Annotated in this window: 45 protein-coding genes and 1 pseudogene (1 of these 46 running past the window's edge); 33 read left to right on the top strand and 13 right to left on the bottom strand. The window is 74.3% G+C overall.

From position 1 onward, the window contains the following. Positions 1-90: 90 nt before the first annotated feature. The 3 genes from AB0I11_RS08015 to AB0I11_RS08005 form a co-directional block, all read right to left on the bottom strand. Positions 91-1,158, bottom strand: coding sequence for an NADH:flavin oxidoreductase/NADH oxidase (locus AB0I11_RS08015; RefSeq protein WP_357315070.1), 1,068 nt, complete (start codon positions 1,156-1,158; stop codon positions 91-93). Between the two features lie 62 nt (positions 1,159-1,220). Further along, positions 1,221-2,513, bottom strand: a complete 1,293-nt coding sequence (locus AB0I11_RS08010; RefSeq protein WP_357315127.1) for a dicarboxylate/amino acid:cation symporter — start codon at positions 2,511-2,513, stop codon at positions 1,221-1,223. Positions 2,514-3,246: 733 nt separating this feature from the next. Then, the gene (locus AB0I11_RS08005) at positions 3,247-4,212 is read right to left on the bottom strand and encodes a glutathione S-transferase C-terminal domain-containing protein (protein ID WP_357315067.1); all 966 of its coding nucleotides are present in this window, start codon (positions 4,210-4,212) and stop codon (positions 3,247-3,249) included. A gap of 107 nt (positions 4,213-4,319) precedes the next feature. Between AB0I11_RS08005 and pcaF the strand changes: the two genes are divergently transcribed. From pcaF to AB0I11_RS07980, 5 genes are all read left to right on the top strand, one after another. Further along, the gene (gene pcaF, locus AB0I11_RS08000; RefSeq protein WP_357315064.1) at positions 4,320-5,525 is read left to right on the top strand and encodes a 3-oxoadipyl-CoA thiolase; all 1,206 of its coding nucleotides are present in this window, start codon (positions 4,320-4,322) and stop codon (positions 5,523-5,525) included. Positions 5,526-5,737: 212 nt separating this feature from the next. Then, the gene (locus tag AB0I11_RS07995; RefSeq protein WP_357315061.1) at positions 5,738-6,556 is read left to right on the top strand and encodes an SAM-dependent methyltransferase; all 819 of its coding nucleotides are present in this window, start codon (positions 5,738-5,740) and stop codon (positions 6,554-6,556) included. 6 nt (positions 6,557-6,562) lie between these two features. Further along, on the top strand, positions 6,563-8,713 hold the full coding sequence (locus AB0I11_RS07990) for an EAL domain-containing protein (protein ID WP_357315059.1): 2,151 nt from the start codon (positions 6,563-6,565) through the stop codon (positions 8,711-8,713). 45 nt (positions 8,714-8,758) lie between these two features. Continuing rightward, positions 8,759-9,259, top strand: coding sequence for a DUF456 domain-containing protein (locus AB0I11_RS07985; RefSeq protein ID WP_357315056.1), 501 nt, complete (start codon positions 8,759-8,761; stop codon positions 9,257-9,259). 316 nt (positions 9,260-9,575) lie between these two features. After that, a complete protein-coding gene (locus AB0I11_RS07980) occupies positions 9,576-11,165 on the top strand; it encodes an amino acid permease (RefSeq protein WP_357315054.1) in 1,590 nt (529 codons plus the stop codon). 60 nt (positions 11,166-11,225) lie between these two features. Here AB0I11_RS07980 and AB0I11_RS07975 read toward each other — a convergent pair whose 3' ends face one another. Beyond that, a complete protein-coding gene (locus tag AB0I11_RS07975; protein ID WP_357315051.1) occupies positions 11,226-11,606 on the bottom strand; it encodes a hypothetical protein in 381 nt (126 codons plus the stop codon). 207 nt (positions 11,607-11,813) lie between these two features. Between AB0I11_RS07975 and AB0I11_RS07970 the strand changes: the two genes are divergently transcribed. The 5 genes from AB0I11_RS07970 to AB0I11_RS07950 all read left to right on the top strand — a co-directional run bounded on the left by AB0I11_RS07970 (position 11,814) and on the right by AB0I11_RS07950 (position 20,102). Continuing rightward, a complete protein-coding gene (locus tag AB0I11_RS07970) occupies positions 11,814-13,178 on the top strand; it encodes a glutamine synthetase family protein (protein WP_357315049.1) in 1,365 nt (454 codons plus the stop codon). A 154-nt stretch (positions 13,179-13,332) separates the two neighbouring features. Next, positions 13,333-14,688, top strand: a complete 1,356-nt coding sequence (locus AB0I11_RS07965) for an aldehyde dehydrogenase family protein (RefSeq protein ID WP_357315046.1) — start codon at positions 13,333-13,335, stop codon at positions 14,686-14,688. A gap of 5 nt (positions 14,689-14,693) precedes the next feature. Further along, complete coding sequence (locus AB0I11_RS07960; RefSeq protein ID WP_357315044.1) at positions 14,694-15,461, top strand: 3-oxoacyl-ACP reductase; 768 nt, start codon at positions 14,694-14,696, stop codon at positions 15,459-15,461. A 20-nt stretch (positions 15,462-15,481) separates the two neighbouring features. Continuing rightward, the gene (locus AB0I11_RS07955; RefSeq protein WP_357315042.1) at positions 15,482-16,186 is read left to right on the top strand and encodes a gamma-glutamyl-gamma-aminobutyrate hydrolase family protein; all 705 of its coding nucleotides are present in this window, start codon (positions 15,482-15,484) and stop codon (positions 16,184-16,186) included. A gap of 253 nt (positions 16,187-16,439) precedes the next feature. Next, positions 16,440-20,102: a SpoIIE family protein phosphatase gene (locus tag AB0I11_RS07950; protein ID WP_357315039.1), complete on the top strand. Its 3,663-nt coding sequence runs from the start codon at positions 16,440-16,442 to the stop codon at positions 20,100-20,102. Between the two features lie 119 nt (positions 20,103-20,221). Here the strand turns inward: AB0I11_RS07950 and AB0I11_RS07945 are convergent, their stop codons facing one another. Then, positions 20,222-20,536 carry an STAS domain-containing protein gene (locus AB0I11_RS07945; RefSeq protein ID WP_357315036.1) on the bottom strand — a complete coding sequence of 105 codons (315 nt, stop codon included), beginning with the start codon at positions 20,534-20,536 and terminating at the stop codon, positions 20,222-20,224. Between the two features lie 95 nt (positions 20,537-20,631). Here AB0I11_RS07945 and map point away from each other — a divergent pair, with 95 nt between their 5' ends. Both map and AB0I11_RS07935 read left to right on the top strand, forming a co-directional pair. Then, the gene (gene map / locus AB0I11_RS07940) at positions 20,632-21,489 is read left to right on the top strand and encodes a type I methionyl aminopeptidase (protein ID WP_357315033.1); all 858 of its coding nucleotides are present in this window, start codon (positions 20,632-20,634) and stop codon (positions 21,487-21,489) included. Beyond that, positions 21,486-22,202, top strand: a complete 717-nt coding sequence (locus tag AB0I11_RS07935; RefSeq protein WP_357315029.1) for a VIT1/CCC1 transporter family protein — start codon at positions 21,486-21,488, stop codon at positions 22,200-22,202. Before map ends, AB0I11_RS07935 begins: the two co-directional genes overlap by 4 nt. A gap of 263 nt (positions 22,203-22,465) precedes the next feature. Here AB0I11_RS07935 and AB0I11_RS07930 read toward each other — a convergent pair whose 3' ends face one another. From AB0I11_RS07930 to AB0I11_RS07900, 7 genes are all read right to left on the bottom strand, one after another. Continuing rightward, complete coding sequence (locus AB0I11_RS07930; RefSeq protein WP_357315026.1) at positions 22,466-23,203, bottom strand: nucleotidyltransferase domain-containing protein; 738 nt, start codon at positions 23,201-23,203, stop codon at positions 22,466-22,468. 391 nt (positions 23,204-23,594) lie between these two features. Continuing rightward, positions 23,595-24,080, bottom strand: coding sequence for a nitroreductase family deazaflavin-dependent oxidoreductase (locus AB0I11_RS07925; protein WP_357315024.1), 486 nt, complete (start codon positions 24,078-24,080; stop codon positions 23,595-23,597). 61 nt (positions 24,081-24,141) lie between these two features. After that, entirely contained in the window at positions 24,142-26,838 is a 2,697-nt protein-coding gene (locus AB0I11_RS07920; RefSeq protein ID WP_357315021.1) for an FtsX-like permease family protein, read from the bottom strand. Further along, positions 26,835-27,557 carry an ABC transporter ATP-binding protein gene (locus tag AB0I11_RS07915; RefSeq protein ID WP_357315019.1) on the bottom strand — a complete coding sequence of 241 codons (723 nt, stop codon included), beginning with the start codon at positions 27,555-27,557 and terminating at the stop codon, positions 26,835-26,837. Before AB0I11_RS07915 ends, AB0I11_RS07920 begins: the two co-directional genes overlap by 4 nt. Before the next feature lie 31 nt (positions 27,558-27,588). Beyond that, positions 27,589-28,170, bottom strand: a complete 582-nt coding sequence (locus tag AB0I11_RS07910; RefSeq protein ID WP_357315015.1) for a PadR family transcriptional regulator — start codon at positions 28,168-28,170, stop codon at positions 27,589-27,591. Positions 28,171-28,239: 69 nt separating this feature from the next. Further along, entirely contained in the window at positions 28,240-28,692 is a 453-nt protein-coding gene (locus tag AB0I11_RS07905; protein WP_357315013.1) for a ferritin-like domain-containing protein, read from the bottom strand. Beyond that, positions 28,689-29,120 carry a hypothetical protein gene (locus AB0I11_RS07900; RefSeq protein WP_357315011.1) on the bottom strand — a complete coding sequence of 144 codons (432 nt, stop codon included), beginning with the start codon at positions 29,118-29,120 and terminating at the stop codon, positions 28,689-28,691. Before AB0I11_RS07900 ends, AB0I11_RS07905 begins: the two co-directional genes overlap by 4 nt. A 386-nt stretch (positions 29,121-29,506) precedes the next feature. On the opposite strand from AB0I11_RS07900, the gene rimP reads away from it, so the two are divergent. The 21 genes and pseudogenes from rimP to AB0I11_RS07795 all read left to right on the top strand — a co-directional run bounded on the left by rimP (position 29,507) and on the right by AB0I11_RS07795 (position 50,974). Then, positions 29,507-30,190 (top strand): ribosome maturation factor RimP, encoded by a 684-nt coding sequence (gene rimP / locus AB0I11_RS07895; RefSeq protein ID WP_357315009.1) that lies wholly within the window; start codon positions 29,507-29,509, stop codon positions 30,188-30,190. Then, positions 30,187-31,230, top strand: a complete 1,044-nt coding sequence (gene nusA, locus AB0I11_RS07890; protein ID WP_046568849.1) for a transcription termination factor NusA — start codon at positions 30,187-30,189, stop codon at positions 31,228-31,230. The genes rimP and nusA overlap by 4 nt, the downstream gene beginning before the upstream one ends. Before the next feature lie 16 nt (positions 31,231-31,246). Further along, positions 31,247-31,582, top strand: a complete 336-nt coding sequence (locus AB0I11_RS07885) for a YlxR family protein (protein ID WP_357315006.1) — start codon at positions 31,247-31,249, stop codon at positions 31,580-31,582. Positions 31,583-31,675: 93 nt separating this feature from the next. Beyond that, on the top strand, positions 31,676-34,684 hold the full coding sequence (gene infB / locus AB0I11_RS07880) for a translation initiation factor IF-2 (RefSeq protein WP_357315003.1): 3,009 nt from the start codon (positions 31,676-31,678) through the stop codon (positions 34,682-34,684). Positions 34,685-34,763: 79 nt separating this feature from the next. Then, positions 34,764-35,831 (top strand): SAM-dependent methyltransferase, encoded by a 1,068-nt coding sequence (locus AB0I11_RS07875; RefSeq protein ID WP_357315001.1) that lies wholly within the window; start codon positions 34,764-34,766, stop codon positions 35,829-35,831. Positions 35,832-35,885: 54 nt separating this feature from the next. Continuing rightward, positions 35,886-36,179 (top strand): DUF503 domain-containing protein, encoded by a 294-nt coding sequence (locus AB0I11_RS07870; RefSeq protein ID WP_357314998.1) that lies wholly within the window; start codon positions 35,886-35,888, stop codon positions 36,177-36,179. Between the two features lie 189 nt (positions 36,180-36,368). Further along, on the top strand, positions 36,369-36,875 hold the full coding sequence (gene rbfA, locus AB0I11_RS07865) for a 30S ribosome-binding factor RbfA (RefSeq protein WP_357315124.1): 507 nt from the start codon (positions 36,369-36,371) through the stop codon (positions 36,873-36,875). Beyond that, positions 36,872-37,918 carry a bifunctional oligoribonuclease/PAP phosphatase NrnA gene (locus tag AB0I11_RS07860; RefSeq protein ID WP_357314995.1) on the top strand — a complete coding sequence of 349 codons (1,047 nt, stop codon included), beginning with the start codon at positions 36,872-36,874 and terminating at the stop codon, positions 37,916-37,918. Before rbfA ends, AB0I11_RS07860 begins: the two co-directional genes overlap by 4 nt. A 65-nt stretch (positions 37,919-37,983) precedes the next feature. Beyond that, positions 37,984-38,391 (top strand): hypothetical protein, encoded by a 408-nt coding sequence (locus AB0I11_RS07855; RefSeq protein WP_357314993.1) that lies wholly within the window; start codon positions 37,984-37,986, stop codon positions 38,389-38,391. After that, entirely contained in the window at positions 38,391-38,600 is a 210-nt protein-coding gene (locus AB0I11_RS07850; RefSeq protein ID WP_357315120.1) for a DUF6186 family protein, read from the top strand. Before AB0I11_RS07855 ends, AB0I11_RS07850 begins: the two co-directional genes overlap by 1 nt. A 545-nt stretch (positions 38,601-39,145) precedes the next feature. Continuing rightward, positions 39,146-39,658 carry an adenylate kinase gene (locus tag AB0I11_RS07845; RefSeq protein WP_357314991.1) on the top strand — a complete coding sequence of 171 codons (513 nt, stop codon included), beginning with the start codon at positions 39,146-39,148 and terminating at the stop codon, positions 39,656-39,658. A gap of 100 nt (positions 39,659-39,758) precedes the next feature. Beyond that, complete coding sequence (locus tag AB0I11_RS07840; protein WP_357314989.1) at positions 39,759-41,084, top strand: MATE family efflux transporter; 1,326 nt, start codon at positions 39,759-39,761, stop codon at positions 41,082-41,084. A gap of 13 nt (positions 41,085-41,097) precedes the next feature. After that, positions 41,098-42,027: a tRNA pseudouridine(55) synthase TruB gene (truB, locus tag AB0I11_RS07835; RefSeq protein WP_357315116.1), complete on the top strand. Its 930-nt coding sequence runs from the start codon at positions 41,098-41,100 to the stop codon at positions 42,025-42,027. 39 nt (positions 42,028-42,066) lie between these two features. Continuing rightward, positions 42,067-42,993: a bifunctional riboflavin kinase/FAD synthetase gene (locus tag AB0I11_RS07830; protein WP_357314988.1), complete on the top strand. Its 927-nt coding sequence runs from the start codon at positions 42,067-42,069 to the stop codon at positions 42,991-42,993. A 195-nt stretch (positions 42,994-43,188) separates the two neighbouring features. Further along, a complete protein-coding gene (rpsO, locus tag AB0I11_RS07825) occupies positions 43,189-43,458 on the top strand; it encodes a 30S ribosomal protein S15 (protein WP_043962418.1) in 270 nt (89 codons plus the stop codon). A 221-nt stretch (positions 43,459-43,679) separates the two neighbouring features. Then, positions 43,680-46,046 carry a polyribonucleotide nucleotidyltransferase gene (locus AB0I11_RS07820; protein ID WP_357314985.1) on the top strand — a complete coding sequence of 789 codons (2,367 nt, stop codon included), beginning with the start codon at positions 43,680-43,682 and terminating at the stop codon, positions 46,044-46,046. A gap of 221 nt (positions 46,047-46,267) precedes the next feature. Then, a complete protein-coding gene (locus AB0I11_RS07815) occupies positions 46,268-47,599 on the top strand; it encodes a pitrilysin family protein (protein WP_357315111.1) in 1,332 nt (443 codons plus the stop codon). 539 nt (positions 47,600-48,138) lie between these two features. After that, positions 48,139-48,912 (top strand): 4-hydroxy-tetrahydrodipicolinate reductase, encoded by a 774-nt coding sequence (dapB, locus tag AB0I11_RS07810; RefSeq protein ID WP_357314983.1) that lies wholly within the window; start codon positions 48,139-48,141, stop codon positions 48,910-48,912. A gap of 213 nt (positions 48,913-49,125) precedes the next feature. Continuing rightward, positions 49,126-49,206, top strand: a pseudogene (locus tag AB0I11_RS07805) (4-hydroxy-tetrahydrodipicolinate reductase); the annotation flags it as partial. A 316-nt stretch (positions 49,207-49,522) separates the two neighbouring features. Beyond that, a complete protein-coding gene (locus AB0I11_RS07800) occupies positions 49,523-50,449 on the top strand; it encodes an AraC family transcriptional regulator (RefSeq protein ID WP_357314981.1) in 927 nt (308 codons plus the stop codon). Between the two features lie 57 nt (positions 50,450-50,506). After that, positions 50,507-50,974 (top strand): GNAT family N-acetyltransferase, encoded by a 468-nt coding sequence (locus AB0I11_RS07795; protein ID WP_357314979.1) that lies wholly within the window; start codon positions 50,507-50,509, stop codon positions 50,972-50,974. 155 nt (positions 50,975-51,129) lie between these two features. Here AB0I11_RS07795 and AB0I11_RS07790 read toward each other — a convergent pair whose 3' ends face one another. Then, on the bottom strand, positions 51,130-51,335 hold the 3' end of the coding sequence (locus tag AB0I11_RS07790) for a sigma-70 family RNA polymerase sigma factor (protein WP_357314977.1). The gene runs 751 nt beyond the window's last position; the window shows 206 of its 957 coding nt (coding positions 752-957); its start codon lies off the right edge, out of view; it ends in the stop codon at positions 51,130-51,132.

Genomic DNA, 51,335 nt, shown 5'->3' with positions numbered 1-51,335 from the left:
GCCGCCTAACGCACCACCCAACAAGACCCATCCCGCGCCGCTCCGCGACGCGGGATGCTGCCGCACGTCAAGTTACGGTCGATTTTCGAGTTAGGAGGCGCGGGTGTACTGGTTGGGCCAGGCGGGCGCGGCGCCGAGCTTGGCGGCGGCGCGGCGGGGCCAGTACGGGTCGCGGAGCAGTTCCCGGCCGAGCAGGACCAGGTCGGCCTCGCCGGCGGCGACGATCTGCTCGGCCTGCTCCGGCTCGACGATCAGGCCGACCGCGCCGGTGGCGATGCCGGCGTCGCGGCGGATCCGCGCCGCCAGCGGCACCTGGTAGCCGGGGCCGACGGGGACGGTCGCGGTGGCCGCGGCGCCGCCCGAGGACGCGTCGATCAGGTCCACTCCGGCCGCGGCCAGCTCGCCGGCGAGCACCACGCTGTCCTCGACCGTCCAGCCGCCGTCCACCCAGTCGGTGGCGGAGATCCGGGTGAGCACCGGCACCGCCTCGCCGACCGCGGCGCGCACGGCGCGGGCCACCTCCAGGGTGAGCCGCATCCGGGCGGCTCGGTCGCCGCCGTAGCCGTCGGTGCGGTGGTTGGTCAGCGGGGACAGGAACTCGTGCAGCAGGTAGCCGTGCGCGGCGTGGATCTCCACGGCGGCGAAGTCGGCGGCCAGCGCCCGGGTCGCGGCGGTGGCGAACGCCTCGATCACCGCGGCGATGCCGGCGTCGTCGAGCGTGGCCGGGCGCCGGTAGTCGGGCAGGAACGCCTCGTCGCCCGGGCCGACCGGGGTCCAGCCGCCCTCGACGTCGGGCACGCCGCCCCGGTGCTCGGCCCACGGCCGGTACGTCGACGCCTTGAACCCGGCGTGCGCGAGCTGCACCGCCGGCACCGCCCCCTGGGCGGCGACGAACGCGGTGATCGGGCGCCACGCGTCGACGTGCGCGTCGGACCAGAGGCCGGTGTCCTGGGGGCTGATCCGCCCTTCGGGCAGCACGGCGGTGGCCTCGGTGAGGAGCAGCCCGACCCCGCCGACCGCGCGGGAGCCGAGGTGCACCCGGTGCCAGTCGGTGGGCAGACCGTCCGGGCCGGCGCTGTACTGGCACATCGGGGCCATCGCGACCCGGTTGGGCAGGGTGACGCCCCGCAGGGCCAGGGGAGTGAACAGGGCGCTCATGCCGTCATCCTTCAGCAGGCGGCGGGGGAGGGCCATGGGCCCTCCCCCGCCGGGGATGGAGATCAGGCGGGTACCGGCTGGAGCCGGTCCGCCGGGCGGTCGGTCTCGTCCGGCGTCACCAGCTCGCGCCGGCCGGCCGAGTCGTACGCGGTGCGGTCGAGGGTGCCTTCGCGGGCGGCCACGATGGTCGGCACGACGGCCTGGCCGGCCACGTTCGTGGCGGTGCGGATCATGTCGAGGATCGGGTCGATCGCCAGCAGCAGGCCGGCGCCGGCCAGCGGCAGACCCAGCGTGCTCAGGGTCAGGGTGAGCATGACGATCGCGCCGGTCAGACCGGCGGTGGCCGCCGAGCCGACCACCGAGACGAAGGCGATCAGCAGGTAGTCGGCGACGCCCAGGTGCACCCCGAAGACCTGTGCCACGAAGATCGCGGCGAGGGCCGGGTAGATGGCGGCGCAGCCGTCCATCTTTGTGGTGGCGCCGAACGGCACCGCGAAGGAGGCGTACTCGCGGGGGACGCCGAGGCGCTCGACGGAGCGCTGGGTCACCGGCATGGTGCCCACCGAGGAGCGGGAGACGAACGCCAGCTCGATGGCGGGCCAGGCGCCGGCGAAGAAGCGCAGCGGGTTGAGCCGGCCGGCGGCCAGCAGCAGCACCGGGTAGACCACGAAGAGCACGATGGCGCAGCCGATGTAGACGGAGCTGGTGAACTTGGCGAGCGGGGCCAGCAGGTCCCAGCCATACGAGGCGACGGCGTTGCCGATCAGGCCGAGGGTGCCGATGGGGGCGAGCCGGATGACCCACCAGAGCGCCTTCTGCACGATGGCGAGCACGGAGCGGTTGAGCGTCACGAACGGCTCGGCGGCCTCGCCGATGAGCAGCGCGGCGGCGCCGACCACCAGGGCGAGGAAGACGATCTGGAGGACGTTGCCCTCGACGAACGCGCCGACCGGGTTGGTCGGCACGATGCCGGTGAGGAAGTCGGTCCAGGAGCCGGTCTTCTTCGGCGCGGCGGCGCCGGCCACGTCGAGGGTGACGCCCTTGCCGGGGTTGGTGAGCAGGCCGAGGCCGATGCCGATGCTCACCGCGATCAGGGCGGTGATGCCGAACCAGAGCAGCGTCTTCAGCGCCAGACGGGCGGCATTGGCCACGCCACGGAGGCTGACCACGCTGACCACGATGGCCGTGAAGACCAGCGGCGGTACGGCCAGCTTGAGTAGCTGGACGAAGAGGTGTCCGACGGTGTCGAGGGTGCTGGTCAGCCAGGCGAGGTCGTTGGCGCGGGCGAGGAAGCCGAGCGCCACGCCGAGGACTAGGCCGAGCAGGATCTGCAGGGAAAAGGGAAACTTGCGCAGGGCGGAAGCCATGGGATCGTGTCCAAGGTCTGGTGGGGGTGAACGGGGCAGCGTCAGGAGAGTGGCTGCGCCGGACAGATGCCGCTGGCCTGCCGTCGGAGGTCGACGTACAGGCGCACGGTCAGGTGCCAGACATTGGTCATCGCCCGCCGACGCTACTCCCGGCCGGCCCCCGCTGGAAGGAGCGAATGGCGTGACGATCCTTACAGCCCTGTTTTCGACCCGCTGACCCGTTCGTCATGATCGTCGGCCCGGCCCGGGGCGACCTCCCAAGCGTGGCCCCCGGGCGTGCCCCCCGGGCGTGGCCCGCGGCGCGGCCTCCCGGCGCGGCCCCTCGGTGCGGCCCCTCGGTGCGGTCGTTGGGCGCTGTCGGACGCTGGCGGGGGTGTCCGGTCGCCCGCGCAGGGCTCGCCCCAGTCACCGTGGGTGACAATCTGCCCGCCTCGGCACCCCTTCTCCGACTCCCTTTGCTCTGCAGCCATCGGCGCAGCAGTGACTGTGTGTGGAGCGATGCGTCGATGGCTGCAGAGCAAAGGCGGGGGGCGGGCCTGGCGTGTGTGCGACGCAGGTGGTGGGTTTGTCCGAATTCGTGGCTTAGGAGCTTCGAGGGGGAGTGCCGCATCAGGAGCGGATTTGACTCTCGGTGAGCATCACCCTGAGTGCGGGTCGATGGGCGAGTTCAGGCCTGGCCGGGAGGAGGGCGGGGAAAAGAAGAGAAGGGAAGGGGACGGGATCAGCCGCGCCCGTGCGGCGTGGTCCAGCCGGACAGGTCCGGACCGAGCGGCACGATCCGGCTCGGGTTGATCATCTCGTGGGTGGCGTAGTAGTGGCGCTTGATGTGGTCGAAGTCGACCGTGTCGCCGAAGCCCGGGGTCTGGAAGAGGTCGCGGGCGTACGCCCAGAGCACCGGCATCTCCGTGAGCTTCTGCCGGTTGCACTTGAAGTGCCCGTGGTACGCCACGTCGAAGCGGACCAGCGTGGTGAAGAGCCGCACGTCCGCCTCGGTGATCTGCTCGCCCATCAGGTACCGCCGGCCGGCGAGCCGCTCCGACAGCGCGTCCAGCCGGGCGAAGAGCGCCGTGTACGCCTCGTCGTACGCCTCCTGCGAGGTGGCGAAGCCGCAGCGGTAGACGCCGTTGTTCACGTCCCGGTGGATCTCGGCCATCAGCGCGTCCAGTTCCGGGCGCAGCTCGACCGGGTAGAGGTCCGGCGCGCCCGGCTTGTGGAACCGCCGCCACTCGGTGGAGAAATCCACCGTGAGCTGCGGGTAATCGTTGGTGACGACCCGCCCGGTCAGCGTGTCCACCAGCGCCGGCACGGTCACCCGGCCGGTGTAGTCGGCGTCGGTGGCCAGGTACGCGTCGCTGAGGAAGCCGATGCCCAGCACCGGGTCGAAGCCGTCCTGGTCGAGGCTGAACCGCCAGCCGCGCTCGTCCCGGATCGGGTCGACGGTGCCCAGCGAGATCACCTCGTCCAGGCCGAGCAGGCCGCGCACGATCCGGGCCCGGTGCGCCCACGGGCAGGCCCGGCACCAGATCAACCGGTACCGGCCCGCCTCCAGCGGCCAGCGGCCCTGGTCGTCGGGGCCACCGCCCTCCGGCGAGGTGGAGTGCGGGGTGACCCGACCGGTGAACCGGTTGGGCTGGCGGACGAAGGCGCCGCTGCCGGCGGTCTCTGCGCTGAACTGGGCCCGGGCCATGCCGTCAACCTATCCGTTCCAGGCGCCGATATCCTGGCGCCGGGTGCCCCCGTGACCCGGCGGGCGACCCACCGCCAGCCCCTTCCACCCCCGAAGGACGCCGCACCATGACCGTGGCCTATCTCGTCGCCGGAGTCCGCACCCCGATCGGCCGGTACGCCGGCGCCCTCGCCGGGGTACGCCCCGACGACCTGGCCGCCCACGTGATCCGCGAACTGGTCGCCCGCCACCCGTCGGTGGACTGGGCCCGCACCGACGACGTGATCCTGGGCTGCGCCAACCAGGCCGGCGAGGACAACCGGAACGTCGCCCGGATGGCCGCGCTGCTCGGCGGGCTGCCCGAGGAGGTCCCCGGCAGCACGGTCAACCGGCTCTGCGGCTCCGGCCTGGACGCCCTGGCCACCGCCGCCCGGTCGATCGTGGCCGGCGAGGCCGACCTCGTCGTGGCCGGCGGGGTGGAGAGCATGAGCCGGGCGCCCTTCGTCATGCCGAAGGCCACCACCGCGTTCGCCCGCACCGCCGAGGTGTACGACACCACCATCGGCTGGCGGCTGGTCAACCCGCTGATGAAGAAGCAGTGGGGCATCGACTCGATGCCGGAGACGGCGGAGAACGTGGCGGCGGACTTCGACGTCGACCGGGCCGCGCAGGACGAGTTCGCCCTCCGCTCCCAGCAGCGGGCCGCGAAGGCGCAGGCCGACGGGCGGCTGGCCGAGGAGATCGTGCCGGTCACCGTGCCGGCCGGCAAGCGGGAGACGAAGCTGGTCGAGGTCGACGAGCACCCGCGGGAGACCTCGCTGGAGAAGCTCGCCGCGCTGCCCACCCCGTTCCGCGACGGTGGCACGGTGACCGCCGGCAACTCCTCCGGCGTCAACGACGGCGCGGTGGCGCTGCTGGTCGCCTCCGCGGCGGCCGTCGACCGGTACGGCCTCACCCCGCTGGCCCGGGTCAGCGGGGCGGCGGCGGCCGGCGTACCGCCGCGGATCATGGGCATCGGGCCGGTGCCGGCCACCCGCAAGCTGCTCGATCGGCGGGGCGTGGCGCTCGCCGATGTCGACGTGATCGAGCTGAACGAGGCGTTCGCCGCCCAGTCCGTGGCGGTGCTGCGCGAGTTGGGGCTGCCGGAGGACGCCGAGCACGTCAACCCGAACGGCGGGGCGATCGCCCTCGGCCACCCGCTGGGCGCCAGCGGCGCCCGGTTGGCCCTCACCGCGGCCCTGGAACTGCGCCGCCGCGGCGGCCGCCGGGCGCTGGCCACCATGTGCATCGGCGTCGGTCAGGGCATCGCGCTGCTCCTCGAAGCCGCCGACTGAGCCGCTCCGCCTTCCGCGTCCCGGATGGTTCGCCGCCGTCGGCGGACGCAACTGTCCGGGATCCGGCTCGGCCGGCAAGCCGATCGTCAAAAGCGGATCTCCCGTAGCTGGGAACGCGCGCATAGAGTGGTGTGGACCACACGATCACACGAGCGCGCGGGTCGGTCCCGGGGGTGGCCGGCGGGCGCGGCGACGACCTGGGGGACCGAGCGATGCAGACGCCGGACGGACTTCCCACCGAGATCGACCTCAGCCGCCCCAGCGCGGCCCGGGTCTACGACTACTTCCTCGGTGGCGCGCACAACTTCGAGATCGACCGGCAGCTCGCCGAGCAGATCGCGGCCATGACCCCGAACCTGGCCGCCACCATGCGCTCCGGCCGGGAGTTCCTGCGCCGGGCCGTACGGGTGCTGCTCGACGCCGGCATCGACCAGTTCCTCGACATCGGCTCGGGCATCCCCACCGTGGGCAACGTGCACGAGGTCGCCCAGGCCGCCAACCCCGAGGCCCGGATCGTCTACGTCGACATCGACCCGGTCGCCGTGGCGCACAGCCGCGAACTGCTCGCCGGCAACGACGGCGCCATCGCCCTGCACGGCGACCTGCGCGAGCCGAAGCTGATCCTGGACCAGGCCCGGGCCAGCGGCGTGATCGACTTCGACCGGCCGCTGGGCATCCTGCTCGCCGGGGTGGTGCACTTCATCCCCGACCAGGACCGGCCCGCCGACGTCCTGGCCACCCTCCGCTCCGCCGCCGCCCCGGGCAGCTTCCTGGTCATCTCGCACTCGACCTTCGAGGACCAGCCGCGGGAGATGCTCGACGCGCAGCGGCTCTCAGCGCGTACCGCCACCGAGATCACGCTCCGCTCCCGCGCCGAGATCACCGGCTTCTTCGGCGACTGGACCGTGCTCGAACCCGGCGTCGTGCACATGCCGCTGTGGCGGCCCGACTCGCCGTCCGACGTGGACGACCACCCCGAGCGGTTCGGGGCGTTCGGCGGCGTCGCCCGGTACGACCGGGCTGCCGGCTGAGCCGACATGCGCGCCCCGGACCCCGAAGGGGGCGGGTTCAGCCGGCCCGGCGCCCAGGCGTACGCCGCCGAATGGGCCCGGGCCGTGCGCCGCATCGCCTTCGTGCCGCTCAGCGCCGCCGAGACCGAGCGGCTGCTGCTGGTGCACACGGTACGGCTGGGTCAGGCGCTGACCGCCCCGACGTTCTCCGCCGACGCGGCGGAGGACGTCGGGCGGGCCCTGGTGGAGGCGCACCTCACCGAGCCCGCTGTGCTCGACTGGTCGGTCCGGGCGCTCGCCGACCGCTTCCTGGCCTGGGTGCTGCCGGTCCAGGTGGACCTGCCCGAGGCGCGTGAGCGGATCGCCGCCCTGCAGGCGGCGCTGGCCGCCGGCTTCGCCCGGGCGCTGCGGGACCGGACGTTCAGCCAGCAGGAGCGGATCGCCCGTTCGGCGTGGCAGGCCCGGGACGCGGTGGAGCAGGCGCTGCGGGACAGCGAGGCCCGGTTCCGGGCGGTCTTCACCGGAGCGGCGATCGGGATCGGCATCGCCGGGATCGACGGCACCATCATCGACGTCAACCAGCCGTTCGCCGACATGCTCGGCTACCGCATCGACGAGCTGCGTGAGATCAACGTGGCGGCGCTGTTCCACGCCGACGACGCGGCCGGCCTGTGGGAGCTGTACCAGGAGCTGATCGAGGGCAAGCACGACAGCGTCCGGGTGGAGAAGCGCTATCACCGCAAGGACGGCAGCGTGGTCTGGACCGACCTCGCCGTGTCGCTGATCCGGCACGACGACGGCCGCCCCCGGTTCACCGTCGCGATGATCGAGGACATCACCCAGCGGTATGAGCTCCAGCAGCGGCTGCGTTTCCAGGCCCTGCACGACCCGCTGACCGGGCTGCCGAACCGCACGCTGTTCTTCGAGACGCTCGCCGAGGTCTTCGCCGGCGCCGGGCCGGAACAGCGGGTGGGGCTCTGCTTCATCGACCTGGACGGCTTCAAGGCGATCAACGACAGCCTCGGACACGACCTCGGCGACCGGCTGCTCAAGGTGATCGCCCGGCGGCTGGCCGACTGCGTGGCCGGCCGGGGCCACCTGGTGGCCCGGATGGGCGGCGACGAGTTCGTCGTGCTGGTCGACTCCGACGGCGGCATCGACGACGCGGTGGAGGTGGCCGAGTTGGCGCTGGCCGCGGTCTCCGCCCCGATCCACGTCGGGGACCAGCAGCTCGCCGTGTCGGCCAGCATCGGCATCGTGGAGTGCCCGGCCGCGGAGACCAGCGCCTCGGAGCTGATGAAGGCCGCCGACACCACCCTCTACTGGGCGAAGGCGGAGGGGCGGGGCCGCTGGGCCGTCTACGACCCGGAACGCAGCGCCGCCGACATCGCCCGCTCGGCCCTGGCGGCGGGGCTGCCGGCCGCGCTGGACCGGGGCGAGTTCGTGGTGCACTACCAGCCCATCGTGTCCCTGCTCGACCGCTCGCTGGTGGCGGTGGAGGCGCTGGTCCGCTGGCAGCACCCCGAGCTGGGCCTGATCGGCCCGGACCGGTTCATCGGGCTGGCCGAGGAGACCGGCCTGATCGTCCAGCTCGGCGCGTGGGTGCTCAAGCAGGCCTGCCGGGACGCGGAGAGCTGGCACCGGGCGTACCCGGGAACCCGGGTGATCGTGAGCGTCAACCTGGCCGCCCGGCAGGCCGACGACCCGGCGATCGTGGAAACGGTCGCGGAGGCCCTGCAGCACACCGGCCTCCCCGCCGAGCTGCTGCAACTGGAGCTGACCGAGAGCGCCGTCATGGGCACCGCCGGGGAGCCGTTGCGCTCCCTGCGCCGCCTCGCCGACCTCGGGGTACGGCTGGCCATCGACGACTTCGGCACCGGGTACTCGAACCTGGCGTACCTGCGGCGGCTGCCGATCCACTGCCTGAAGCTGGCCGGCCCGTTCGTCGAGGGGATCCGGGCCGACGGCGCCGACGCCGTCGCCGACCACCGGGACGAGCGGATCGTCGACGCGCTGGTCCGGTTGGCGCACGCCCTGGAGTTGTGGGTCACCGCCGAGGCGGTGGAGACCGAGGCGCAGGCCGAGCGGCTGCGGGCGTTGCGCTGCGACACCGGCCAGGGCCGCTGGTTCGGCGTTCCGGTGCCGGCGGACCACATCCGCGCCCGGCTGGCTGGGTAAGGAAGGGTTCCCGCCCCGACCGGTGCGGAGGAGGTGAGGAGCACGGTGAGTGTGACCGACACGCAGGCGGTGGTCTCGGTGGTGGCCGCGCTGGCGATCCTGGCCGGGCTGGCCGGAGTGGTGGTGCCGGGGCTGCCGGCGTTGCCGCTCTGCTGGGGCGGGGTGCTGGTGTGGGCGCTGTTCGGCGCCGCCGGCCCGGGACGTTGGGCGGTGCTGGCCGCCGCCACCGTGGTCGCCGCCGGTGGCACCGTGGTCAAGTACCTCTGGCCGGGGCGGAACCTGAAACGCACCGGGGTGCCCACGTCGTCCCTGCTGGCCGGCGGCCTGCTGGGGCTGGTCGGGTTCTTCGTCATCCCGGTGGTCGGCCTGCCGATCGGCTTCGTGGGCGGGATCTGGGGCGCCGAGCGGCTGCGCCTGGGCAGCCATCAGCTCGCCTGGCCGGCCACCATGCAGGCGTTGAAGGCGGCCGGGCTGTCCATGCTGGTCGAGTTCCTGGCGGGCCTGGTCATCGCGGCGCTCTGGGTGGCCGGCCTGCTGTTCGCCTGAGTCCCGCGGCCCTGCCGGGAGCGGCAAGGGTGCGGGCGGCGCGGGGCGTCCGGGGGTACGGCGCAGCGCCGTACGGGAGTGAGAGAGAGGTGGACGTCCCGCGCCGCCGCGCGGCCGGGCGGTGCCGAGCGCCCGGTGCTGGCCCGTCGCGAACGGGCCTGGTCACGGGCTCCAGGATGCCCCCGACCGGACCGGGTTGGCAACGCAATTTGCCCTGGCGGCGGCGGAATCCCCACCGGCGACGTATTGACCGCCCTGAACGTCCGGCTCACACTGCGAGCACTCGTACCGGGGATCCACCTCGAGGAGGTGTGCAGTGGCCACGACGCCCGCGCCGACCGCCGAGCAACCGATGGACGACGACGCCCGACGGCTCGCCGAACTCGGCTACAAGCAGGAGTTGCACCGCAAGTGGAGCGGCTTCTCCAACTTCGCCATCTCGTTCTCGATCATCTCGATCCTGGCCGGCTGCTTCACCACCTTCGGCCAGGCGTGGAACAACGGCGGCCCGGTCGCGATCTCCTGGGGCTGGCCCCTGATCTCCCTGTTCATCCTGATCATCGGTTTCTGCATGGCCGAGCTGGTGTCCGCCTACCCGACGGCCGGCGGCATCTACTGGTGGGCGGCCACCATGGGCCGGCCCGTGCACGGCTGGTTCACCGGCTGGCTCAACCTGATCGGGCTGGTCGCGGTGACCGCCTCGGTCGACTACGGCTGCGCCACCTTCCTCAACCTGACCCTCTCCGCGCTCTTCGACGGCTGGGCCGGCACCGCGCACCAGACCTTCGGGCTGTTCGTGGTGATCCTGGCCCTGCACGGCCTGATCAACATCTACGGCCACCGCGTCATCGACGTACTCCAGAACGTCTCGGTCTGGTGGCACGTGGCCGGCGCGGCCGCGGTGGTGCTGATCCTGGTCCTGGTCCCCGACCGCCACCAGAGCTTCCAGTTCGTCTTCACCGAGCGGTTCAACAACTCCGGCTTCGGCGCCGGCGACACCGGCGGGCTGACCTTCTGGTTCTACGTGCTGCCGTTGGGCTTCCTGCTCACCCAGTACACGATCACCGGCTTCGACGCCTGCGCGCACGTCTCCGAGGAGACCCGCGGCGCGTCGAAGGCTGCCGCCCAGGGCCTCTGGCGTTCGATCTTCTACTCCGCGGTGGGCGGCTGGATCCTGCTGCTCGCCTTCCTCTTCGCGGCCACCGACGTCGACGCCATCAACGAGGCCGGCGGCTTCTCCGGCGCGATCTTCGAGACCTCGTTGACCCCGTTCTTCTTCAAGGCGGTCATCGTCATCTCCACCATCGGCCAGTTCTTCTGCGGGATGAGCTGCGTGACCTCGATGTCCCGGATGGCGTACGCGTTCAGCCGGGACCGGGCGGTGCCCGGCTGGCGGCTCTGGTCCCGGGTGGACCGCAACGGCACCCCGGTCAACGCGATCATCGCGGCCACCCTCGCCGGGCTGGTGCTGACGCTGCCCGCGCTCTACCAGAAGGCCGGCATCCCGGTCGCCTTCTACGCGGTGGTCTCCGTGGCGGTGATCGGGCTCTACCTCTCCTTCCTCATCCCGATCTTCCTGCGGCTGCGGATGGGGAACCGGTTCGTCGCCGGCCCGTGGACGCTGGGGCGCCGGTACCGGCTGCTCGGCTGGATCGCGGTGATCGAGATCGCGGTGATCAGCGTCTACTTCGTGCTGCCGATCGTGCCGGCGGGCGTGCCGGGCAACGCCGACTTCACCTGGACGGCGGTGAACTACGCGCCGCTCGCCATCGGCGGGGTGCTGCTCGGCGTGGCCGTCTGGTGGTACGCCTCGGCGCGGAAGTGGTTCACCGGTCCCCGCCGTACCGTCGACGTGCCGGGACCGCGACCGGCCGCGGACGCCGCGCCGGCCGACGAACCGGCCTGACCCGCGCCGACCGCCGGGCCATGCCGGACCGGGCGAACGGTGGCGCCGCCGTCCGCCCGGTCAGCCGGGAAGCTGCACCCAGCGGGCGGCTGCCTCGAAGGTGTCCGTCGGAGTGGTGTTGAAGGCGATCGCCGCCCCGGGCGCATGCCGGTGGACCAGGTTGACCACGCGTTCGAACAGGTCCAGCTGATTGCGGACACCCCCGCCGATGACGACGCAGTCCCAGGGGCGCGCCTGGAGCGCGGCGGTGATCACGGCCGGTATGTCGTCGCTGCCGTCGAGACCGACCAGGCAGAACTCGGCCGCCACGCCGTGCGCGGTGAAGCGGCTGCGCCCGGCTTCGATGCCGTCCGCCACCGGCTTCGGGTCCCAGGGCCCGGGCACGCGGTAGGGGTCCAGTCCGAGCACGAGCACCCGAGGTGTGCGGGCCGGTGTGTCCACTGGCGAATTCTATGCCGCGCGGCCAGGGAAACGAACGACCCGAGCGGGCCGGCGTCGCCGGCTGGTAGCGGTACCCGGCCGGCGTCCGGGGGCGTCGGCGACCGGCCCGGCTCCGGCGTCCGGCCGATCGCGTTTGCGACGGTGGCCGCAGGGGGCATTGACGGTGATCCGGTTCTGCCAGTAGACCTTGGTGATGGAGGCGCGCCGATGAAGAGAGCCCCGCTCACGCTGGAACAGTTGCGCGTCGCCGTCGCCGAGGGCGAGATCGACACGGTGGTGCTGGCCCTCACCGACATGCAGGGGCGCCTGCAGGGCAAACGGTTCCACGCCCCCTACTTCCTGGACCAGGTCGTCGCGCACGGCAGCGAGGGCTGCAACTACCTGCTCGCGGTCGACGTGGAGATGAACACCGTCGACGGGTACGCGATGTCGAGCTGGGAGCGCGGCTACGGCGACTTCGCCATGAAACCCGACCTGGACACCCTGCGCCGGATGCCGTGGCAGCCGGGCAGCGTGCTGCTCCTGGCGGACCTGGAGTGGCTGGACGGCTCCGGCCCGGTGGTCGCCTCGCCCCGGCAGATCCTGCGCTGCCAGCTCGACCGGCTGGCCGCGCACGGGCTGACCGCGTACGCCGGCACCGAGCTGGAGTTCGTGCTCTGTCGCGACTCGTACGAGGAGGCGTGGCGGCGCGGCTACCGCGACCTGACCCCGGCCAACCAGTACAACGTCGACTACTCGCTGCTCGGCACCGCCCGGGTGGAGCCGCTGCTGCGCCGGATCCGCCGGGAGATGGCCGGCGCGGGGCTGACCCCGGAGAGCGCGAAGGGCGAGTGCAACCTCGGCCAGCACGAGATCGCCTTCCGCTACGACGAGGCGGTGCGGTGCGCCGACCATCACGTGATCTACAAGAACGGGGCGAAGGAGATCGCCGCCCAGGAGGGCATGTCGATCACGTTCATGGCCAAGCCGAACGAGCGGGAGGGCAACTCCTGCCACATCCACTTCTCGCTGCGGGACGCCGCCGGCTCGTCGGCGATGCTGGGCGACGGGCCGGCGCACCTGAGCGTGACCGGGCGGCGGGTGCTGGCCGGGCTGCTCGCCACCATGCGCGAGTTCAGCATCCTGTTCGCGCCGAACATCAACTCCTACAAGCGCTACCAGCCGGGCTCGTTCGCCCCGACGGCGCTGCGCTGGGGCACCGACAACCGCACCTGCGCGCTGCGCCTGGTCGGGCACGGCCAGGGGATGCGGGTGGAGAGCCGGGTGCCCGGGGCGGACGTCAACCCGTACCTGGCGATCGCCGCGCTGGTGGCCGGGGCGGTGCACGGCATCGAGCAGGAGTTGGAGCCGGGCGACGAGTGCACCGGCAACGCCTACGACGACGCCGAAGCCGAGCGTGTCCCCGGCACGCTGCGCGACGCCCTCGCCCTCTGGCAGGACTCGGCGGTGGCCCGGGACGCCTTCGGCGAGGAGGTCGTCGCGCACTACGCCAACCACGCCCGGGTCGAACTCGCCGCCTTCGACGCCGCGGTCACCGACTGGGAGCTCACCCGTGGCTTCGAACGCCTCTAACCCCCCACCCCCACCCCTCCCACCCCCCGCCCCCGCCAACTCCGTCGATCATGGAGTTGTGGCGCCCGGATCGCACCGTCGGCGGCTTCTGTTCGGTGCCACAACTCCATGATCGACGCATCGGAGCGGGAGCGGGAGAGGGGGAGGGAGCGGCGTGGGTGAGGTTTGGGATCCGGCCAGTGGGCAGGTGCTGGCGACGGTGGCGGGGGCGTCGGTCGGTGAGACGGATGCCGCGATCGGTCGGGCGGCACGGGCCTTCGAGTCCTGGCGGGCGGTGGCGCCGGGCGACCGGGCCCGGCTGCTGCGGCGGTTCGCCGCGGTGGTGGACGCGCACCGGGAGGAGCTGGCGCTGCTGGAGGTGCGCAACGCCGGGCACACCATCGGCAACGCCCGGTGGGAGGCGGGCAACGTCCGTGACGTGCTCGACTACTACGCGGGCGCGCCGGAGCGGCTGACCGGCCGGCAGATCCCGGTGCCCGGCGGGCTCGACGTCACCTTCCACGAGCCGCTCGGCGTGGTCGGGGTGATCGTGCCGTGGAACTTCCCGATGCCGATCGCCGGCTGGGGGTTCGCCCCGGCCCTCGCGGCCGGCAACACCGTCGTGCTCAAACCGGCCGAGCTGACCCCGCTGACCGCGCTGCGCCTGGCCGAGATGGCCCTCGAGGCCGGCCTGCCGGAGGGCGTCTTCACCGTCCTGCCCGGGCCCGGCAGCGTGGTGGGCGAGCGGTTCGTAACCCACCCGGCGGTCCGCAAGGTCTGCTTCACCGGCTCCACCGAGGTCGGTACCCGGATCATGGCCGGCTGCGCCGCGCAGGTGAAGCGGGTGACCCTCGAGCTGGGCGGCAAGTCGGCGAACCTGGTCTTCGCCGACGCCGACCTGGGAAAGGCGGCGGCCACCGCGCCGTACGCCGTCTTCGACAACGCCGGCCAGGACTGCTGCGCCCGGTCCCGGATCCTGGTCCAGCGCCCGGTGTACGACCGCTTCCTGGAGCTGCTCGAACCGGCCGTGCGCGCGTTCCGGGTCGAGGACCCGGCCGCCGAGACCGCCGAGATGGGCCCGCTGATCTCCGCCGGGCACCGGGACCGGGTCGCCGGCTACGTCGACGGGGCGACGGTGGCCTTCACCGGCACCTGCCCGGACGGCCCCGGCTTCTGGTACGCCCCGACCGTGCTGCTCGCCGACTCCCCGGCGGACCGGCACTGGCGGGAGGAGATCTTCGGCCCGGTGGTGTCGGTGCTGCCGTTCGACGACGAGGCCGACGCGATCCGGCTGGCCAACGACACCGAGTACGGCCTCTCCGGCTCGATCTGGACCCGGGACGTGGGCCGGGCGATCCGGGTGGCCCGGGCGGTCGAGTCGGGCAACCTGAGCGTCAACTCGCACTCCTCGGTGCGCTACTGGACCCCGTTCGGCGGGATGAAGCGCTCCGGCCTCGGCCGGGAGCTGGGTCCGGACGCGTTGCACGCCTTCACCGACGTCAAGAACGTGTTCATCAGCACGGAGGAGTGAGCAGAGTGCAGGGTCGACTGACGGACCGGGTAGCGGTGGTGACCGGCGCGGGCAGCGGGATCGGGCTGGCCACCGTCCGCCGCTTCGCGGCCGAGGGTGCGCGGGTGGTCTGCGTGGACATCGACGCGGGGGCGGGCGAGCGGGCCGCCGCGGCGGTGGGTGGGGAGTTCGTCGCGGCCGACGTTTCCGACGAGGCGGCGGTGCGGGACCTCTTCGACGGGGTGGCGCGCCGGCACGGCCGGGTGGACGTGGCGTTCAACAACGCCGGCATCTCGCCGCCGGACGACGACTCCATCCTGGAGACCGGGCTGGACGCCTGGGAGCGGGTGCTGCGGGTCAACACCACGAGCGTCTACCTGTGCTGCAAGTACGCCATCCCGCACATGCGCCGGCAGGGCAAGGGCTCGATCATCAACACCGCCTCGTTCGTGGCGCTGATGGGCGCGGCCACCTCGCAGATCGCCTACACCGCCAGCAAGGGCGGGGTGCTGGCGATGACCCGGGAGCTGGGTGTGCAGTTCGCCCGGGAGGGCATCCGGGTCAACGCGCTCTGCCCCGGCCCGGTCGCCACCCCGCTGCTGCTGGAGCTCTTCGCCAAGGACCCGGAGCGGGCCGCCCGCCGCCTGGTCCACGTGCCGATGGGCCGGTTCGGCAACCCCGAGGAGATCGCCGCCGCGGTCGCCTTCCTGGCCAGCGACGACGCCTCGTTCATGACGGCCGCGCAGTTCGTGGTGGACGGCGGCATCACCGGCGCGTACGTCACCCCACTGTGAGCGCGAGGACCCGCGCTACGGTGAGCCGGCCACTGATCGGGATCACCGCGTACGCCGAGCCCGCCGGCTGGGCGGTGTGGCGCGACGTGCCCGCGGTGCTGGTGCCCCGGGCGTACGTCCAGGCGGTGACCGCGGCGGGCGGGCGGGCCGTGGTGCTGCCGCCCGACGACACCGACGCCGACGTGCTGCGGGTGCTGGACGGGCTGCTGCTGGCCGGCGGCGCCGACGTCGGCCCGGAGCGGTACGGCTCGCCGCCCGACCCGCGCACCGAGAGCCGGCCGGACCGGGACGCCGGGGAGCTGGCCCTGCTGGCCGGCGCGCTCGAGGCCGACCTGCCGGTGCTCGGCGTCTGCCGGGGGATGCAGCTGCTCGCGGTCGCGCACGGCGGCGCGCTGCACCAGCACCTGCCCGACGTGCTGGGCCACGACGGCCACCGCCCGGCCCCCGGGGTGTACGGCTCGCACCCGGTCCGGTTCGCCCCGGGCACCGTGGCCGGGACGGTGATGGCCGGGGTGGACCGGGTCAACTCGTACCACCATCAGGGGGTGGCCGATCCGGGCGGCCTGGTGGTGACCGGGTGGGCCGACGACGGCGTGGTGGAGGCCGTCGAGGATCCGCGGCGGCGCTTCCTGCTCGGGGTGCAGTGGCATCCGGAACACGACCCGGATCCCCGCCCGGTGGCCGCCCTGGTCCGCGCCGCCGCCGGTCGGGACGGTCCGGTGTAGCCGGGATCACACCCCGGGCGTCGCGGCGGAGCCGGGCGCTCGCGGCGCCGAGGACCCTCGGCGCTGGACCGCGGCTGGTCGTGGCGCCGCGCCCCGCTCGACTCGCACCCCGGCCGCGGTTGGGCCAGGATGAGGCGGGAGTAATAAGCGACCCCGGGCCGCCATGCGTTACGTTGCTCCCTCGCCGGGGTAGAAGGCGGGGACGACCGGCGCGCCTGCCGGTCGTCGTGAACTGCCCGGATCGGGAGGCTGCATGGGCTCGGCCCAGGGGGGCGGGGACGTTCGTCGTTCGTCCTCGGGGACGGGGGAAGCACAACTGCCGGCACTGCTCGCCGCGGCGTTCGCCGCCGGTGGTGAGATGGGCGAGCGGCTGGGCGGCTTCGACTGGTCCACCAGCGCGCTCGGCACCCCGGACAGTTGGCCCGCGGCGCTCGGCCACGCGGTCAGCACCATGCTCTCGTCCCGGGCCCAGATCGTGCTCTTCTGGGGCGAGGAGCACCTGGCCTTCTACAACGACGCCTACCGGCCCACCATCGGCGACAAGCACCCGGCGGTGCTCGGCCAGCCCGCCCGGCAGTACTGGGCGGAGACCTGGGACGTGCTCGGGCCGCTGCTGGACGGGGTACGCCGCACCGGCGAGCCGTACCGCGGCGAGAATCATCCGTTCCTGCTCAACCGGCACGGCTTCCTGGAGGACGTCTACTTCGACATCTCGTACGACCCGATCCGGGAGGCCGACGGCAGCGTCAACGGGGTGTTCTGCTTCGTCAACGAGACCACCGGCCGGGTGCTCGGCGAGCGCCGGCTGCGTGCCCTCGCCGAACTGGGCTCCGAGTTGGCCGACGTGCAGGGCGGCGTGGAGCTGGGTCGCGCGGTCGCCCGGGTGCTCGACGCCCACCGCGCCGACGTGCCGTTCAGCGCCGTCTGGCTGCACGACGAGACGGGCGTGCCGGCGCTGGCCGGGTGCGCCGGGGTCGAGGCCGGCCTGGTCGCTGGGGGACCGCCCCCGGCGGGCGACGGGTCGACCCCGGACGCCGCGTACTGGGTGTCGGTGGCCGACCTGCTCGGCCAGGTGCCGCCGGACGCCGCCGACCGGGCCCTGGTGCTGCCGCTGGTCGCCACCAACGAGCCGGCCGGGGTGCTGCTGCTCGGGGTGGCCCGCCGGTTGCCCTTCACCGACGACTACCGCGACTTCATCGACCTTGTCGCCGCCCAGGTCTCCCGGGCCGTCGGCAAGCAGCGGGCGTACGAGCAGGAGCGCGCCCGGGCCGCCGAGCTGGCCGCCCTGGACCGGGCCAAGACCAACTTCTTCGCCAACGTCAGCCACGAGTTCCGGACCCCGCTCACCCTGGTCCTCGGCCCGCTGGAGGACCTGCTCGTCGACCCGGCGCTGCCGCCGGCGTACCTCGAGCGGTTGACCATGATGCACCGCAACGCGCTGCGCCTGCTCAAGCTGGTCAACACCGTGCTGGACTTCTCCCGGCTGGAGTCCGGGCGGCTGGCCGCCCGCTACCAGCCCACCGACCTGGCCGACTTCACGGCCCGGCTGGCCAGCACCTTCCGCTCCGTCACCGAGCGGGCCGGGCTGCGCCTCGTGGTGGACTGCCCGCCGCTGCCCGCGCCCGTCTACGTGGACCGGGACATGTGGGAGAAGATCGTGCTCAACCTGGTCTCCAACGCCGTGAAGTTCACCTTCGACGGGGAGATCGAGGTCGTGGTCCGGGCCCGCGACGGCGCCGCCGTGCTGGCCGTGCGCGACACCGGCGTCGGCATCGCGCCGGAGCAGCTGCCGCAGGTCTTCGAACGCTTCCACCGGGTGCCCGGCTCCCGCGCCCGCACCTACGAGGGCACCGGCATCGGCCTGGCCCTGGTCCGCGAGCTGGTCGAGATGCACGGCGGCACGGTCCGCGCGGACAGCGTCGTCGACGAGGGCACCACCTTCACCGTGACGATCCCCTTCGGCTACGGGCATCTGCCCGCGGACCGGGTGTCGGCGCTCGCCCCGGTGCCGTTGCGCGAGCGGGAACAGGCCCGGCTCTACGTCGCCGAGACCACGCTCTGGACCGATGAGGTGAGCCGGCCGGCCGGCCTGCCGGAGGCGACCGGCACCGTGGCGGGCTCGGGCCGGATCCTGCTCGTCGACGACAACGCCGACCTGCGCGAGCACGTCAGCCGGCTGCTCTCCCCGGCGTACGAGGTGGTCGCCGTGCCGGACGGGGTGGAGGCGCTGCGGCTGGCCGTCGACGCCCCGTTCGACCTGGTGCTGACCGACGTGATGATGCCCCGGCTGGACGGCTTCGGGCTGGTCACCGCGCTGCGCGCCAACCCGGCCACCCGGCACGTGCCGATCGTGCTGCTCAGCGCCCGGGCCGGCGCGGCCGAGGAGGTCGCCGGGCTGGCGGTCGGCGCGGACGACTACCTCACCAAGCCCTTCTCCAGCCAGGAGCTGATCGCCCGGGTCCGGGCCAACGTCGAGCTGGGCCAGCTCCGGGGCCAGATCATCCGCCGGCTGCGGGCGCTCGCCGACGCCGCCGTGGCGGTTAACACCGCCCGGTCCACCGCCGACGTGGTGCAGGTCGCGGCGCGGCACGCGCTCAGCCTGGCCGAGGCCGGCCGGGTGGTGGTCACCGCCACCGGGGCGCGCTACGAGGCGGACGGCGGCGGGGACGTCTCCACCGAGCCGTCGGTGGTGCTGCCGCTGACCGGCACCACCGACGAGCAGCTCGGCGAGCTGCGGGTCTGGCGGCGGGAGGGCGGCGGCACCGAACAGGCGGTGCTCACCGAGCTGGCCCGGCTGGTCGGCGTACGGCTGGAGAACGCCCAGCTCTACGAGGCCGAACACCGGATCGCCACCACCCTCCAGCACAGCCTGCTGCCGCGTACGCTGCCGCAGCTGCCCGGCGCCGTGGTGGCCAGCCGCTACCTGCCGGGCAGCGCCGACGTCGAGATCGGCGGCGACTGGTACGACGTGATCCGCGCCCCCGACGACGAGCTGGTGCTGGTGATCGGCGACGTGGTCGGCAAGGGCGTGCGGGCCGCCGCCGCCATGGGCCAGCTTCGCAACGCGTTGCGCGCGTACGTGCTGGAGGGCTTCGACCCGGGCGGGGCGCTGACCCGCCTCAACCACCTGGTCTGCTCCACCGAGGGCGGTTCGTTCGCCACCGTGGTCTGCCTCTGGTTCTCGCCGCGCACCGGCCGGCTGCGCTACGCCAGCGCCGGCCACCCGTCGCCGCTGCTGGTCCGGGGAGCCGACGTGACGTTCCTGCACGACCGGGCCCTCGGGCCGCCGATCGGCGCGATCCCCCAGGCCGAGTACCGGACCCTCGAAGGCGACCTGGCCCCCGGTGAGCGGCTGCTGCTCTACACCGACGGCCTGATCGAGGACCGGCGCAGCGGCATCGACGTCGGCCTGGACCAGCTCCGGTCGGACGCGACCGCCCGGGCCGGGCACGTGTCCGACCTGGTCGACGCGGTGGTGCGGCGGGTGTCCGGGCGGACCCGGCACGACGACGTGGCGGTGCTGGCGCTGGAGGCGGCCGAGTTGAACCGGTTCAGCCTGCGGCTGCCCGCCGACCCGACCCGGCTCAGCGTGCTGCGCAAGCGGCTGGAGAACTTCCTCGTCGCCCACCAGGTCGGCGAGAACGACCTGTTCGACCTGACCGTGGCGATCTCCGAGGCCGCCGCGAACGCCATCGAGCACCCGGTGTCCCCGGTGGAGCCGGTGATCGAGGTCGACGTCACCATCGCCGACGGCACGGTGACCGCCACCATCCGGGACAGCGGCCGCTGGCGGGAGTCGAGCGGATCGACCTTCCGGGGCCGGGGGCTGGCGTTGATCCAGGCGCTCGGCGAGCTGGCCGTGACCCGTACCGACCGGGGCACCGAGGTGACCCTGCGCCGCCGGCTGTCGGACTGACCGCGGCGGGCCGGCCGGTCGGGGCGCGGCGGGCTGGTCGGTCGGGGGTGCGGCGGGCTGCTCGCTCGGTTGGTCGGGGGCGCGCGGGCCGGACGGTCAGAGCGCGGCGGGCCGGTCGGTCAGGCGGGGCGCAGCCATTCCTGCTCGCCGAGCCCGGCGACGTCGAGCACCCGCCGGACCTGACGGGACGGCAGCACGGTCAGCGCGCCGGGCAGCCGCTGCGCCAGCCGGACCACCGCGTGGATGGCGGCCGAATCGAAGAAGGTGACCCCGTGCAGGTCGAGCGTGACGTGCTCGGCCGGCTCACCGAGGACGGTCCGGAGCATGGTGTCGGCGCTGGCCATGTCGACCTCACCCACCACCACGACCCGAAGCCGGTCACCGTCGACCTCCGCGGTGGCGGAGAAGACGGGAGGTGCGCCCCCTTGATCCACGCAGCAACAATGGCACAGCGGTTGCAGGGCGGCAACAACGCCCACGGGCCGGCCGTGGCCGGGGTCACCCGGGCCCGCGGCGATAGGCTGGAGCCATGACCGTCCGTGCGCCGCTGACCCCTGGCACGCTCTCCCCGTGGCGAGCGGTACCCGCCCACATCCCGCGCCCCGAGTACGTGGGCAAGAAGCGCCCGCAGGAGTGGCGCGGCTCGCACGTACAGCCGCCGGAGACCATCGAGAAGATGCGGCTCGCGGGCAAGCTCGCCGCCCAGGCCACCCAGTTGGCGGGCGAGCACTGCAAGCCGGGGGTGACCACCGACGAGATCGACAAGGTGGTCCACGAATTCCTCTGCGACAACGGCGCGTACCCGTCGACGTTGGGCTACAAGGGCTTCCCGAAGTCCTGCTGCACCAGCCTCAACGAGGTGATCTGCCACGGCATCCCGGACTCGACGGTGCTCGAGGACGGCGACATCATCAACGTGGACGTCACCGCGTACCTGAACGGCGTGCACGGAGACACCGACGCCACCTTCTGCGTGGGCGAGGTGAGCGAGGAGGCCCGGCTGCTCGTCGAGCGGACCCACGAGGCCATGATGCGCGGCATCAAGGCGGTCGCCCCGGGCCGGCAGATCAACGTGATCGGGCGGGTCATCGAGTCGTACGCCAAGCGGTTCGGCTACGGCGTGGTGCGCGACTTCACCGGCCACGGCATCGGCGAGTCCTTCCACAGCGGCCTGTACGTGCCGCACTACGACAGCCCGCGCCCCACCGACCTGATGGAGCCCGGGATGACGTTCACCATCGAGCCGATGATCACGCTGGGCACCCACCAGTACGACATGTGGGAGGACGGCTGGACGGTGGTCACCAAGGACCGCCGGTGGACGGCGCAGTTCGAGCACACCATCGTCGTGACCGACGACGGCTACGAGATCCTGACCCTGCCGTGACCGAGACCCCGGCGGCGCTGCGCGAGGCGCACCACGCGGACGTGTCCGGCGGCTGGCTGCGGCCGGCCGTGTTCGGCGCGATGGACGGCCTGGTCACCAACATCGCCCTGATCGCCGGCGTCGGCGGCGGCGGGGTCTCGCCGCGCAGCGTCGTGCTCACCGGCACCGCCGGCCTGGTCGCCGGCGCCATCTCGATGGGCCTGGGCGAGTACACCAGCGTCCGGTCCGCCAACGAGCAGGTGGCCGCCGAGGTGGCCAAGGAGCGGCGCGAGCTGGAACGCCACCCGGAGGCCGAGGCCCGTGAGCTGGCCGACGCCTGGGTGGCCCGCGGCCTGCCCAGGGATCTCGCCACGCAGGTGGCCGAGGCGGTCCGGCGCAACCCGGAGGAGGCGCTGCGGGTGCACGTCCGGGAGGAGTTGGGCGTCGACCCCGACGAGCAGCCCAGCCCGTGGGCGGCGGCGGTTTCGTCGTTCCTCTGCTTCTCCATCGGCGCCCTGGTGCCCCTGCTGAGCTACCTGGTCGGCTTCACCCACCTCTGGCTGGCGCTCGCCGTCGGCGGGGTGGGGCTCTTCGTGGCCGGCGCGATCGTCGCCCGCTTCACCAACCGGCCCTGGTGGTCGGGCGGCCTGCGGCAACTCCTGCTGGGCGCCCTCGCCGCCGGCGCGACCTACCTCGTGGGCGCCCTGATCGGCATCCAGGGCGGAATCGGCTGACGCCACACCGCGCCGCCACACCGCGCCGCCACGCCGGGTGATCCACTCGGGTTGCGGCAAATGGGGGTTTCGGCGGCCGGCGAGGGCCCCATTTGCCGCAGTCGGGCGCGGGCGCGGCTGGTGAGGCCACGACTTGCCGCAATCCGGGGCCGGGTCGGGCGGGCTGGGCCGGGCGGGCTGAGCCGGGCGGACTGGGCGGGCTGGGCTGAACCGGGCTGGGCGGGCCGAGCCGGGCGGGTCGGGCGGGTCGGCTTGCTGGGGCGTCAGTTGGTGAGGAGGTCGGTGACGGTGCCGTCGATCGGGTGGCCCCGGGCGGTCAACTCCTCGGCCTGCCGGGCCAGCACCGCGCCGACCTCGGTCATGTCCGCTCCGGCCAGCCCGGTACGTCGGACCGCGTCGCCCGGGTCACGGAAGTAGGTGCGGCTGAACAGCCCCTGCACGGTGGCCGCGGCCAGCCGCGCCTCGCCGAGCATGAGCAGCGCCTGGTCGGTCTCGTACCACTCGGCGAGCCGGAGCGCGCGGGCGTGCGCCGCGCTGCCCCGGTACCACGCTTGACGGGCGGCGGCGGTGAACTCGGCCGGCCGGGCCCGGGCCAGCCGGGCCAGGTGCTCGTCGCGCAGGGTCCGCAGCCAACCGGTCGGGTCGTGCAAGGCACGGGTGGTGACGTACCGGTCGGCGGCCAGCGGCCAGCGCGGGGTGATGGCGCGGGCCTGCCGCAGGTAGTCGTCGGCCGCGGCCACGGTGAGGTCGACCAGCACCCCGTCCACCCGACGGGTGGCCGGCGCCGGCCCGCCGCCCGGACGGTAGGTGACCAGCAGCAGCCCCACCTCGCCGTCTCCGCCGCCGTCGTCATCGCCGTGGGCCAGTGGGCCGTGCACCGCCACGGCGAGCAGGTCGGCCGCGAACCGGCGCAGCGCCGCCTCGGTGACCCGCTCGGCGACTCGCCACCGGGGGTCGTCCAGGTGCCGGTCGGTCTCCAGTTCGGCGTCCCTGGCGTCCACGGCCCACCTCCGATCCGCCGGCCCGCATCGACCGCCCACCACCCTAGCCAGGCTCCGGGCCCCCGGCCCTCCGCCGCGCCCGGCCGTCATCCGGGGACGCCGCGTCACTCGGGAACGGGCGCGCCACCCGGGAACGGGCGCGCCACCCGGGAACGGGCGCGCCACCCGGGAACGGGCGCGCCACCCGGGGAAGGCCGCGCCAGCCGGGGACGCCGCGCCAGCCGGGGACGCCCCGCAGCGGGGCGGCGTTGCCGCGGGTCGGTCGGTGTGGGCAGGGCTGCGTCGACGCCCGTCGTCCGTTCGGGGCAGGTCGGGCCGGTGCCCGTCGGCCCGGCCGCGGGTTGCCCCGACGCTGGTGCCCGGGCCGGGATCCGGTCCGGCGGTGAGCCGGTCAGGCCGACGGCGCGGGGCTGTCGGTCGGGACCAGGCGGAACACCCGGATCTCCCGGCCACCGGCCCGTTCCACGTAGGTGCGGTACGCCGGCCACTCGGCGACCAGCCGGGCGAAGAGCCGTTCCCGTTCCTCGCCGCTGATCTGCTCCGCGCGGACCGGGATCCGACGGCCCCGGACGTCGATCTCGACGACCGGCTGGGCGAGCAGGTTCAGTGACCAGGCGGGCTGCTGCTGCTGGCCCCAGTTCGAGCCGATCACCACGTACGCGTCGCCGTCCGGCACGTACAGCAGGGGGTTGCTGCGCGGCTTGCCGGAGCGGCGGCCGGTGGTGGTCAGGACCAGCGAGGGCACCAGGCCGAACGCGACCACCCGGCCCTTCGTCAACCGGCCGACCAGCCGGTCGGCGGGGACGAGCAGGCGCATGGTGGCGCCGAACCACTTCTGGTGACCGAGGCGGCGGGTGAGGGTTCCCAGGGCGGACACCCGACCAGTGTGCCGGCCGCGCGCCCCGCGCGACAGTCCCCGCCGGTTCGGGCGGGCCGGCTCAGTCCAGCCGGCGCTCGACCGGCAGCCGCGATCGGGTGAGCAGGCCCGCCCCGAGCATGGCCACCAGCGGCACCACCACCAGCACCGCCAGGGTCAGCCCCGGCACCACCAGCGGGTACGGCTCGGGGGCCGGCCAGAGTCGGGCGTACTGCCGGTTGAGGGAGAGCAGGATGATGGCCACCGAGCCGAGGCCGGCGGCGATGCCGAGCGCCGATCCGAGCACCGCGATCACCCCGGCCTGGCAGAGTGAGAGCAGCCGGCGTACCCGGGGATCGGCGCCGACCGCGGCGAGCGTGGACAGGTCCCGGCGGCCCTCGGCGGCGGCCAGGCCGGTGGCTACGCCGGCCGCGCCCAGGGTGATCACACCGGAGGCGACGGCCAGCAGGATCAGCAGCGGGCGCTGGTTGGACGGCGGCGCCTCGGTGGACACCTGCACCGTGAGCGGGCCCACCTCGGACAGTTCGGCCCTGAGCAGGTCCCGCTCCCGGTCGGTGGGCGGACGGTCCGGGTCGACCAGGTAGCCGAGCGGGTCCCCGACCAGACCGACCGCGGCCGCCGCGGCGGGGGAGAGGACGAGCCGCTCGACGGGGAGTCCGCCGCGCAGCGCGTACCCGGGCAGCGCCCGGCTGACCGTGAGGGCCCCTGGACCGCGACTGACCTCGATGGTCGCCCGGCCGTCCACCAACCGCCGGGGATCGGTGACCACGACCCCGCCGGCCCGCAGCGTCCGGGTGGCGGCGGCCACCTCGTCGGGCGGGGCACCGGTGAGCGCGGTCAGGGTGGCGCCGTCGTCGACCACGGAGGTCAGGCCGATGTCGCTCGGCTCCCGGTACGGCTGGACGCAGCGGGGATCGTCGAGGGCCCGTTCCCGCCCGGGACCGTCCTCCTTCCAGAGGTCGTACGGGCAGTTGTGCTCCGGCGGCAGCACCGTGTTGACCGCGCAGTAGTCGTCCGGGCCGGCGGAGCGGGCGCAGCCGGGGGCGGCGAGCGGGACGACCAGGGCGCCCGGCAGCACGGACCGGACCCGCTGCGCGACCTCGTCGACGGCCGGCAGTGGCCCGGTGCCGGGCAGGTCGTCGCGGATCAGCACCACGTTGCCGGGCGGCAGCCCGGGCTGCCAGGCGGCCTGGCTGCGGGCGTCGTCGCTGGCCACGTAGACGCCGAGGGCGACGCTGCCGGCCACCGCCGCCATCACCGCCGAGATGGCCGGGGCGGCCGAGGACCGGTTGCGGCTGGCGTCGCGCAGCGCGAGCCGGGGCGTCAGCGGCAGCAGCCGGCCCAGCCGGGCCAGCAGCCCGACCAGCGTCGGGGTGCAGCAGACCAGGCCCAGCTCACCGAGGATCAGCCCGGTCAGCACCACGGACGGGGTGCTGCGACCACTGCCCAGCGCGGCGACCGCGGCGCCGGCGATGGTGAGCAGCACGCCGAGCACCAGCCAGCGCAGCCGGTGCCGGGGTGGTTCTCGGCGGCCCGCGAGGCCGGCCACCACGTCCTGCCGGGCCGCCGTCCAGGCCGGGGCGAGCGCCGCCAGCACCCCGGCCAGCACCGCCACCGCGGCGATCGCCGCCAGCGCCGCCGGGAAGATCCGGTACCCGCCGAAGCGCTGCTGGACCAGGTACTGCTCGACCAGCGGGCGGCCGGCGAGCGCCGCGCCGACCCCGATCAGCAGTCCGAGCGCCGCCCCGCCGGCGCCGAGCACCACCCCGTCGGCGAGCACGATCCGGCGCAGGTGTGCGGCGTCGCCGCCGGCCACCGCCACCAGGGCGAGGTCCCGGCGGCGCCGGCGTACCGCCACGGCGAAGGCCGGTCCGACCAGCAGGACCACCTCGAGCAGCCCCAATCCGCTCACCAGGACGGCGGTGCCGGTCTGCTCCGCGTCGGGCAGCCCCGGGCCGGTGTAGACCGGGTCCCGCCCGGGCACCGGGGCCCGGGCGGTGACCACGATGCCGCGGGCGTTCAGCCGGTCGACCAGCGCCCGGTCGACCGGTCCGGGCAGGTCCACCAGCCAGCTCTCGTCGCGGGGCGGGGCGGCGGGCGGCTCCGGCCGGAGCGCCACGACCTCGCGCAGGTTGTCCGGGAACTCCACCACCCCGACCACGGTGTAGCCGGTGCCGTCGGTGGTCCACACCCGGTGGCCGAGCTGCACGCCGAGCCGGCGCAGCAGGCGCGGGCTGACCGCGATCTCGTCCGGGGCGCTCGGCCGCCGGCCGTCGCGCAGCGCCGCCAGCGGGCGGGTGATCGGGTCGGCCAGGTCGACGGACCGGGCGTCGATGCCGACGATCCGGCCGTTGACGCGCACCTCGAACGGGATCCACCGGCGCAGCAGCGAGACCCGGCTGCCGGCGGGCAGGAGCGAGCGGATCTCGTCGGCCGTCACCGGGCGGGTCCGCGGCACCAGCTCGCCCTCGCCCTCGGGCGCGCCGTAGCCCTCGCCCCAGGCGTCCTGACGTACCGGGCTCGCCGCCGCCCAGCGCAGCTCCGCGTCGGCCGCGCCGAGCCGCCGATCCAGTTCCTCGGCCCGGGTGAGCTGGGCCATGTCGTAGCTCACCGCGACGAAGCTCAGCGCCAGCACGGGCAACGCGATCATGGCCAGCACGAGGGCGGTGCGACCCCGGGCCCGGCGGGCCTCCCGGCGGGCGATCCGCAGTGCGGTCCGCCACGAGCCCAGCATGCCGGCCAGCCGCTGCCGGCTCACCGCCCGCTGCCGCTGAGCAGGTGCTCGACGCCGACCAGCGGGGCCGTCGAGTCGACCAGCACCCCGTCGCGGAGGAAGACCACCCGGTCGGCCCAGCCGGCGTGCCGGGCCTCGTGGGTGACCAGCACGCCCGCCGCGCCGGCGTCGACCCGGCGGCGCAGCAGGTGCAGCACCGCCTCGCCGGCCTCCGAGTCGAGCGCGCCGGTGGGCTCGTCGGCGAGGACCAGACGCCGCTCGCCGACCAGGGCCCGGGCGATCGCCACCCGCTGCTGCTGGCCGCCGGAGAGCTGGTCCGGGAACCGGTCGCCCAGCCCGTCCAGGCCGACCTCCGCGAGCGCGGCCAGCGCCAGCCGGCGGGCGGCGCGTACGCCGGTGCCGTCGAGTTCCAGCGGCAGCGCCACGTTCTCCGCCGCGGTGAGGCTGCCGATCAGGTTGAGGTCCTGGAAGACGTAGCCGATCCGGCGGCGGCGCAGCCGGGCCAGCTCGCGGGGGCCGAGCCCGCCCAGCGCCTCCCCCTCGACCAGCACGTCGCCGCCGGTCGGGCGGTCCAGCCCGCCGGCCAGGGCCAGCAGGGTGGACTTGCCGGAGCCGGAGGGGCCCATCACGGCGACCAGTTCGCCGGCCGAGACGCTCAGGCCGACCCCGCGCAGGGCGTGCACCGCGGTCGCCCCGCTGCCGTGGGTCCGGTGCACGTCCCGCAGTTCCAGCACCGCGCTCATCCGTGTCCCTCCCGCCGCCGGCGCCGCCGGCTCACCGGCGGGCCGCCTCATCGGTCCGGTCCACCGCCTCGGGGTGGCCGGCCGGGCGGCTCGGCGCGGGCCGGAAGCGCACCAGGCTGGTCTCGCAGTGGTCGAGCCAGCGGACCTCCGCCTCGGCCTGGAAGATCATCGCGTCCAGCACCAGCCGCCAGGGCAGATCCTCCGGCTTGTCGCTGGCGTACTTCAACCGGGTCAACTCCTGCAACGCGCGGATGGTCGCGCTGCGCTGGGTCTGCACGACCGCGCGCACGTCCACCCCGGGCGTGGTCAACGCGAGGGCCAGCTTGATGGACAGCTCGTCGCGGGGGCGGTCGGCGCGGCTGATCGGGGTGGCGAACCAGAGCGCCAGGTCCGCCCGCCCGGCGTCGGTGATCTCGTACGGCCGCTGCCCGGCCTCGCTCTCCGGCAGCGGGCGGACCAGCCCGTCGCGTTCCAGCCGGGCCAGGGTGGTGTAGACCTGCCCGATGTTCAGCGGCCAGGTCGAGCCGGTCGACTCCTCGAAGGCGGCCCGGAGTTGGTAGCCGTACATCTGGCCGCGCTCGAGCAGGGCGAGCAGGCCGTGGCGGATCGACATGGCCAGGAGTATGCATACCTGGTATGCGGACTGCAACCGGAGTCCCGCTCAGGGTGACCGGCGCCGCGCTCAGCCGGGTCGGCCGGGGAAGGCGACGGTGACCGGGGTCATGCCCGCCGCCCGCCGCCACCGGGTGGCCCGCAGCGCGCAGTCGGTGAGCGCGGCGAGCGCCCGGTTGCGGTCCGCGCCGGTGGTGTGCGGCAGCGCCGCCCGCCAGTGCCCCGCGGTCCGGTCCTCGACCTCGACGGCCAGCCGAAACGCGCTCGCCCGGTCCGTCACCGGGTACGGCAGCGCGTAACCGGCCCGGTCGGCGGGGAGTTGGCCGCCGGCCTCGCTCAACTGGACGACGAGGGTGTCCCGCCGGGCCCGGTGCGCCGCCTCGGCGGCCCGGGCGGCGGTGCGCTGGGCGCCGGCGAGGTGCACGCCGATCACGCCGTACGCCCAGATCGCCGCGTACTCGGCGGCGAGCGCGTCGGCGAGGGCCTGGGCCGGCCCGGGGCCGGGCGTGGTGCGCGCGGTCACTTCAGCGCCTCCAGGTGGGTCGCCCGGGCGGCGGCGATCGAGCCGAGCAGCGCGGCCCGGTCGGCCGGCGCGGCCGCGCAGGCCCGCGCGGCGTTCTTCCGGCCCTGCTGTTCGGCCCCGCTGAGCGCGCTGAGCAGGGCGGCGGGATCGGTGCCCGCGGTGGCCGGGGCGACCGTGGGGGAGCCGGACGGGGCCGGCCGGCCGATCACCCGGCGCAGCTCGTCGGCGTGCGCCCGGTGGGCGTCGGCGATCGGGGTGAGCCGCCCGGCCAGGTCGGGGGCGGCGGTGATCGCGGCCCGGTACCGGGCCTCGAGCGCGGCGGCCTCCGCCGCGACCGGCTCCAGCGGGTCCGGCGGGGGCGGGCCGTCGTCGCCGCGGTCGAGAAGATCACAGCCGGTCACCGGTACGACGGCGGCGCCGAGCGCCACCAGTGCACCGCCGCGCAGCAGATTTCGCCGGGAATGCCCCGGTAGACCGTCCTGCGGTGTCGTCCTGCCCGTCGCCACCGGACAAGTCAACACCATCGGCGCCGGGTCGTGGGCCGGTGGCGTCGGTGCGCCGCCGGCTCCGGTGACCCGGCCGCGCGTTACGCTCTGCGCAGCCACCGGGCGCGTCCGCCCCGGTGGCGTGCCGGCATGGCGGGCCGTCCGGCCCGCCGACAGAGCAGACCCGGCGGACCGCGAGGCCCGCCGCAAGAGCAGACCTGGCGGGCCGCGAGGCCCGCCGCAAGAACAGACCTGGTGGGCCGCGAGGCCCGCCGGAGAACAGACCTGACGGGCCCCGCGGCCCGTGGAACAGCAGAGAGGTGCGCCAGATGACGCAGCGTGGCCGGGCCACCAGACCGACGGGGCCCGCCGGGCGACCCCGCCGGTCCGACGGCCCCCGTACCGGGGACCGGGCCGGCGCACCCCGCGGCGACCTGGCCGCCCGGCGGGCCCGGCTGCGCGAGGTGATCGAGCCGGTGGTCAGCGCCGCCGGGTACGACCTGGAGGACCTCTCCGTCTCCCGCGCCGGCCGCCGGCACGTGGTCCGGGTGATCGTGGACGCCGACGGCGGGATCAACCTGGACGCCGTCGCCGACGTGTCCCGGGCCGTCTCCGCCGCGCTGGACGCCGCGGAGGAGTCCGCTGGCGACCTGGTCGCCGGCGAGTACCAGCTCGAGGTCAGCTCGCCCGGCGTGGACCGGCCGCTCACCCTGCCCCGGCACTGGCGGCGCAACGTCGGCCGGCTGGTCAAGGTGACCGTGCGCGGCGCGGCGGCGGGGCCCGAGCGGCGGGCCACCGGCGACCGGCAGCTCACCGGCCGGGTGGCCGAGGCCGACGACGCGCACGTGGTGCTGGAGACGGAGTCCGGCCGGGTGACACACCCGTACGCCGAGCTCGGGCCCGGCCGGGTGCAGGTGGAGTTCCACCGCCTCGACGAGGCGGCGGACGACGAGTTCGACGAGACTGACGACATCGACGACGACGATGATGATGTGGAGGACGAGGAGAGGTGAACATCGACCTCGCGGCGCTGCGCGCACTGGAGCGCGAGCGGGAGATCCCGTTCGACACGATCCTCGCGGCGATCGAGACCGCGTTGCTGACCGCCTACCGGCACACCGAGGGCGCCGAGCCGCACGCCCGGGTGGAGATCGACCGCAAGACCGGCGCCGCCTCGGTGTACGCCCAGGAGCAGGACGCCGACGGCGCGGTGGTGCGGGAGTGGGACGACACCCCGCACGACTTCGGCCGGATCGCCGCCATGACGGCGAAGCAGGTGATCCTCCAGCGGCTGCGGGAGGCCACCGACGAGGTGCACTTCGGCGAGTACGTGGGCCGCGACGGCGACCTGGTCACCGGCGTGGTGCAGGCGCACGAGGCGCGGGCCGAGAAGGGCATCGTCAGCGTCGACCTGGGCAAGCTGGAGGGCGTGCTGCCCCAGTCCGAGCAGGTCCCCGGCGAGCGGTACGCGCACGGCGAGCGGATCCGCTGCGTCGTGGTGCACGTGGCGAAGGGAATGCGCGGTCCGCAGATCACGTTGTCCCGCTCGCACCCCGCGCTGGTGAAGAAGCTCTTCGCCCTCGAGGTGCCGGAGATCGCCGACGGCACCGTGGAGATCGGCGCGATCGCCCGTGAGGCAGGTCACCGTACGAAGATCGCGGTGCGCTCGACCGCCTCCGGGGTGAACGCCAAGGGCGCCTGCATCGGCCCGATGGGCCAGCGGGTGCGGGCGGTGATGAGCGAGCTGCACGGCGAGAAGATCGACATCATCGACTGGTCGGACGACCCGGCCACCTTCGTCGGCAACGCGCTCTCGCCGGCCAAGGCGCTGCGGGTCGAGGTGGTCGACCTGGCCAGCCGGACCGCGCGGGTGACCGTGCCGGACTTCCAGCTCTCGCTCGCGATCGGGCGGGAGGGGCAGAACGCCCGGCTTGCGGCCCGGTTGACCGGTTGGCGGATCGACATCCGCTCCGATGCGGAGCAGTCCGGCGCGGCCGGCCGGGGCGGAGCTGATCACGTACCCGAGCCGGGCGGCGCGATCTCGAACAGCTAGGGGTAGACTTCCTCCAGTGGCACGACGCGCGCAACCGGAGCGCACCTGTGTGGGCTGCCGGAAGCGAGCGCCGGCCAGCGAGTTGCTGCGGATCGTCGCGATCGGTGACGAGGCTGACCATTACAGCCTCCGGCCCGATCCGGGCCGCAGACTGCCGGGTCGGGGAGCGAACATGCATCCGGATCCGGCCTGCTTCGCGCAGGCGGTGCGGCGCCGCGCCTTCGGGCGGGCACTGCGGGTCACCGGGGTCCTCGACCACGGTGCGCTGGCGGAGCACGTTGACGCGCAAACCCCGACGACTGGTCAACCCGACCGGTCGAGGGTCGCTAGCAGGGTAGGACGACCGACATGAGCACACGATGAAGTCCCTGAAATGACCAGGCTTCAAGTGCACGAGTGAGGTCGCTGCGGGTACTGCCCGCACGACCTCGGAGTGAGGAGTGCAGTGGCAGGAAAGGCCCGCGTACACGAGCTCGCCAAGGAGCTCGGGGTCGAGAGTAAGACCGTTCTCGCCAAGCTCAAGGAGATGGGCGAGTTCGTCAAGTCCGCGTCCAGCACCGTCGAGGCGCCCGTCGCCCGACGGCTGCGTGGCGCTTTCGTCGCGTCCGCCGGTGGCACCTCGGCGCCGGCCGCCCCGTCGGCGGCCGCCCCGAGTCCGGCACCGACCTCGGCGCCGTCCCCGACCCCGGGCGCCCCCCGGGTCTCGGCCAAGCCGATGCCGCCCCGGCGGCCGGCCGCGCCGACCCCTGGACCGAAGCCCAAGGGCCCGGTCCCCGGCCCGCCGCAGCCGGCGACTCCGGTCGCCAAGCCGGCGAGCGCACACGACATCGAGGTGGCGGCCGCGGAGGCGCGTGCCGCCGCGCTGAAGGCTGAGCAGGAGGCCGCGGTCAAGGCCGCGCAGGCCGCCCGCCAGCAGCAGCGGGAGAACGTCCGCCGGGAGCCCCCGGCCGAGGGCGGTCCCCGCCCGGGTCCGCGTCCGGGTCCGAACGCGGCGCCGCCGCGTCCGGGTACCCCGGCCGCCGGTCGTCCGGGTGGCCCGGCCCCGGGTCCGGGTGCCCGTCCGGGCGGTCGTCCGCCGGCGCGCGGCGCCGGCAACAACCCGTTCGGTATCCAGGGCGGCCAGCAGCAGCGGCCGCCGGCCGCCGGTGCGGGTGGTCCCCGGCCCAGCCCGGCGGGCATGCCGCCGCGGCCGAGCCCGGCCTCCATGCCGCCGCGGCCCAGCCCGGCGTCCATGCCGAGCCAGCGTCCCACCACGGGTCGCCCCGGCGGCCCCGGTGGCGGTCGTGGTGGACCCGGCGGTGGCGGCGCGGGCCGTCCCGGTGGCGGCGGCGGTGGTTTCCGCGGCGGTCCCGGTGGCGGTGGCGGCGGCGGTGGTTTCCGCGGCGGTCCCGGTGGCGGTGGCGGCGGCGGTGGTTACCGCGGCGGTCCCGGTGGCGGCGGTGGCGCTCCCGGTGGCGGTTTCCGCCCGGGTGCCCCGGCCGGCGGCGGTGGCCGTCCGGGCGGTGGCGGTCGTGGCCGTGGCGGCGGCGCCGCGGGTGCCTTCGGGCGTCCGGGTGGCCGGCCGACCCGTGGCCGCAAGTCCAAGAAGCAGCGCAGACAGGAGTTCGACAACCTGTCGGCCCCGACCATGTCCTCGGGCGCGCCCCGCGGGCAGGGTCAGGTCGTCCGGCTCTCCCGTGGCGCCTCGCTGTCGGACTTCGCCGACAAGATCAACGCCAACCCGGGTTCGCTGGTCCAGGAGATGTTCAACCTGGGCGAGATGGTGACCGCGACCCAGTCCTGCTCCGACGACACCCTGCTGCTGCTGGGTGAGCACCTCGGCTTCGACGTGCAGATCGTCAGCCCGGAGGACGAGGACCGTGAGCTGCTCGCGCAGTTCAACATCGACCTCGACGCCGAGGTCGCGGCCGACCGCCTGGTCAGCCGTGCGCCGGTGGTGACCGTCATGGGTCACGTCGACCACGGTAAGACCAAGCTGCTCGACGCGATCCGCAAGGCGAACGTGGTGGCCGGCGAGGCGGGTGGCATCACCCAGCACATCGGCGCGTACCAGGTCCACGTCCCGCACGACGGCGAGGACCGCGCGGTGACCTTCATCGACACCCCGGGTCACGAGGCGTTCACCGCCATGCGTGCCCGTGGTGCCCAGGTCACGGACATCGTGATCCTGGTGGTGGCGGCCGACGACGGCGTGATGCCGCAGACCATCGAGGCGCTCAACCACGCCAAGGCGGCGGACGTGCCGATCGTGGTCGCGGTCAACAAGATCGACAAGCCGGAGGCGAACCCCGACAAGGTCCGCCAGCAGCTGACCGAGTACGGCCTGGTCGCCGAGGAGTACGGCGGCGACACCATGTTCGTCAACGTGGCGGCCAAGCCCGGCATCGGCATCGAGGAACTGCTCGAGGCCGTGCTGCTGACCGCCGACGCGTCGCTGGAGCTGACCGCTCCGATCGACGGGCCGGCGCAGGGTGTCGCCATCGAGGCGCACCTGGACAAGGGCCGCGGTGCGGTGGCGACCGTGCTGGTGCAGAAGGGCACCCTCCGGGCCGGCGACTCGATCGTCGCCGGTGGGGCGCACGGCCGGGTCCGGGCCATGCTGGACGAGAACGGCAAGCCGGTCGACACGGCCGGGCCGGCGCGTCCGGTCATGGTGCTGGGTCTGACCACGGTGCCGGGTGCGGGTGACACCTTCCTGGCCGCCGAGGACGACCGGACCGTGCGGCAGATCGCCGAGCAGCGGCAGGCGCGGCGGCGGGCGGCCTCGTTCGCCAACTCCCGCGGCCGGGCCACCCTCGAGACGCTCATGGAGCAGCTCAAGGAGGGCGAGAAGACCTCGCTCAACCTGGTGCTCAAGGGCGACGTCTCCGGTTCCGTGGAGGCCCTCGAGGACGCGCTGTTCAACCTCGACATCCCGGAGGAGGTCCAGCTTCGGATCATCCACCGGGGCGTGGGTGCGATCACCGAGAGCGACGTCATGCTCGCGAGCGCCTCGTCCGAGGCGGTCACGATCATCGGCTTCAACGTGCGGGCCGCCAACAAGGTCCGCGAGATCGCCGACCGCGAGGGCGTGGAGATCCGGTACTACACGGTCATCTACCAGGCCATCGAGGAGATCGACGCCGCGCTCAAGGGGCTGCTCAAGCCGGAGTACGAGGAGGTCGAGCTGGGCACCGCGGAGATCCGCGACGTCTTCCGCTCGTCCAAGATCGGCAACATCTCCGGCTGTATCGTCCGGTCCGGCCTCATCCGCCGCAACGCCAAGGCGCGGCTGCTGCGGGACGGGGCGGTCGTGGCGGACAACCTCACGATCAGCTCCCTCAAGCGGTTCAAGGACGACGCGACCGAGGTCCGCGAGGGCTTCGAGTGTGGTCTGACGCTGGGCGGTTTCAACAACGTCCAGGTCGGCGACATCATCGAGACCTTCGAGATGCGGGAGAAGCCGCGCGCCTGAGCGGTATGAACGACCGGTGACGGCCGGGGCCTTCGGGTCCCGGCCGTCGCCGTTTGCGCAGGCTGCGACAATTTCCCGCGTGCTCAGGTACGCGCTGCTGCTCGCCCCGTCCGCCAACCGCGTCTACGCCGACGCGGCCGCCCGGCTGACCCGGGCCGAGCTGGAGATCTTCGCCCGCTCGGGGGTGCTCGACGCCGTCCCGGTGGACGGCGCGGTGGAGCGGATCGGCGGGGTGGAGTACCTGACCTTCGCCGCGCCCGGGCCGGGCCTCGGCGGCCGGGACCTCGCCTACCTGGCGAACCTGTCGGCGGCGTACGCGCTGTTCGAGCGGGTGGGCGAGGACCTGCTCCGCCCGGTGCCGCTGCACCCGCTGGCCCGGTACGACGCCGACCTGATCAGCATTCCCAAGTACGCCGGCAAGACCAACGAGCAGTTCACCCGGCTGCTGCTCAACGCCACCCTGCTCGCCTCCGCCTCGGCGGCGGCCATGCTGGACCGGCAGCTGGTGGTCCTCGACCCGCTCTGCGGTCGGGGCACCACGCTCAACCAGGCGCTGATGTACGGCTACCACGGCATCGGGGTCGAGCACGACGGCAAGGACGTCGACGCGTACGCCGCCTTCCTGCGTACCTGGCTGCGGCGCAAGCGGCTCAAGCACACCGCGGAGACGGTGTCGGTGCGCCGGGACCGCCGGCTGGTCGCCCGGCGGTTCGAGGCGGTCCTCGCGCCCTCCCGGGACGAGCACCGGGCCGGGGTCACCCAGCGGGTCACCGTGCTGCACACCGACACCGTCCGGGCCCGGGACGTGCTGCGCGCCCGCTGCGCCGACGTGCTGGTGACCGACACCCCGTACGGGGTGGCGCACGGCAGCCGCACCGATCAGGGGCTGTCCCGCAGCCCGCTGGAGCTGCTCCGGGCCGCGGTGCCGGTCTGGCGGGAACTGCTGCGCCCGGGCGGCGGGCTGGGACTGTCCTGGAACACCCACGTGGCGCCCCGGGCGGCGGCCGAGGCGGTGCTGACCGACGCCGGCCTGCGGGTGGTGAGCGGGCCCGGCTACCTCGACCTGGCGCACCGGGTGGACCAGGCGATCGAGCGGGACGTCCTGGTGGCGGTCGCGCCCGCGGAGACTCCGACGCGGCAGGCCTGAGGCCGTACCGAAACCGGGTGACCCCGCGGCGGCTCTGCCGTACCGTTGCTCGCCGTGTACACGGGAACCGCGCAATTCGATCTGTTGCTGCCGGGGGACTCCCGGTCCCTGAAGACCAAGCGGTCGTACGTCCGGCCGATCGTCGCCGCGCTGCGCCGCTTCGAGGTGTCCGCGGCCGAGGTGGGCGCGCTCGACCTGCACGGCCGGGCCGAGATCGGGGTGGCCGTGGTGGCCGCCGAGGCGGCGCACGTCCGCGAGGTGCTCGACTCCTGCGAGCGGCTGGTGGCCGCCCGCCCGGAAACCGAACTGCTGTCGGTGCGCCGCCGCCTGTACGGCGCGGACGACTGATCCTCCGCCCAGGAGCCGGGCCGTACCGCGGGTCCACCGGGACCCGGCGCCGGCCCGGCGGCCCGGCGCGGGGGTCGCGGGCGCGCGGGTAGTGTGCGAGATGTTGGGCGGCTCCAGGTCGCGGCGGGTCGTCAGACGCGCCGAGCTGGAGCCGTCGTAAGGAGCAGGGTGACCCTGGAGGTGGGGGAGATGACGGATCCGGCCAAGGTACGCCGGCACGCGGAGCGCATCCGTGAACTGGTCGCGTCGGTGGTGCGGAGCCAGATCAAGGACCCCCGGCTCGGGATGATCACCATCACCGATGCCCGGATCACCGCCGATCTGCGCGACGCCACCGTGTTCTACACGGTGCTCGGCGACGCGGCGGCCCAGTCCAGCACCGCCGCCGCGCTGGAGAGCGCCAAGGGCCTGCTGCGCAGCACGGTCGGCAAGGCGCTCGGCCTGCGCCACTCGCCGACCCTGACCTTCGTCCTGGACGACGTGCAGGACCAGGTCAAGCACATCGACGACCTGCTGGCGGCGGCGCGCAACGCCGACGCCGAGGTGCAGCGGCTGGCCGCCCGGGCGCAGTACGCGGGCGAGGCGCAGCCGTACCGGCTGGAGGACGAGGACGAGGACGCCGAGGGCGAGACCGACGCGGGGGCCGAGGGCGAGACCACGGCCGAGGACGAGCCGCGCGGCGGCGACCGCCCGTGAACGATTCCGCCGAGGGCGGCACGCCGGCCGGCGCCGGCCCGACCGACACCGACTGGGCGGCCGCCCTCGCGGCCGTACGCGGGCTCCCCGCCGACGCGCGGGTGCAGCTGATCTGCCACGTGAACCCGGATGGCGACGCGCTGGGCACCATGCTCGGCTTCGGGCTGGGCCTGCGCCGGCTCGGCGTACGGCAGCTGCGGGCGACCTTCCCCGGGCCGCCGGTGCTGCCCGAGCCGTTCCGTTGGCTGCCCGGGCTGGAGCTGCTGGTCCCGCAGGACGACGCGTACCCGGAGCCGGACCTGGTGATCTGCTTCGACGTGGCGAGCGAGTCCCGGCTGGGTGACCTGGCCGACCGGCTGGACAAGGCCGGGACGGCCCTGGTGCTGGACCACCACGCCTCGAACACCCGGTTCGGCGGCATCCACTTGGTGGACCCGCACGCCGCGGCCACCTCGGTGGTGGCGCAGGAACTGCTGGACCGGCTCGGGGTGCCGCTGGACGCGGAGATCGCGACCTGCTTCTACGTGGCGCTGAGCACGGACACCGGCTCGTTCCGCTTCGAAGCCACCACCCCGGCCGTGCACCGGCTGGCGGCCCGGCTGCTGGCCACCGGCATCCGGCCCGGCGACATCTCCCGGCGGATCTTCGACACCCGCCCGTTCGGCGCGGTCCAGCTCTTCGGCGAGGTGATGCTGCGGGCCCGCCTGGAGCCGGCGGCCGCCGCCGGGCGCGGGCTCGTCTGGACGTACGCCACCCGCGCGGACCTGGACCGCCACGACCAGCCGGCGTACGTGCTGGAGGCGCTGATCGACTCGGTCCGGTGCACGGCCGAGGCGGACGTGAGCTGCGTGGTCAAGCAGGTCGACGCCGCCGAGTGGGCGGTCTCGCTGCGCAGCAAGGGCGCGGTGGACGTCAGCGCGGTGGCGGTGGCGCTGGGCGGCGGCGGGCACCGGTTCGCGGCCGGCTTCACCGGGCGCGGCACGATCGACGAGGTGGTGGACCGGATCCGGGGCGAGCTGGCCGGGGCGCTGCTGCCCGGCTGAGATCAGGGGCGGCTCCGGGGCGCGCCGGTCTTCCCGCACTTCGTGACCGTGGGGACAATCGGTAGATGGATCATCCCCGCGAGCTCACCGTCGAGGCGCCCCGAGCCTGGGACCGTCCGGTCGTCTCCGTACCGGTGCTGATCTGCCTGTCCCTGGTCGGTGGCCAGCTGCCCTCCTTCTCGGCCCAGGCCAACCTCTACACGTTGGGCACGGGTGGCGCGCTGATCTGGATCGGCCTGAACAACCGGGTGCCGCGCCGGCCGGCGCCGCGCCGCCTGGGCCGCGGCGCGGTCTGGTGGCTGCTGCCGGCCACCCTCTTCGGGGTGCTCGAGGGAGCCACCTTCGTGCTCTCGGTGGGTGACGAGTTCCCCACCTTCTCCCGGCTGGCCGACCCGCTGCTGGAGGACCATCTGGTCCGGTCGGCGGCCTGGTTCGCCTGGCTCTCCGCGTTCTGGGGACTGGTGCGCCGGTGATGCGGCTGCTGGCGATCGGCGGTTTCCTCACCGCGCTGGCGCTCCTCGCGGTGATCGAATGGGCGGCCCGGCGGGAGGGCTCCCGGATCCCGTCGCTCGGCGAGGTCTGCGCGTTCGTGATGCGCTACGAGGTGGGCCCGGTGCCGGTGGGCCGGATCGGACTGTTCGGCTTCTGGTGGTGGCTGGGCTGGCACTTCCTGGCCCGCTGAGGGGGTCGCGCGGGGCGTCCGCATTCCGGGAACTGCGGGCAGCATGTGGAAAATGAACGTTAACTTGGGTGCGGGACCGGCGCCTTGCCGCGCTGGTCAGGGGCGGTGGCTCCGCACCAGGTGCCGCCTCCCTCCAGGGTCAGACCGACCCGGGCTCACGCTGCCAGGCGAGCCGCTCCGGTGATCCCGGACCGCTCCCGGGCGCTCCGAACCGCCCGAAGGGCCGCCGCCGTCGGCGGTCCGCACCCTGGAAGGGAAGATCCCGTGGCGACCAAGCGCAAGCCGCAGACCGAGACCACCACCGACGAGGCGCGGGAGCAGATGCGCCGCGCCCTGCAGACCTCGATGGACACCCGTCAGTGACGTCAGCCCGCCGGCGGTGACGTCGGGTCAGCCGACGTCACCGCCGCGCCGACCGCAGGGTCTGCTCTTCGCCGCCCCCGGGTGGCACCGTCCCGGCCGGTGCGCCGCATCCTGATCGTCGGCGGTGTCGTGCCGACCGGTCGGTCTCCGGTTCGCCGCCTCCGGGGCGCTACCGTCGGCCGGTGCGCCGCATCCTGATCGTCGGCAGCGCGGGCGCCGGCAAGAGCACCCTGGCCCGCGAGGTCGCCCGCCGGCTCGACCTCCCCCTCGTCCACCTGGACCGGCACTACTGGCGGCCGGGCTGGGTCGCCGCCCCGGACGCCGAGTTCCGCGCCGAGGTCGGCGCGCTCGCCGCCCGCCCGGCCTGGGTGATGGACGGCAACTACGCCGCCACCCTCGATCTCCGCCTGCCCCGCGCCGACCTGCTGGTGCTCTGCGACACGCCCCGGTTGCGCTGCCTCGCCCGGGTGCTCCGCCGCCGCTGGACCCACCGGGGCACGCCCCGACCGGACCTGCCGCCCGGCTGCCCGGAGCAGATCGACGCGGCGTTCCTCCGCTACGTCTGGCACTACCCGCGCCGCTCCCGCCCCCGGGTCGAAGCCGCCGCCCGCACGCTCACCCCCGACCTGCCGGTGGTCCACCTCCGCACCCCCGCCCAAACCCGCTCCTGGCTCGCCACCCTCCCCACCTCCTAGCCCCACTGCCGCCTCAGCGAGGGGTGGGGGAGGAGGGCGGAGTGGTAAGTGATGCGGGAGGGTTGCGGGCCTTACGGGAGGCGTGCCAGGATCGGCCGTGATGAGCCAGACCGTCACCCCCGCCCCGCCGGCCGTCTCGGCGCGGCGCATCGCCGGGCTCGCCCTGCCGGCCCTCGTGGTGCTCGCCGCCGAGCCGCTCTATGTCCTGGTGGACACCGCCGTCGTGGGGCACCTGGGTCGCGTCCCGCTCGCCGCGCTCGCCGTGGGCGGCACGGTGATGACGCTCGCCGCCTGGCTGGGCACGGTCGTCGCGTACGGCACGACCGGGCGGTCGGCGCGCCGGTTCGGCTCGGGGGACCGGGCCGCCGCGGTGGCCGAGGGCGTCCAGGCCTCCTGGCTCGCGCTGACCGTCGGGGTGCTGGTGGCGCTCGCCGTCCAACTCGGCGGGGGCGTGCTGGCGCGTACCCTGGTCGGCGGTTCGGGCGAGGTGGCCGAGCAGGCCGCGACCTGGCTGCGGATCGCGGCGCTGGGCGCGCCCGGCCTGCTGCTCGCCGCCGCCGGCAATGGCTGGCTGCGCGGCATCCAGGACACCCGGCGCCCGCTGCTCTTCGTGCTCGCCCCCAACCTGCTCTCGGCGCTGCTCTGCCCGCTGCTGGTCTACCCGGCCGGGCTGGGGCTGGCCGGCTCGGCGGTGGCGAACGCCGCGGCCCAGACCCTCTCCGGCGGGCTGTTCGCGGCGGCGCTGGTCCGCGAACGGATCTCCCTGCGGCCCCGGCCCGCGCTGATCCGCCAGCAGCTCGTGCTCAGCCGGGACCTGCTCGTCCGGGGCGTCGCCTTCCAGGCCAGCTTCCTCTCCGCCACCGCGGTCGCGGCCCGGTTCGGCGCCGCCGCGGTCGGCGCGCACCAGATCGCCGTACAGCTGTGGTTCTTCACCGCCCTGGTGCTGGACGCCCTCGCCATCGCGGCGCAGTCGCTGGTCGGCGCCGCGCTCGGTGCCGGCGACGCGGCCGGCGCCCGCGCGCTGGCCCGGCGCATCGCGTTGGTCGGCGGGGCCTGCGGCGTGGCGTTCGCGGTGCTCATCGCCGCCGGCGCCGGCCTGGTCCCGTCCTGGTTCAGCGCCGACCCGCAGGTACGCGAGCAGGCCATGGTCGCCTGGCCCTGGTTCGTGGCGCTGCAACCGATCGGCGGGGTGGTCTTCGCCCTCGACGGGGTGCTGATCGGCGCCGGGGACGTCCGCTACCTGCGCAACCTCACCATCGTGGCGGCGTTCGGCGGGTTCCTGCCGGCGATCTGGCTGGCCTACGGGCTCGACCTGGGCCTCGGCGGGATCTGGGCCGGGCTGCTGCTGTTCGTGGTGCTCCGGCTGGTCGCCCTGCTGCTGCGGCTGCGCTCCGGCGGCTGGGCGGTGGTCGGCGCGGTCCGCTGACCGCCAGCGGGGCATCCCCCACCGGGCCGCTGCCCGCCGTCTGGCAGGCTTGGCGGGCGTGAGCACTGACGGACTGATCGTGGTCGACAAGCCCGGCGGCATGACGTCGCACGATGTGGTGGCCCGGATCCGCCGGCTGGCCCGGACCCGGCGGGTGGGGCACGGCGGCACGCTCGACCCGATGGCCACCGGGGTGCTGGTGATCGGCGTCGGCCGGGCCACCCGGCTGCTCACCTACGTGATCGGCGCCGGCAAGAGCTACACCGCGACGATCCGGCTGGGGCAGGCCACCGTCACCGACGACGCCGAGGGTGATGTGATCGCGGCCAGCTCGACCGCCGGGGTCACCGACGAGGCGATCCGGGCCGCGCTCACCGCGCTCACCGGCGAGATCGACCAGGTGCCGAGCGCGGTGAGCGCCATCAAAATCAACGGGCAGCGGGCGTACCAGCGGGTCCGCGACGGGGAGAGCGTCGACCTGCCCGCGCGCCGGGTGACCGTCTCCCGCCTCGAGGTGCTGGCCATCCGCCGGGACGCCCCGGACGTGGTCGACGTCGACGTCGACGTGACCTGCTCGTCCGGGACGTACATCCGGGCCATCGCGCGGGACGCGGGCCTGGCGCTGCGGGTCGGTGGCCACCTGACCGCGCTGCGCCGCACCGCGGTCGGCGGCTTCACGCTGGCCGAGGCGGCCACCCTCGACGCGCTGGAGCAGCGCGCCCCCGAGGTGGTCAACCTGCCGCTCGACGCCGCCGCCGACCGGTTCTTCCCGCGCCGGGACGCCACCGTGGTGGAGGCGAAGGTGCTCTCCCACGGTGGGCCGCTGGACCCGGCCGGCATCGCCGGCCCGTACGCGGTCTTCGGCCCGGAGGGCGGGTTGATCGCTATCGTCAGCGAGCGGGACGGCCGAGCCCGCGCGGAGATCGTGCTGGCCCCGGCCTGACGGCGGCGCGGGGCACAGTCGAGCAGGGGAGGAGCGGGAATGCAGCGGTGGCGGGGGTACGAGGCGGCGCCGGGCGGCTGGGGTCGCTCGGTGGTCACCATCGGCGTCTTCGACGGGGTGCACAAGGGCCACCAGGCCACCATCGGCCACGCCGTGGCCCGGGCCCGGGAACTGGGCGTCAAGTCGGTGGTGGTCACCTTCGACCCGCACCCGGCCGAGGTGGTCCGGCCCGGCTCGCACCCGGCGGTGCTCACCGAGCCGGCGCGCAAGGCGGAGCTGATCGAGGCGCTCGGGGCCGACGTGCTCTGCGTGGTGCCGTTCACCGCCGAGTTCTCCCGGCTGCCGGCCGAGGCGTTCGTGCACGACATCCTCGTCGAGCACCTGCACGCGGCGCTGGTGGTGGTCGGGGACAACTTCCGCTTCGGGCACCGGGCCGCCGGCGACGTGGCCCTGCTGGAGCGGCTGGGCCGCACCTTCGGCTTCGGGGTCGAGGGCGCCCCGCTGGTCGCCGAGGCGGGCACCGTCTTCTCCTCCACGTACATCCGTTCCTGCGTCGACGCGGGCGACGTGGCCGCGGCGGCCGCCGCGCTCGGCCGGCCGCACCGGGTGGAGGGCGTGGTGGTCCGTGGCGACCAGCGCGGGCGGGAGCTGGGCTACCCCACCGCCAACCTGCTGACCCACCGGTACGCGGCGGTCCCCGCCGACGGCGTGTACGCGGCCCGGCTGGTGCGCCGGGGCGGCGAGCCGTTGGCCGCGGCGGTCTCCATCGGCACCAACCCGACCTTCTCCGGCCGGGAGCGGCGGGTGGAGGCGTACGCGCTGGACTTCACCGGCGACCTGTACGGCGAACGGCTCGCCCTGGACTTCGTGGCGCACCTGCGCGAACAACGGACGTACGACGCGATCGAGCCCCTGGTGGCGCAGATCGCCGAGGACGTGGAGCGGACCCGGCGCGCGGCCGGCTGACGCCGCTCCGGGCCGCCGCGCCGCCCTTCACCGGGTGGTTCCCGGCCGGGCTGGTAGTCTGGCAGGGACGTCGGCTGACCGACGTGGGGCCTCGCGTGCCTGCACGACGCCGCGGGTGCGAGGAACCGGTCCGTTGCCCGGTCACTCAGACCGATCCGACGGACCCCATCGAACGTTCCACGAAACAGGGAGAACATGGCGCTCGACCAGGAAGCCAAGGCCAAGATCCGCGCGGAGTACGCGACCGCCGAGGGCGACACCGGTTCGCCGGAGGTGCAGGTCGCGGTCCTCACCAAGCGGATCGCCGAGCTCACCGAGCACCTGAAGGTGCACAAGCACGACCACCACAGCCGCCGCGGGCTGCTGCTGCTGGTCGGCCGTCGCCGTCGGCTGCTCAACTACGTCCAGAAGAAGGACATCAACCGCTACCGGTCGCTCATCGAGCGGCTCGGTCTGCGCCGATGACGTGACGGGGGAGTGGCCGCTCGGCCGCTCCCCCGTTCCGGTACCACAGAAGAAACCGGCCACGCGACAACCCGAGAGGGAACCGGTCAGCGCACCGGTCTCCGGTAGTGGCCCCCGGGAACCCCGGCATCATGCCGGCCACCCGGGCGCTTCGATCGAAGACCGGCCGTCTGGGCAGTTCCCCGTGTCGTGGCCGACGACGCGAAGGAGCACCACCGAACATGACCGAGACGAACCTCGGCACCGAATCCCGCACCGCCGTGATCGACAACGGGGCCTTCGGCACCCGCGAGATCACCTTCTCAACTGGCCGGCTGGCCCGTCAGGCCGCCGGCTCCGTCATCGCCCAGCTGGGCGAGACGGTCGTCCTCTCCGCCACCACGGCCGGCAAGCAGCCGCGCGAGTCGTTCGACTTCTTCCCGCTGACCGTGGACGTCGAGGAGCGGATGTACGCCGCGGGCCGGATCCCCGGCTCGTTCTTCCGCCGCGAGGGTCGCCCCAGCGAGGACGCCATCCTCACCTGCCGGCTGATCGACCGGCCGCTGCGCCCGTCCTTCGTCAAGGGCCTGCGCAACGAGGTCCAGGTCGTCGAGACCGTGCTGGCGCTCGACCCGCTGCACCCGTACGACGTGGTGGCGATCAACGCCGCCTCGATGTCCACCAAGCTCTCCGGCCTGCCGTTCTCCGGCCCGATCGGGGCGACCCGGGTCGCGCACGTCGACGGCCAGTGGGTTGCCTTCCCGACCCTGGAGGAGCTGGCGCGAGCCACCTTCGACATGGTCGTGGCCGGCCGGGCGCTGGCTGACGGTGACGTCGCGATCATGATGGTCGAGGCCGAGGCGACGCCGCACGCCGTGGCCCTGATCGCGGACGGCGCCACCGCTCCGACCGAGGAGATCGTGGCCAGCGGCCTGGAGGCCGCCAAGCCGGCGATCCGCGAGCTGTGCCGCGCGCAGAGCGAGCTGGCCGAGGTGGCCGCCAAGCCGGTCACCGAGTTCCCGGTCTTCCTGGACTACCAGGACGACGCGTACGAGGCGGTGGCCGAGCTGGCCCGCGCCGAGGTCGCCGAGGCCCTCAAGATCGCCGGCAAGGCGGACCGCGAGGAGGCCCTCGACCGGGTCAAGGCCAAGGTCGCCGAGGAGCTCGGCCCGCGGTTCGAGGGCCGCGAGAAGGAGCTCTCCGCCGCCTTCCGCTCGCTGACCAAGTCCGAGGTGCGCAACCGGGTGCTGCGCGAGCAGGTCCGCATCGACGGCCGCGGCCCGCGCGACATCCGTCCGCTGACCGCCGAGGTCGGCGTGCTGCCGCGGGTGCACGGCTCGGCGCTGTTCGAGCGGGGCGAGACCCAGATCCTGGGCGTCACCACGCTGAACATGCTGCGCATGGAGCAGATGGTGGACACCCTCTCCCCGGAGAACCGCAAGCGCTACATGCACAACTACAACTTCCCGCCGTACTCGACCGGTGAGACCGGCCGGGTCGGCTCGCCGAAGCGGCGCGAGATCGGCCACGGCGCGCTGGCCGAGCGGGCGCTGATCCCGGTGCTGCCGTCGCGCGAGGAGTTCCCCTACGCCATCCGGCAGGTCTCCGAGGCGCTCGGCTCCAACGGCTCCACCTCGATGGGCTCGGTCTGCGCCTCCACGCTGGGCCTGCTCTCGGCCGGTGTGCCGCTGAAGGCGCCGGTCGCGGGCATCGCCATGGGCCTCATCTCCGACGAGGTGGAGGGCAAGACCCGGTACGTGACGCTGACCGACATCCTCGGCGCCGAGGACGCGTTCGGTGACATGGACTTCAAGGTCGCCGGCACCCGGGACTTCGTCACCGCGCTGCAGCTCGACACCAAGCTCGACGGCATCCCGTCGGACGTGCTGGCCGCCGCGCTGCAGCAGGCGAACGAGGCCCGGCAGACCATCCTCGACGTGATGCAGTCGGCGATCGAGGGCCCGGCCACGATGAGCGACTACGCGCCGCGGGTCACCACCGTGAAGATCCCGGTCGACAAGATCGGCATGGTGATCGGCCCGAAGGGCCAGACCATCAACGCCATCCAGGACGAGACCGGCGCCGAGATCTCCATCGAGGACGACGGCACCATCTACGTCGGCGCGACCAACGGCCCGTCCGCCCAGGCCGCGGTCGAGCGGATCAACGCGATCGCCAACCCGACCCTGCCGAAGATGGGCGACCGGTTCCTGGGCACCGTGGTGAAGACCGCCGCGTTCGGCGCCTTCATCTCGCTGCTCCCGGGCCGCGACGGCCTGCTGCACATCTCCAAGGTGGGCGACGGCAAGCGGGTCGAGAAGGTCGAGGACTTCCTCAACGTCGGGGACAAGGTCGAGGTGGAGATCGCCGACATCGACGCCCGCGGCAAGATCTACCTGGACAAGGTCCGCCCGGAGGGCGCCGAGGCGCCGGCCGCCGAGGAGGCCGCCGGTGGCGAGCGTCCGGCCGGCCGGGACCGCGGCGACCGTGCTCCGCGGGACCGGGGCGACCGGGGTGACCGGGAGCGCGGCGGCCGGGGCCCCGAGCGGGGCGAGGGCGGCGAGGGCGGCGGCGAGTCCCGCCCGCGTCGCCGGACCCGGCACAGCTGATCCACCGTCCGGCCCGGAGGACGCCGACGGCGTCCCCCGGGCCGGTCCACGGCTCCAGCGGCACGGCTTCGGGCCGGCGCGCGGCCACGGCCGAGCTGGAGTTGTCGGCTTCGCGTGGCGCCCCGAGCGGCACCACCGCACCATCCACCCCTCGTTGAAACTGGGAGCAGGTTCTCGTGAGTCGGACCCGGCGTTCGTCTTCCCCGACGGCTCGACCGGGGGTGGCGCCGCCGGGCGGCCGGGTGGCCCGGGCGGTCACCCGTACGCTCAGCGAGGACCCACTCGGCGGCACCGTGCGCCGTACCGTCCTGCCCAGCGGGCTGCGCGTCCTCACCGAGGCCATCCCGGCGATGCGCAGCGTGTCGTTCGGCATCTGGGTCGCCGTCGGTTCCCGTGACGAGACCGGGCCGCAGGCCGGGGCCGCGCACTTCCTGGAGCACCTGCTCTTCAAGGGCACCAGCAAGCGCACCGCGCTGGACATCTCGGCGGAGATCGAGGCGGTCGGCGGCGAGACCAACGCCTTCACCACGAAGGAATACACCTGCTACTACGCCCGCGTGCTGGACGAGGACCTGCCGCTGGCCATCGACGTCATGTGCGACCTGGTCGCCGACTCGGTGCTCGAGCCCGCCGACGTGGAGACCGAGCGCGGGGTCATCCTCGAAGAGATCGCCATGCACGACGACGAGCCCGGCGACGAGGTGCACGACCTCTTCGCCCGCGCCGTCTACGGCGACCACCCGCTCGGCCGGCTCATCTCCGGCACCGAGGAGACGGTCACCCCCATGACCCGGGGGCAGATCCAGAGCTTCTACCGCCGCCGCTACACCCCGCCGCAGATCGTGGTGGCCGCCGCCGGCAACCTCGACCACGGCGCCGTGGTCCGGCTGGTCCGCCAGGCGCTGCGCGGCACCCCCCTGGACACCGATCCGGCGGCGCCGGCGCCGCGCCGGCCGACCGCCCCGGCGGTACGCACCAAGCCGGTCACCACGCTGGTCGAGCCGAAGGAGACCGAGCAGGCGCACGTCATCCTCGGCTGCCCCGGCATCGACCGGGCCGACGAGCGGCGGTTCGCCCTCGGTGTACTCAACAACGTCCTCGGCGGCGGCATGTCCAGCCGGCTGTTCCAGGAGATCCGCGAGCAGCGCGGCCTGGCCTACTCGGTCTACTCCTACGCCAGCCAGTACGCCGACAGCGGCCTGTTCGCCGTCTACGCCGGCTGCGCGCCGGGCAAGGTGGACGAGGTGCTCCAGCTGACCCGCGCGGAGCTGGCCAAGGTGGCGGAGCACGGGATCACCGAGGAGGAGCTGGCCCGGGGCAAGGGGATGAGCAAGGGCTCCTTCGTCCTCGGCCTCGAGGACACCGGCTCGCGGATGAGCCGGCTCGCCAAGGGCGAACTGCTCTACGGCGACCTGATGCCGGTGGACGAACTGCTCGCCCGGGTCGACGCGGTGACCCTGGCGGACGTGAACGTCCTCGCCGCCGAGCTGCTCACCCGGCCGATGTCCCTCGCCGTCGTCGGCCCCTTCGACGAGGCCGCCTTCCTCAGCTGACCCACCCCGCCCCGCCCCGCGTCGCTCCGCCCGACCGCTCCGTCGGGCTGCCTCGCCCGGACCGCGCCGTCGGGCTGCCCCGCTTGGCCGCTCCGTCGGGCTGCCCCGCCCGGACCGCCCCGCCCGGACCGCCCCGCCGGGCCGCCCCGCTTGGCCGCTCCGTTGGGCTGCCCGGCCCGGCCGTGGCCGTCTGCCCCCGCCGCCCGCCGCCAGGCCTGCCCGTGGCCTGGCCGCCCCGGCCGTGGGCCGGGTAACGGATTGCGGCAAGCTGGGGCTTCCCAGGCCCGGGAAGGCCCGTTTTGCCGCAACCCGAGTCGATCATGATCGGGCGAAGGCCCGTTTTGCCGCAGCCCGACGTCTCGACGGGGAGTGCCGGAGGCGAGGTCCGGCCGGTCGGGGGAGCGACGTCTCGCTGGGCAGTGCCAGGCGGTCGGGGTTCGCTCGGTCGGGAAGGCGGCATCTCGTGGGGAGTGGTCGGGTGGTGGGACGGTCTCGGTCTGCCAGGGAGGCGACGTCCCGATTGGGATAGGTTGTGCCCCGTGACTGACGAGCAGGAGAAGGACCGGGCCGAGCCGATCCGGGTCGGCGTGCTGGGCGCCCGTGGCCGGATGGGCATGGAGGTCTGCAAGGCGGTCGACGGCGCCTCCGACCTGGACCTTGTCGCGACGATCGACCAGGGGGACGAGCTGGTCGCCGCGGGCGACGCCGGCGCCGAGGTGGTCGTCGACTTCACCACCCCCGACGTCGTGATGGACAACCTGCGCTGGTGCATCGATCAGGGGATCAGCGCGGTGGTCGGCACCACCGGCTTCACCGAGCAGCGGCTGGACCAGGTGCGCGGCTGGCTCGCGGGCAGGCCCGAGGTGGGCGTGGTCATCGCCCCGAACTTCGGCATCGGTGCGGTGCTGATGATGCAGTTCGCCGCGAAGGCGGCCCGCCACTTCGAGTCGGTCGAGATCATCGAGCAGCACCACCCGCGCAAGCTGGACGCGCCGAGCGGCACCGCCACCCACACCGCCCGCCTGATCGCGCGGGCCCGCGCCGAGGCCGGTCTCGGCCCCACCCCCGACGCCACCAAGGACGAGGTGCCCGGCGCCCGCGGTGCCGACATCGACGGGGTACGCGTGCACGCGGTGCGGGCCGCCGGTCTGGTCGCCCACCAGGAGGTGCTCTTCGGCACCACCGGCGAGACGCTGACCATCCGGCACGATTCGCTGGACCGGGCCTCGTTCATGCCCGGGGTGCTGCTGGCCGTGCGCGAGGTGCGCCGCCGGCCGGGCCTGACGGTCGGCCTGGACGCCCTGCTCGACTGACCCGGCCGCAGCCGGGCCTGACCGTCGGCCTGGACGTCCTGCTCGACTGACCCGGCCCGGGACGACCCGCAGCCGGGCCTGGCGGTCGGCATGGACGTCCTGCCTGACTGACCCGGCCCGGGGTGCGGCACCGGGGTCAGGTACGGCGCGTCGGTCTCCACCAGCAGCTGCCCGGGGCCACCCGCCGGCAGCATCGCTGGACCGGGCCGCGTCATGCCCGGCGTGCTGCTGGCCGTGCGCGAGGTGTGCCGCCGCCCGGGCTTGACGGTCGGCCTGGACGCCCTGCTCGACTGACGGGCCGGCCGCCCGGCGGACGACGGACGCCGAATGACGCGCAGCCGTTGGCGGCCGCAGGACGGCGGGCACCGGTGACGGCCGGCGTTCCGGGTCCGGCCTGCGGCGGAGGGACGCCGGACGATCGGTGGGACGCCCCATGTGGCGGGTCCGGCTGGCGGCGGACGGGCCGCCGGGGGATCGGCCGTCCCGGCGGGGACCGGTGCCGGCGGAGGAGCGTCGGGTGATCGGCCGTGCCGGCGGTGGACCGGTGGCGGCCGGCAGGTCCGCAACGGCGATCAAGCGGGGCGCGGGTCGCCCGGTGCAGGCTGTCAGCATGACCTCGCCGGATGGGCTCACCAGAATCCTCGACTCGATCCAGGTAGCGCTCGACGACCCGACCGCCGGGCCGGGCGAGGTCGCGGCCCGGGCCCACCTGTCCCGGTTCCATTTTGACCGGTTGGTCGCCGCCGCCACCGGGGAGCCTCCCGGCGCCCTGCGGCGGCGGCTGCTGCTGGAGCGCGCGGCGCACCGCCTCACCACCAGCGACCGGACCGTCCTCGACATCGCCGTGGAGGCCGGGTACGGATCGCACGAGGCGTTCACCCGCGCGTTCCAGCGGGCGTACGGGGTGGCACCGACCGCCGTCCGGCGGCGTCCACCGGTCACCTTCCGCGAGCTGGAGCTGTCCTGCCCCAGCGGCGTCCACTTTCAACCGCCCGGCGGCCTGCGGCTGCCGGCTACCCGTCAGGAGACTGCGATGAACGTCCTCCAGCACCTGGTCGACCACCACGTCGACACCCTCACCGCGATCATCGAGCGGGCCGGCACGCTCAACGATGAGGTGCTCGACCGGCCCATCACCGTGTCGGTGGAGACCATCGACGACCGGCCGACGCTGCGTTCCCTGATCAACGCCATGGTCACCCAGGAGGAGCACTGGCTGTCGGCGCTGCGTGGCGGCGACTGGCCGGACGAGAGCGACCAGTCGGTGCGCGGGCTGGCCGCCCGGCACGCGGCCGCCGGCGGGGACTGGCGTGCCTTCGTGGCCCGGACGTTGGCCGAGGGGACCCTGGCCGACACGTTCGTGGACACCACCTGCACGCCGCCGACCACGCACACCCTGGGCGGCACGATCGGGCACGTGATCACCTTCGCCGCCGTCCGGCGTACCCTCGCCGTCGGGGCCCTGGGCAGCGCGGGGATCACCGACCTCGGGGCGGGCGACCCGCGGCCCTTCCTGGACGCCGCGGCAGCGGGCTGAGCCGGCCGCCGGAAACCCGGTCGTCGTGCGAGGCGGGCCGCACCTAGGCTCACCCGCATGATCGATTCAGGGCTGACCGACCGCGCCGGTCGTCGGGTGACGCTGCGACCCGTCGACGACGAGAACTGGCGGGCCGTGGCGGACGTCGCGCCCCGCGACGAGCAGCGCTCCTGGGTGCCCGCGCTGGCCGCCCGCTACCTGCTGCTCACCCTGCGCTCGCCGGTGTGGACCTCGCTCGCCGTGTACGCGGACGACACCGTGGTCGGGCACCTGATGTGGGGCGTGGACGACGACGAGTCCCGCTGGATCGGCGGCATGGTGATCGACGGTGCCGAGCAGGGCCACGGGGTGGGTCGGGCCGCCGTACGCACCCTCGCGGAGTGGCTGGCCGCGCAGGGCCACCCGGTACGCCTCAGCTACCACCCGGAGAATGTCGCGGCCGCCGCCCTCTACCGCTCCCTCGGCTTCCAGCCGACGGGCGCGATGGAGGACGACGAGGTGGTCGCCGAACTCAGCCCGAGCTGACCCGAAGGCCAGCCCCGACGTGAGGGCCCGGCCTGACCGGGAGGGCGGCCTGATCGCACCGGTGCCGCCGGTGGTCCCGCCCCGTGCCGGGACCACCGGCGGCGCGGCGGCGTACGAGAGATGGACGAGACGCGCCGGCGAAACTCATCGGTGGCTCACCGGTCCAGCCGCAGCGGCAGGCCGAAGCGGGGGAAGAGGTCGGGCAGGAGGAAGTGGTGGAACCCGGCGATCCGGCCGCCGGAAAGCTCGAGCACCTGGATCGAGAAGGCCGCGTGGCCGCCGGCCGGATCGACCCGGTACTGGGCGAAGGCCGGCCCACCGTTCGCGGCGATCGGCACCAGCCGCGACCCCCGGCACTCGG

Origin of the sequence: Micromonospora sp. NPDC050495 (assembly GCF_040655175.1) — a bacterium.
Classification (GTDB): Bacteria; Actinomycetota; Actinomycetes; order Mycobacteriales; family Micromonosporaceae; genus Micromonospora.
Note: the sequence above shows the minus strand (reverse complement) of the source record. Positions and strands in the feature narration are given on the sequence as shown.

What these genes read in the sequence shown, in the direction of transcription:
- AB0I11_RS07990 (WP_357315059.1), top strand. Translation starts at nt 6,563, where the DNA reads ATGCGCGCCCCGGACCCCGAAGGGGGCGGGTTCAGCCGGCCCGGCGCC.
- AB0I11_RS07950 (WP_357315039.1), top strand. Translation starts at nt 16,440, where the DNA reads ATGGGCTCGGCCCAGGGGGGCGGGGACGTTCGTCGTTCGTCCTCGGGG.
- AB0I11_RS07970 (WP_357315049.1), top strand. Translation starts at nt 11,814, where the DNA reads ATGAAGAGAGCCCCGCTCACGCTGGAACAGTTGCGCGTCGCCGTCGCC.
- AB0I11_RS08005 (WP_357315067.1), bottom strand. Translation starts at nt 4,212, where the DNA reads ATGGCCCGGGCCCAGTTCAGCGCAGAGACCGCCGGCAGCGGCGCCTTC.
- rpsO (WP_043962418.1), top strand. Translation starts at nt 43,189, where the DNA reads ATGGCGCTCGACCAGGAAGCCAAGGCCAAGATCCGCGCGGAGTACGCG.
- AB0I11_RS07995 (WP_357315061.1), top strand. Translation starts at nt 5,738, where the DNA reads ATGCAGACGCCGGACGGACTTCCCACCGAGATCGACCTCAGCCGCCCC.
- rimP (WP_357315009.1), top strand. Translation starts at nt 29,507, where the DNA reads ATGACGCAGCGTGGCCGGGCCACCAGACCGACGGGGCCCGCCGGGCGA.
- AB0I11_RS07800 (WP_357314981.1), top strand. Translation starts at nt 49,523, where the DNA reads ATGACCTCGCCGGATGGGCTCACCAGAATCCTCGACTCGATCCAGGTA.
- AB0I11_RS07795 (WP_357314979.1), top strand. Translation starts at nt 50,507, where the DNA reads ATGATCGATTCAGGGCTGACCGACCGCGCCGGTCGTCGGGTGACGCTG.
- AB0I11_RS07840 (WP_357314989.1), top strand. Translation starts at nt 39,759, where the DNA reads ATGAGCCAGACCGTCACCCCCGCCCCGCCGGCCGTCTCGGCGCGGCGC.
- AB0I11_RS07855 (WP_357314993.1), top strand. Translation starts at nt 37,984, where the DNA reads ATGGATCATCCCCGCGAGCTCACCGTCGAGGCGCCCCGAGCCTGGGAC.
- AB0I11_RS07850 (WP_357315120.1), top strand. Translation starts at nt 38,391, where the DNA reads ATGCGGCTGCTGGCGATCGGCGGTTTCCTCACCGCGCTGGCGCTCCTC.
- AB0I11_RS07820 (WP_357314985.1), top strand. Translation starts at nt 43,680, where the DNA reads ATGACCGAGACGAACCTCGGCACCGAATCCCGCACCGCCGTGATCGAC.
- rbfA (WP_357315124.1), top strand. Translation starts at nt 36,369, where the DNA reads ATGACGGATCCGGCCAAGGTACGCCGGCACGCGGAGCGCATCCGTGAA.
- AB0I11_RS07910 (WP_357315015.1), bottom strand. Translation starts at nt 28,170, where the DNA reads ATGTCGATCCGCCACGGCCTGCTCGCCCTGCTCGAGCGCGGCCAGATG.
- map (WP_357315033.1), top strand. Translation starts at nt 20,632, where the DNA reads ATGACCGTCCGTGCGCCGCTGACCCCTGGCACGCTCTCCCCGTGGCGA.
- AB0I11_RS07830 (WP_357314988.1), top strand. Translation starts at nt 42,067, where the DNA reads ATGCAGCGGTGGCGGGGGTACGAGGCGGCGCCGGGCGGCTGGGGTCGC.
- AB0I11_RS08015 (WP_357315070.1), bottom strand. Translation starts at nt 1,158, where the DNA reads ATGAGCGCCCTGTTCACTCCCCTGGCCCTGCGGGGCGTCACCCTGCCC.
- AB0I11_RS07915 (WP_357315019.1), bottom strand. Translation starts at nt 27,557, where the DNA reads ATGAGCGCGGTGCTGGAACTGCGGGACGTGCACCGGACCCACGGCAGC.
- pcaF (WP_357315064.1), top strand. Translation starts at nt 4,320, where the DNA reads ATGACCGTGGCCTATCTCGTCGCCGGAGTCCGCACCCCGATCGGCCGG.